This is a genomic window from Billgrantia pellis, from assembly GCF_008297955.1.
Taxonomy (GTDB): domain Bacteria; phylum Pseudomonadota; class Gammaproteobacteria; order Pseudomonadales; family Halomonadaceae; genus Halomonas; species Halomonas pellis.
Map to the genome: position 1 here is coordinate 222207 of NZ_VTPY01000005.1, position 57671 is coordinate 279877.

The following is a 57671-nucleotide window of genomic DNA, read 5'->3' on the forward strand; positions in this document are numbered from 1 at the left end:
AGATGGCCCCAGGCAGCCGAGGTGAGGGATGCAATACGAGACGATCGAAGTGGGTCGACAGGACATACTGAAACAGCTGCGCGAACGCCTGGACAGCCGACTGGAAAAGGAGCGGGCGGAAGAGGTCGAGGCGTTCGCCCGTCATTTCTATGCCACGGTGCCGCTGGAGGACCTGGTCGATCGTCGACTCGATGATCTCTACGGCGCCACCCTATCGGTATGGCACTTCATCCAGCACTTCGATCATGCCGAACCCAAGGTGAGGGTCTTCAATCCCGACTTCGAGGAGCACGGCTGGCAGTCCTCGCATACTTTCGTTGCCGTACTGCACGAGGATATGCCGTTCCTCGTCGACTCGGTGCGCATCGAGCTTAACCGGCGTGGCCTGACCGTTCATGCGATCCATAATGCTGTCCTGGCAGTGGAGCGAAATCGCAGCCACGAGCTGGTACAGGTCTGCTCGCCGCGCGATGCGCAAGCTCCGGAGAGCCGAGAGTCGCTGATTGCCATCGAGATCGATCGTCACTCCAATCCCGAGGTGTTGGGCGATATCGAGCGGTCGCTGCACGAAGTGCTGCGCGACGTACGTATCGCCGTGGGCGACTACGAGGCGATGGGCGAGCGCGTGCAGGAGGCGATCGATGAGCTCAGGGCGGGCTGCCCCGAGCCGATCGAGGCCGGCGACCACGAAGAGGCGATTTCCTTTCTCGAATGGCTGCGTCGCGACAATTTCACGTTTCTTGGCTACGACGCCTATACCGTCGAGTCCGGCCCCGATGGCGATCGACTGGCCAAGATCGAGGGCAGCGACCTCGGCGTGTTCCGCCTGGACCTGCCACGCTATCAGGAGCGCATCCGCACTGAGCTTGGTGTCGACGGCAATCGCTTCGTGCTGGTGCCGCAGTTGCTCTCCTTCGCCAAGAGCGCTCACCATGCCCGCGTGCATCGGCCGACCTACCCGGATTATATCTCCGTCGATCGCTACGACGAGCAGGGCCGGGTGATCGGCGAGCATCGTTTCCTGGGCCTGTTCACCTCCAGCCTCTACAATGATTCGCCGCGCAACATTCCGCTGCTGCGTCGGAAGCTCCGCGCGGTGATGGAAATCGCGGGCTTCAATCCCAAGGGGCACAACGGCAAGCAGCTGCTGCAGATCCTTGAGGTCTACCCGCGCGACGATCTGTTCCAGATCGACACCCAGGAGCTCGCGCGCACGGCGCTGGGCATCCTCGACATTCGCGAGCGCCGCCGGGTGCGCCTGTTCATTCGCACCGACCGCTCCGGTCGCTTCCACTCCTGCCTGGTGTTCGTACCGCGCGACGTGTTCTCGACCGATCTGCGCGTGCGCATCCAGAACCTGCTGTGCGAGGAACTGGATGCTACCTTCGGTGACTTCAACACCTACCTCTCAGAATCGATCCTGGCGCGCATCCAGTTCATCCTCCGCTTTCGCGGCGACACGCCCCGCGAGGTCGATCTCAAGCGCCTGGAAGCCAAGGTGGCCCAGCTCGCACGCAGCTGGCGCGACGAGTTGCATGAGGCGCTGGTCGAAGGCTTCGGCGAGGAGCAGGCCAATCGGCTGATGGATCGCTTCCGCGACGCCTTCCCGGCCAGCTACCGCGATGATTTCGGCTCGCGCACGGCGGTCTTCGACCTGCAGTACCTGGCCGAGCTCGACGACGGCGAGCCGCTCGCGCTGACGCTCTATCGCCTGGTCGAGGAGGAGGGCAGCGGCGTCAACCTCAAGTTGTTCCAGCGCGACCATCCGATTCCGCTCTCCGACGTCTTGCCGGTGATGGAGAACCTGGGGTTGCGCGTCATCGGCGAGCGCCCGTACGAGATCGTCACGCCCGAGTTGCGCTATTGGCTGCACGACTTCGATCTGGAGCACCACACCGCCGCCGAGGTCAGCCTGCAGCAGATGCGTGAACCTTTCATTGAGGCCTTCAAGCGTATCTGGGTGGGTGAGGCCGAGAACGACGGCTTCAATCGTCTGGTGATCGCCGCCAACCTGGACTGGCGCGAAGTCGCCATGCTGCGCGGCTATGCACGCTACTTGAAGCAGATCCGCTTCGGCATGTCCCAGGACTACATCGCCACCACCCTGACCAGCTATCCCGAGATCACCCATGAGCTGGTTACCCTGTTCCGGCTGCGCTTCGACCCGTCCAGGCGTCCCGACGCGGACGAGGTCGAGGCTTGTATGGAGCGCATCCAGCGTCACCTCGAGGGCGTGGCCAGTCTCAACGACGATCAGTTGCTGCGCCGCTTCATGGAGCTGATACAGGCCACGTTGCGTACCAATTACTTCCAGCCCGGTGACGACGGACGGCCCAAGGATTACATCGCCTACAAGCTCGATCCTCGCCAGGTTACCGGCATACCCAAGCCGCGCCCGGCCTACGAGATCTTCGTCTGCTCCCCACGCGTAGAAGGGGTGCACCTGCGCGGGGGCAAGGTGGCCCGCGGGGGCCTGCGCTGGTCCGACCGCCAGGAGGATTTCCGCACCGAGGTGCTGGGGCTGGTCAAGGCGCAGCAGGTCAAGAACGCCGTGATCGTGCCGGTGGGCGCCAAGGGCGGTTTTATCTGCAAGCGCCTGCCCGAGAGCGGCGATCGCGATGCCATCCAGCAGGAGGGCGTCGCCTGCTACAGGACTTTCATCCGCGCGCTGCTCGACGTCACCGACAACCTGGTTGCCGGGGAGGTGGTGCCGCCGCGGGACGTGGTACGGCACGACGACGATGACGTCTATCTGGTGGTGGCGGCGGACAAGGGGACCGCAACTTTCTCCGACATCGCCAACGAGATTTCCGCCGAATACGGCCATTGGCTGGGCGATGCCTTCGCCTCCGGCGGGGCCAACGGCTACGACCACAAGAAGATGGGCATCACCGCGCGCGGTGCCTGGGAATCGGTGAAACGTCACTTCCGCAATCTCGGGCTCGATACGCAGCGAGAGGAGTTTACCGTGCTCGGCATCGGCGACATGGCCGGTGACGTGTTCGGCAACGGCATGCTGCTGTCCGACAAGATTCGGCTGGTCGGCGCCTTCAACCACATGCATATCTTCGTCGACCCCAACCCCGATGCGGCCGCCACCTTCGCCGAGCGTGAGCGAATGTTCAAGCTGGCGCGCTCGAGCTGGGAGGATTTCGATGCTTCGCTGATCTCCGAGGGAGGCGGCGTGTTCAAGCGCAGCGCCAAGTCGATTCCGATCTCGCCGCAGATGCAGGAGGTGTTCGGCATCGAGGAGGAGCGCCTGTCACCCAACGACTTGATCCGCGCCATGCTCAAGTCTCATGTCGACTTGCTGTGGAACGGCGGCATCGGCACTTACGTCAAGGCCAGCGACGAGACCGACGCTCAGGTGGGTGACAAGGCCAACGATGCGCTGCGTGTCAATGGCTTCGAGCTGAACTGCCGGGTCGTCGGCGAGGGGGGCAACCTGGGCTTGACCCAGCGTGGGCGGATGGAAGCCGCTGCCAAGGGCGTGCTGGTCAACACCGACTTCATCGACAACGCCGGTGGGGTGAATTGTTCCGACCACGAGGTCAATATCAAGATCCTCGTCGATGACGTGGTCAAGCGCGGTGACATGACCGAGAAGCAGCGCAACCAACTGCTGGCGGACATGACCGAGGAGGTGGCCGACCTGGTCATCCTCGACAATTATCGCCAGACCCAGGCGCTCGACCTGTCGTTGCGGCTGTCGCGTTTCGGTATCGCGCCTTTCCGGCGCTTCATCGGCGAACTGGAGGCTGCCGGGCAGCTCGATCGCGAGCTGGAGTTCCTGCCCTCCGACGAGACGCTGCAGGAGCGGGCCAATGCCGACCAGGGCATGACCCATCCGGAACTCTCGGTGCTCATCTCCTATGCCAAGAGCGTGCTCAAGGGCGACGTGCTGGCCTCGGACGTACCCGACGACCCTTATATCCAGCAGTACGTGGAGCGGATATTTCCGCGGGTACTGGTCGAGCGTTTCCGTAACGAGATGTACGAACATCGTCTGAAGCGGGAAATCGTCACCACCCAGGTGGCCAACGATCTGGTCGATCACATGGGCATCGTCTTCGTACGCCGGCTCATCGATTCCACCGGTGCCACTCCTGCCGATATTGCCCGGGCCTATATCGTCGCCCGCGACAGCTTCCAGCTCTCCACGCTGTGGGAGCGCATCGAGTCGCTGGACAATCAGCTATCGAGCGAGGTGCAGTATTCGATGATGCTCGACCTGATGCGCCTGATTCGGCGGACCACACGCTGGTTCCTGCGTCAGCGCCTGGGACTCTCGACGCGGGACGCGATCGAGTACTTCGCACCGCGCGTCGCCCAACTGCAGGAGGGTATCGGCGAACTGCTGCGCGGCGAGGAGCGCAGCCGCTGGGAGCGCAAGCGCGACGAGCTTCTCGAGGCCGGTGTACCCGAAGAACTGGCCGCCACGGTGTCGGCTTCGGGTAGCCTGTACGGGGCGCTCGGCATCATCCAGGCGGCGCGCCAGACCGATGAGAAACCCCAGCGCGTGGCCGAGGTGTTCTTCGAGATCGGCAACCGCCTCGAGCTGCCCTGGATGATTCAGCAAGTGAGCGAGCTTCACGTGCGCGACAGTTGGCAGGCGCAGGCGCGCGAGACTTTCCGCGATGACATTGATCGCCAGCAGCTGGCGCTGACCATCAGCGTGCTCAAGACCGAGGACGGCCGCGAGGCCGATGAGCGGGTCGATAACTGGCTGGCGATGCATGCGTCGTTGCACGATCGCTGGTGCCGTCTGCTCGCCGAAGTGCATAGCGGCGGCACCCAGGCGAGCTTCCCGCTGTTTGCGGTAGCGGTACGCGAGCTGGTCGACCTAGCCGAGAGCAACGGTGAGACGTGATCGAGCGCAGGGCTGAGCGGTACGAGAAGCTTCGCGCCTGAGCGGCATCGACGAACCCCGCCACTGGCGGGGTTCGTCGTTTCCGGTTGCACTGTTATAATCCGCCCGCTTCAGTTCCGACCGACCCGAACGCCTGGAGATGCCATGTACGCGCTTGCCCGCTCGATCCTGTTTCGCCTCGATGCCGAAACCGCCCATGGGGTGGCGCTCACGGCACTGGATCTGGCGCATCGGTTGAAATTGTCGGGGCGTCTCGCCGATGCGCGGGTCGACGATCCCGTGGAGTTGATGGGGTTGCGTTTTTCCAACCGCGTGGGCCTGGCGGCAGGGCTGGACAAGAACGCCGATCACCTCGATGCGCTGGGAGCGCTCGGCTTCGGCTTCGTCGAGGTCGGTACCGTCACCCCAAGGCCACAGGACGGCAACCCCCGACCACGCCTGTTTCGTCTACCGGCGCGGGGCGCGATTATCAATCGTATGGGGTTCAATAACGCTGGCGTCGACCATCTGGTCGATCGCATCAAGGCATCGCGCTTCGACGGGGTTGTCGGCATCAATATCGGCAAGAACCTCACCACGCCGGTGGAGAACGCCGTCGACGACTACCTGGCTTGCCTGGAGCGGGTCCATGCCCACGCCGATTACGTGACGGTCAACATCTCCTCGCCCAACACCCCGGGGTTGCGCAATCTGCAGTTTGGCGAGCATCTCGATGCTCTGCTCGGAACCTTGCGTGAGGCGGGCAGCCGCCTGGACCGGGACGCGGGGCGGCGAGTGCCGCTTGCCGTCAAGATCGCCCCCGACATGAGCCCCGAGGAGGTGGGGTTGGTCGCGCGCAGCATCGAGCGCAGCGGCATCGATGCGGTGGTCGCCACCAACACCACGATATCCCGCGACGCCGTGGCTGGGCTGCCCCATGCCGACGAAGAGGGCGGGCTTTCCGGGCGGCCGGTATTCGAAGCGTCCAATGCGGTGATTCGGGCGCTGCGTCATCACCTGCCGGCGTTACCCATCATCGGCGTGGGGGGCATCGACAGCGGCGAGGCGGCAGTGGCCAAGCTTAGGGCGGGCGCCGATCTGGTGCAGCTCTACTCGGGCTTCGTCTACCGTGGGCCGGGGCTGGTCGGGGAGTGCGCCCGGGCGATCAAGGCCGCGGGCGAGAACAAGAAAGCCCGTGTCGCTGCACGGGCTTAGCTCGACTTCGTCGCCTTGTCGGTGACGAAGGGACGTTGATTGGCGGGTAAACCGTTATAGCACCATGGGATTCTTGTGAATGCCGGAGACGCCGGTCATGCCGGCCCATTGATCACCTCGGCCTTCACGCCAACCACTCATCCAGTATTCACGTATGTTGACATCCTGACTGGGACAGTCGTCGCGGGAGCGCCCGGAAATGCCGGCCTTGTAGCCATGAACATAGGCGCGTTGGTAGCGATCACGTTTCTGTCTTTTCATCGGATGACCTCTTTTAAGGTACCAATTGGGGACGCACGACATGCGCGTCCCGGCGTTCCACCGTTTCGCCAGCCGTACCCAATCCTTTGCAACGGCAGAGCGAGGTCATGCGGGACATACGAGACCCGCGATGTGAACGCATGCGTCTTTACAGTAGCTACCATGACTAGTCTTAGCCCATCATGGGGCTCATTGTCGACCCATGTTTCGTCATAAGACCGAGACAAATTTGTAACGAAAGGAATATGCCGCCCCATCGGGCGGGAACGACCCATGAACGAGCCATCCCAACGTGCTATCCGTGACTTCCTGGCCACCTGTCCGAGAGGGCTGGAAGAGCTTCTGGCCGACGAGCTGCGCGCCTTCGGCGCAGACCCGCACAAGACTACCGTGGCAGGCGTGCACTTCCAGGCCGACCTGGCGACGGCCTATCGCGCCTGTCTGTGGTCGCGGCTGGCCAATCGCATCGTGCTGAGCCTGTTACGCGAGGAGGGCATCGAGCGCCCCGAGTCGCTGCGCCGCGCGGTGTCCGGCGTCCCCTGGGCACGCCACCTGCGCCCAGGCGCTACCCTGGCGGTGGATTTTCATGGTCGTAGCGAGCAGATTCGCCATACACGCTTCGGTGCCCAGACGGTCAAGGACGGGGTGGTCGATGCCCTGCAGGCGACCGGCCATTCGCGTCCGAGCGTCGACCTGCAGCGGCCCGATCTGCGTCTCTACGCTCACCTGCACCGAGGGCGGCTGACCCTGGGTGTGGATCTCTCCGGCGAAAGTCTCCATCGGCGCGGCTATCGTCGCGATGTCGGTCACGCCCCGCTCAAGGAGAACCTGGCAGCGGCACTGCTTATCCGTGCCGGTTGGCCGCAGCGCCTGCACAACGGCGACGCGCTGGTCGATCCGCTATGCGGCGCCGGCACCTTGCTGATCGAGGCAGCGCTGATGGCGGCCGACATGGCACCTAACCTGAATCGGGTGCGCTTCGGCTTCCATGGCTGGGCGCAGCACGACGAGACTCTGTGGCGCGAGCTGAAGCGCGAGGCCGAAGCGCGCGCCAGCATCGGTCGCAAGCGCTGTCGCAACCGGCTCTACGGCTTCGACGAGAGCCCGCCGGCGCTGGCCGCCGCGAAATCGAACGCCATGCGCGCCGGCATTCCGGCGTTGATTGAATTCCTGGGGGCCTCGCTTACTCAGCTACGACGCCCCGATGGCCTGGTCGATGAGGCGCGCGGCCTGGTCATCACCAACCCGCCCTACGGCGAGCGTCTGGGCGAGCTTCCCGAGCTGGTCACGCTCTACGGCGAACTGGGCGAGGGTGTGCGCCGCGCCTTTCCCGGTTGGCGCCTGGCGGTGTTCACCGCCAACCCGGACCTGGGCCACCGCATCGGCCTGCGCGCCGACAAGCAATATTCGCTGCGGAACGGACCGCTGGAGGCCAAGCTGCTGTTGATGGACGTGCCCGGCGAGGGGGCGCCTGCAGCCGAACTCAGGGGGAAGGCTGCGCCGTGCAGCGAAGGGGCGCAAATGTTTGCCAATCGCCTGGAGAAGAATCGCAAGCGCTTGAGAAAATGGCTCCGGCAGTCCGGCGAGACCTGCTATCGGCTCTACGACGCCGACATGCCGGAGTACGCGCTCGCGGTGGACGTCTACGACGGGCGGGTGCATGTACAGGAATACGCGCCGCCGCGCTCTATCGACGCCGCCCAGGCGCAGAAGCGCCTGTACGATGCCCTGCAGGTCATTCCCGAGGTACTTGGCGTCGATGCCGGCCAAGTGGTGGTCAAGCGCCGCGAGAAGCAGAGCGGCAAGGCGCAGTACCGCAAGCAGGCCGCCACCGGCCAGCGCTTCCAGGTTCGCGAAAGGCAGGCCCGGTTATGGGTCAACCTGCGCGACTATCTCGATACCGGACTGTTCCTCGACCACCGTCCGGTGAGGCGCATGCTCGCCGAGATGGCGCCGGGCAAGCGCTTTCTCAACCTGTTCTGCTACACCGCGGCGGCCACCGTGCAGGCAGCGCTCGGCACCGAGGAGGCGGGGGGGGCCTGTGACAGCGTGAGCGTGGACCTTTCCAATACCTACCTCGAGTGGGCGCGCGACAACTTTGCCCTCAATGGGCTCGATCCCGCTCATCACCGCGTGATACGCGACGACTGCCTGCGTTGGCTGGAGACCGCCAAGGCGCAGTTCGATCTGATCTTCCTCGACCCGCCGACCTTCTCCAACTCGAAGAAGATGGCGGGTACCCTGGACGTACAGCGCGACCATGCACGCCTGGTCGAACTGGCCATGGCGCGACTGTCCCCGGGCGGTACCCTGGTGTTCTCCAACAACCAGCGGCGGTTTCGAATCGATGAATCGCTGATCGAACGCTTCGCCGTCGAGGACATCTCGTCGCGTACCTTCGATCCCGACTTCGAACGTCGCCCCGACATTCATCGTGTATTCCTGATTCGTCAGCGGGAGGCGGCATGACGCATCTTACGCTCTACACCACCCTGGGATGCCATCTATGCGAACAGCTCGAGGTCCTGCTGCAGCGGCTGCATCGTGGCGAGTACGAACTGCGCCGGATCGAGATCAGCGAGGATGAAGGCTTGTTGGCGCGCTATGGGGTGCGCATTCCGGTGCTTGCCGACGAAGCGGGAGAAGAGCTCGACATGGGCTTCGAGGCGTCGCGCCTGGCGACTTGGCTGGCCGAGCGCAATCGCCTCGACGAAGGCGCCTGGCAGCAGCTGAATACTGGCGAATCAGACCCTCTGGATCAGGGAGAAAAGAAGGCGGATGGAGCGCTTAACTGGCGGCCCGGCGGACGGCGCTACCTAGCCTGACAGTGCGTGTCGAGGTCAGGCATTGTCCAGCAGGGAAAGCTGCAACACGGCAGCTTGGCCCTCGGCACTCTCGGCATCCACCTCGAACACCTTGCGCAGCCCCCGGGACGACTGGATGGTGGCCTCGTCGCCGAGCCACATCATGGCCTGATCGTGATCGTCGGCCAGCCTATGCTTCAGCCCGCCGAACTGGGTGCCGATCTGGCCCCAGGCGCGGCTGAAGATCCAGTCGCCGAACATGTCCTGGTGAATATGCACCAACACGTAGTCATGGTCACTTTCCCAGCGGACGATCACGAAGACTCCCACATGCATCAGGACGCCACCCAGGGCGGCGCGAAGGATCAGGTCGCGGTATTGTAAGGCATCGAGCCGACTGGACAAGCCATGACCGCCGGTTTGCGGTTCGCTGCGTCAATGCACGCGCCGAACCGGTCGTACATACCGCGAGAGAGGAAGCATTGTGAAGATATTGGTCGATGCCAATGTGCCCGGGGCAGAGGCCTGTTTCGGCCCGCTGGGCGAACTCGTCAGGTTGCCGGGGCGTGAAATCGATGCCGAAGCGCTGGCAGATGTCGATATCCTGGTAATCCGTTCCATCACACGGCTGAATGCGGCGACACTCGACGCGGCCAAGGCATTCGGTTCCCCGCTACGCTTCGTCGGAACCTGCACCATCGGTACCGACCATATCGATCAGAAGGCTCTGGCGCGGCATGGTGTCGCCTTTGCCAGCGCGCCGGGCTGCAACGCCGAAGCGGTGGTCGACTACGTGCTGGGCAGCCTGCTGACATTGGCCGAGCGCCAGGGCTGGCGGCTCAGCGAGCGCCGGGTGGGGATCGTCGGCGTGGGCAACGTGGGCGGGCGGCTGCTGGCTCGACTCTCCGTCATGGGCATCGCTTGCTTGGCCTGTGATCCACCCAGGGCGGAAGCGGAGGGCACCGACGGCTTCGAGGAGCTCGATACCCTGATCGACGCGTGCGACGTGCTTTGCCTGCATACACCGCTCGTTCGCGAAGGCCGCCACGCCACTCGCCATCTATTGAACGCGCAGCGTATCGCCCGGCTGGCGCCCGGTACGGTGCTGCTCAACGCCGGGCGCGGCGACTGTGTCGACGGGCATGCCCTGCGTCAACGCCTGGCGGCCGTTGGCGACATCAGCGCCATTCTCGACGTTTGGGAGAACGAGCCGGACATCGCCCCGGCCTTGCGCGACCTCGCGGCGCTGGCCACACCGCACATCGCCGGTCACAGTCTCGATGGCAAGCTGCGCGGCACCCACCAGATCTATACGGCGCTTTCGCGCTATCTCGGGTTGCCGGCACGGCTTGCCCTGACCGACTTGCTACCGGTGCCGCCCGTGTCGCGGTTGGCGCTGCAGGGCGGGTTGGCACCGGAGGAGGCATTGCGGCTCTGCCTGCGCACGGTATACGACGTGCGGCGCGACCATGACAGCCTACGGCGAGAGAGCCGTAGGCTTGGCATGGCCAAGGGCTTCGACGCCTGCCGGGCGAATTACCCGCTGCGTCGGGAGTTTTCGACCCTTGCGGTCGAGCTGGGCGGGGAGGCGAGTGAAGTGGCGCCGCTGCTCGGAGGGGCAGGCTTTCGCGTGCCATGATCTCGTACCGCTTGCCAGGAAACGTAAAGGGCCCATCCATGATGGGCCCTTTGTGCGAGAGGGAGCCGCCAGATACGGCGGCTCTCGATGCTTAACGATAGGCCGCCTCTTTCAAGGCACGAATGCGGTCGTCCAGCGGGGGGTGGCTGGCGAAAAGGCGCTCCATGATCTTGCGCGTCTGGCCGGCATTGATGCCGAAGGCGGTCAGGGTTTCCGGCATCTGGTTGGGCATGTCGCTCTCGGCCTTGAGCCGTGCCAGGGCATTGATCATCGCGCCGCTGCCGGCGAGCTGGGCCCCCGCAGCATCGGCACGGTATTCGCGAAAGCGCGAGAACCATGCCACGATGGCCGAGGCGACCAAGCCAAACACGATCTCGGCGACGATCACCACGGCGAAGTAGCCCATGAAGCCGAGACCGCCCTGACCGTCGCTGCGAGAGCGCAGGAAATTGTCCACCAGGTGCGCCACCACCCTTGCGAAGAACATCACGAAGGTATTCACCACGCCTTGGATCAGTGCCAGGGTGACCATGTCACCGTTGGCCACATGGCCGATCTCATGGGCCAGCACCGCGCGCACTTCCTCGGGGCGCATGCGATTGAGCAGCCCTGCGGAGACGGCCACCAGAGCGTCGTCCTTGTTCCAGCCGGTAGCGAAGGCGTTGGACTGCTGGGCGGGGAAAATGCCCACTTCCGGCATCTTGATCCCGGCTTGCTGCGAGAGTTCGGCCACGGTATCGAGCAGCCACTTCTCGGTAGCGTTGCTCGGTTGCTTGATCACTACCGTGCCGGTCGAGCGCTTGGCCATCCACTTGGAGATGAACAGCGAGATCATCGAACCGGCCATGCCGAAGATGAAGCAGAAGATCAGTAGGGCGTTGAAATTCATGCCCTGCTCGGTCAGGTAGCCCTCCACGCCGAGCAGGCGCAGCGTGATGCTGGCGACGAGTATCACCGCCAGGTTGGTGCCCAGGAAGAGCAATATTCGCATCATCGTCGGAAAACTCCGGTCGTCATGAGAGTCGGGGACCGTGGAAGCACGGCCTGTAATCTGCTGATTAGATACGGCTCGTTAAGGGATATTTCAAGAGCATAGCGTCATTCGGCTCGCGGCGGCGTCTGGCGGTTCATTGACGGTAGCGAGACAGAAAGCGGGCGAAGCGATCCAGGGCATCGCCGAGCTGATCGGCCCAGGGCAGGGTGACGATGCGCACATGATCCGGCTCCGGCCAGTTGAAGGCCGTGCCTTGCACCAGCAGGATCTTCTCCTGCAGCAGCAGGTCGAGCACCAGCTTCTGGTCGTCCTGAATGGGATAGATGGTTGGGTCGAGCCGCGGAAAGGCGTAGAGCGCACCCTTGGCCTTGGTGCACGATACCCCGGGGATGGCGTTGAGCTTCTCATAGGTGATGTCGCGCTGGGCCAACAGCCGCCCGCCGGGCAGGATCAGGTCGTTGATCGACTGATAGCCGCCGAGCGCCGTCTGGATGGCGTGCTGGGCCGGCACATTGGCGCACAGGCGCATCGAGGCGAGCATGTTGATGCCCTGGACGTAGTCGCGCGCACGCTGCATGGCGACACTGCCGGAGAGAATCATCCATCCGGAGCGGAAACCGGCGCAGCGATAGCTCTTGGACAGCCCGTTCATGGTTACCACCAGCTGGTCCTCATCGGCCAGCGCAGCGGTGGAGACATGCTTGATGCCATCATAGAGGATCTTGTCGTAGATCTCGTCGGAGAACACCACCAGGTCGTGCTCGCGAGCCACTTCGAGCATCTCGCGCACCACTTCGGGTGGGTAGACCGCGCCGGTGGGGTTATTGGGATTGATGATTACCAGGGCCCGGGTATGGCCGGTCACCTTGGAGCGCAGATCGGTGATGTCCGGCGCCCAGTCGGCCTGCTCATCGCAGCGGTAGTGCACGCCACGGCCGCCGGCGAGGTTGGCGGCCGCCGTCCACAGGGGATAGTCGGGAGCGGGAATCAGCACCTCGTCACCGTCATTGAGCAGCGCCTGCAGCGCCATTACGATCAGCTCGGAAACGCCGTTGCCAATGAAGATGTCCTCGATGCCGACGCCCGGAATCTCCTTGCGCTGGCACTCCTGCATGATCGCCTTGCGCGCCGAATAGAGCCCCTTGGAATCGCAGTAACCCTGGGCGGTGGGCAGGTTGCGCATCACGTCCTGGAGAATTTCCTCAGGCGCCTCGAAGCCGAATGGTGCCGGGTTGCCGATGTTGAGCTTGAGGATGCGCTGACCTTCGTCTTCCAACCGCTTGGCGTGCTCGAGCACGGGGCCGCGGATGTCGTAGCAGACGTTGTCGAGCTTGTGCGATTTCCTGAAGAGAGGGGGCGTGTCCATTGAGGTGTCCGAATTCCTGTCATGTCCGGTGGCTCCGGTCAGGCGGGTTGCCGAAGCTCGTTGATTATGCGGGGTTGCCGCCTTCTCCGCTATGCTCATCGGCCGCATCTGGTGTGATGCCGTCAACGGCTGCGGGAGCGGGAAGGTCATCCGGTGTCTCGAGTGTCAGGCGACCGAGCTTGCCGTCGCGCAGTTCGTGCAACAGCACTTCGGCGCCACGGTGCAGGTCCACTTCACCACCTGGGCGCAGCCCGCCGCGGCGAGAGGCGATCTCGCCGAGGATCGCGTGGCCGTCGAATCCGGCCACCGCCAGCAGGTCGACGCGCAGGGGGCCATCGGCCTCGACCCGTGCGGCCTCGGGATTTGGACTGTAGCGCGGCAGCTCACCGAGCTTGTAGCGGGCCTTGAGCGCCTGGGGATAGCGTCGGGCTAGTTCGGCGGCGGTGACCACCCCCACGTCGACGTAGTCGATGGCCGTGTCGCGGATGGCGCCGGTGGCCGCCAGGCGATAGGCGCTGGCCTGGTCCTCGATCTTGGGCCACAGCACCCCGGGAGTATCGATCAGCGCCACGCGACCCTGAATCCGCACTTTCTGCTGACGCTTGGTCACCGCCGGCTCGTTGCCGGTCTTGGCAATGGCCTTGCCGGCCAGGCCGTTGATCAGAGTCGACTTGCCCACGTTGGGAATGCCCATGACCATGACCCGGACGTCGCGATCCGCGCGCACCTGCCCGGCCAGCTCATGGCACAGCTTGGGGATGCGCCTGAGCTCGCGGGCGTTGGTGGTGGTCACGGCGAGTGCCCGGGTGTCCGGCAGCGAATCGAAGTAGGCGACCCATTCGCGGGTGCGTTCAGGGTCGGCCAGGTCGGCTCGCGAGAGAACCTTGAGCACCGGCTTGTGGCGCGTGAGGCCGGCGAGCATGGGGTTGGCGCTGGAGTAGGGCAGGCGGGCGTCGAGGACTTCGATCGCCACGTCGATCTCCGGCAGCGCCTCCTGGATCTGTCGGCGCGCCTTGTTCATGTGTCCCGGGTACCAGCCGAGCATGGACCACTCCTGCAAACGTACGAGGCCGCCTATCATAGCAGAAGGGCGGCCTCGGCAGGGGGCGGTGCGGTTACTCGCCGGGATGAAAGGCGATCGCCACCGAGTTGATGCAGTAGCGCAGCCCGGTGGTCTGGGGTGGGCCGTCGGGGAAGACGTGACCCAGGTGGGCGTCGCAGTGTGCGCACACCACCTCGGTGCGGCGCATGCCATGGGAGTCATCGAAGCGCTCCTCCACCGCGGCCTGGCCGAGCGGACGGTCGAAGCTCGGCCAGCCGCAATGGGCCTCGAACTTGTGCTCGTTCTCGAACAGCGGGGCGTTGCAGCAGACGCAGTGGTAGATGCCGTGCTCGTCGCTGACCTGGTAGTCGCCGGAGAAGGGGGGCTCGGTGCCCTGTTGTCGCGTCACGCGGTACTGCTCCGGGGTGAGCTGGGCTCGCCATTCAGCGTCGCTCTTCTCGATCTTCTTGCGCATGTCCTCTCTCCTGCTGGTGCGACTCGTCATCAGACACCGAAAGTCTGGCTGCTTTCCACTCCATCGGCCAACTCAGGCCGACTGTTGACAGCCCCGAAGGGCTTGAGTAACATTCGCGCCACCTCGTTGAGGCGAGAGCGAGACGGCTGCGTCCCATTCGTCTAGTGGTCCAGGACACCGCCCTTTCACGGCGGGAACAGGGGTTCGAACCCCCTATGGGACGCCACTCGTTTCGTTGCTGATTCAACAGGTACCGGAGTGCGGGAATAGCTCAGTGGTAGAGCATCGCCTTGCCAAGGCGAGGGTCGGGAGTTCGAATCTCCTTTCCCGCTCCAAATCCTGTTTCGGCAGGTGGGTAGGTCAGGTGAAGGTCGGGAGCTGGTGCGCCAGTCCGATCGATCTCCTTTCCCGCTCCAGTTGCGTCCCATTCGTCTAGTGGTCCAGGACACCGCCCTTTCACGGCGGGAACAGGGGTTCGAACCCCCTATGGGACGCCATCTTCCGGTTGCGACAGCATATAGCGGTTGCATCCTGGATAGCATAGACTGTCGTGCATGCGGGAATAGCTCAGTGGTAGAGCATCGCCTTGCCAAGGCGAGGGTCGGGAGTTCGAATCTCCTTTCCCGCTCCATCACCACCAAGGTGATGCTGTCATGGTCTGGCTTCTGCGTCCCATTCGTCTAGTGGCCTAGGACACCGCCCTTTCACGGCGGGAACAGGGGTTCGAACCCCCTATGGGACGCCACCTCGATTTGCTGTATCGATCAAGCGGGAATAGCTCAGTGGTAGAGCATCGCCTTGCCAAGGCGAGGGTCGGGAGTTCGAATCTCCTTTCCCGCTCCAACATCTCTTCCGCCTTATCAATGCCAAGGCTCCCCCTCACAAATTTTTTGATGACCTTGCCCATGGGCGAGGCATGTTGCGTTTTTCCTGGGCCAGGCTTGAAAAATTCCTTCGCGCCCTAATCTCTTGAACTCGTTTTCCATCTAAACCAAGGATATCCCATGGCCGAACCGGCGCTGTCGATCCGTGGCCTGACCAAGGTCTACGGCAACGGCTTTCACGCCCTGAAGGGTATCGACCTCGACGTCGAGCAGGGCGATTTCTTCGCTCTGTTGGGCCCAAATGGGGCCGGAAAATCCACCACCCTAGGCGTAGTGTGCTCGCTGGTTCAGAAGACCGCCGGCCAGGTCTCGATCTTTGGCATCGACATCGACCGCGACTTCGCTCGCGCCAAATACCACTTGGGCGTGGTGCCGCAGGAATTCAACTTCAACCAGTTCGAGAAGGTGATCGACATCGTACTGGCACAGGCGGGCTACTACGGCATGCCGCGGCGCGAGGCGCTGCCCCGTGCCGAAACGCTGCTCAAGGATCTGGGCCTGTGGGACAAGCGCAACGGCAGCGCACGCATGCTCTCCGGCGGCATGAAGCGCCGCCTGATGATCGCCCGCGCGCTGATGCATCGTCCCAAGCTGTTGATTCTCGACGAGCCCACCGCCGGGGTCGATATCGAGTTGCGCCGCAGCATGTGGGAATACATGCGCCGCATCAACCGAGACGAGGGCACCACTATCATCCTCACGACGCATTATCTCGAGGAAGCCGAGAGCCTGTGCCGCAACGTGGCCATCATCAACCACGGCGAGATCGTGCGTAACACCAGCGTGCGCGGCCTGCTGGCCGAACTCGACACCGAGACCTTCCTGCTCGACTTGGCCCATCCGGTGGACGAGGCTCCAGCGGTAGAGGGTTTCGAGGTGCGGCAGGTGGATAGTGCCCAGCTCGCCGTGGTGGTGCACCGAGGCCAGCAACTCAACGATGTGTTCACCGCCTTGGGCGAGTGCGGCATCGTGGTTGTCTCCATGCGCAATCGGGCCAATCGGCTAGAGGAAATGTTCGTTTCCATGGTGGAGGAGGGAAACCGGTCCAGCCTGGCCGAAAAGGCGGAGGTGAGCCAATGAATCCCACCCAGGTGGCCATCGCTCTCTGGACTGTGGTGTACAAGGAAATCAAGCGTTTCACGCGTATCTGGCCGCAAACCCTGTTGCCGCCTTCGATCACCATGACCATGTACTTCATCATTTTTGGCAGCCTGATCGGCTCGCGTATCGGCGAGATGGACGGCTTTAGCTACATGGACTTCATCGTGCCGGGGTTGATCATGATGGCGGTGATCACCAACAGCTACTCCAACGTGGCCTCGTCATTCTTTTCCAACAAGTTTCAGCGCAGCGTGGAAGAGATGATGGTCTCGCCCATGCCCAATTGGGTGATTCTCGCCGGCTTCGTGCTTGGCGGCATGGCCCGTGGCCTGGGTGTCGGGTTGATCGTCACTATCGTGTCGCTGTTCTTCACCCGCATCAGCGTGGCGCATCCGCTATTGACGATCGGAGTGGTGGTACTCACCGCCGCGCTGTTCTCCATCGGCGGCTTCATCAATGCGCTGCTGGCCGACAAGTTCGACGATGTCTCCATCGTGCCGACCTTCGTGCTGACACCGTTGACCTACCTGGGCGGGGTGTTCTACTCGATCTCGCTGCTGCCGCCGTTCTGGCAGGGCGCTTCGCTGCTCAACCCGATCCTGTATATGGTCAATGTGTTTCGCCACGGCTTCCTGGGAGTTTCCGACATCCCGGTAGGCTGGGCGCTGGCCGCTATTGTCGCTTTCATCGTCGCGCTCTTTGTCATCGCGCTGTGGATGCTGGAGCAGGGCAAAGGTATCCGATCATGAGTCGCCACCGTCCCGATACGCTTGAACATTCCCCGCTGGGGCGCGAGTCCGCTTACCCGGAGCGTTACGATGCCCGGCTGCTCTATCCCATTCCCCGTGCCGCCAATCGGGCGCCGCTGGGCATCGAGGAGGGCAAGCTGCCCTTCATCGGCGAGGACGAGTGGCATGCCTTCGAAGTCTCCTGGCTCAACGCCCGTGGCAAGCCGCTGGTCGCCGTGGCGCGCTTCCGCTTGCCCGCCGAGTCGCCCAACCTGATCGAGTCGAAATCGTGGAAGCTTTATCTCAACGGCTTCAATCAGACCCGCTTCGAAAGCCTCGAGCAGGTGATCGCGTTGCTCGAGCGCGACCTGGCCCAGGCGGCCGGGGCGCCAGTCACGGTGGAACTGTTCGGCGTTGATGACGAAGCGCTCGCCGCGTGCCGGCTGCCGGGCGAGTGCCTCGACGAGCTCGATGTCGAGATCGACGACTACACGCCCAGCGCCGAGTACCTACGGGTGGGGGAGGAGATCGTCGAGGAGACGCTCTATTCGCACCTACTCAAGTCCAACTGCCCGGTGACCGGCCAGCCCGATTGGGGCAGCGTGCTGATCCGCTACCGCGGCCCCAAGCTCGAGCGCGAGGGTCTGCTGCGCTACCTGATCGGTTATCGCCAGCATCAGGACTTCCACGAGCACTGCGTGGAGCACATTTTCACCGACCTGATGGCCCGCGCTCGTCCCGAGCGGCTGTTGGTGCTGGCACGCTACGTGCGTCGCGGCGGGCTCGACATCAGCCCCTGGCGTGCCACGCCTGGGGAGTGTCCACCCGAGTCCCTTCGCTTGGCACGACAGTGAGCCGGGCAACTGGTAAAGTCCGGTCAATCCTTCTCCACGACCTGGCATAGGAGACCGTATGGACGCACTCACCCTGTTGCACGAGCGCAGTTCGATGGGCAAGTTGACCGGCCCGCCCCCGAGCCCCGAGCAGATGGAGGCGATCTACCGTGCGGCCCTGCGCGCGCCGGATCACAAGGAGCTGCGCCCGTGGCGCTTCATCGAGTTTTCCGGCGTGGGTCTCGAGCGGCTGGGGGAACTCTTTGCCGAGGCCGAATACCGCGAAGATCCCAATATCGAGGACGCCGAGCTGGATGCGGTGCGCAAGAAACCGCTGCGTGCGCCCATGATCATCGCGGTGATCGCCAAGGTCGCCCCGGATGTGCCCAAGGTGCCGAAGATCGAGCAGGTGATCTCCGCCGGCTGTGCTGCCCACGGTATCCTGCTTGCCGCTCATGCCCAAGGGCTCGGCGCCATGTGGCGCAGCGGCAAGTACGCCTTCGATCCCACCGTGCGCAAGGGGCTCGGCCTGACGGGGGAGGACGAATTGATCGCTTTCCTTTATCTCGGCCAGCTCGGCGGGCGCCACAAACCGATCGCCGAGCATCGCATCAGCGATTTCGTCGAGCGCTGGGATTGATCATGCGCGACATCGGCGTTCCGTATTCGCGTTTGCCGCTGCCTACGCCCGGCGAGCGAGACGATCCGCAAGCCTTTCTCGCCTGGCTCGGTGAGGCCATTCCCATGGTCAAGTACCTGGGTATCCGCGAGATGCGCTGGGAAGGGGAGGCGTTGGTGTGGGAACTGGCGCTTTCGCCCAGCCTCAACGACAAGGGCACTGGCTTCGGTGGAGCGCTGGCCGCCCAGACCACGCTGCTCGGCTGGTGCTGGACCACCCTGTGGCTGCGTGAGCGTAGCCATGCCCGCGATGTTGTCGTGGCCGAGGCCGGGCAGCGCTTCCTGGCGCCGGTCACCGACGACTATCGCCTGACCTGCGCTCCCGAGCGCGGGCAAGGCCAGGCAGCGCTGGCCGAACGCCTGGCGAGCGGAGGGCGCGGCCGCATCGCTCTCACGCAGCAGCTCTGGTGCGGCGGCACCCTATGCCTGGAAGCCCACGGCGATTATGCCGTACTGCCTGCCCGCTGACGGGGCCGAAAGCCGAAAACCGGCTTGCAAACGCGTACTTAAGCCGTTAGACTTTGCGCCGTTCTGACGCACAAGGCAACGCCCAAAGGCGTGAGGACCACAATGTGGAGGGGTGTCCGAGTGGTCGAAGGAGCACGCCTGGAAAGTGTGTAAGTCGAAAGGCTTCGAGGGTTCGAATCCCTCCCCCTCCGCCACAGAATATGAAAAGCCGCTGATTTCAGCGGCTTTTTTTTGTAGTCACCTAGCCCAAGCGTCAGTTGGCTTCCATCGGCTGCTAGGGGGCCTGTCCCAACCCGGCGGTGACAGGTGACAAGCGTAGAACTGGCCCGGCCTGCTGGCCGGGCTGAAGGGGAGGAGACGTTTACACCACCCCCTGGTCGATCATGGCATCCGCCACCTTGCGGAAGCCGGCGATGTTCGCGCCAAGCACCAGATTGGTGGGATCGTCGAATTCCTCAGCCGTACTGGCGCACTGACGATGAATATTCGCCATGATGGCTTGCAGCTTGGTGTCGACTTTTTCCAGCGTCCACTGCTGCATGCTGCTGTTCTGCGCCATCTCGAGCTGGCTGGTGGCCACGCCCCCGGCGTTGGCCGCCTTGCCGGGGCCATAGGCGATCTTGGCGTCAAGAAAACGGTCCACGGCTGTTGCGGTGGAGGCCATGTTCGAGCCCTCGCTGATGCAGTGCACCCCGTTCTGCAGCAATGCGATGGCATCCGCTTCGGCCACTTCGTTCTGGGTGGCGCTGGGGAAGGCCACGTCTCCCTTGATGCGCCACACGGCATGGCCGTCGGAGGGATAGTCACGGGCATCGATGTAGTGCGCTTCGGGATGATGCTCCACGTACTCACGCAGAGAAGCGCGCTTGACCTCCTTGAGCAGCTTGAGCGTATCGAGGTCGATGCCTTCCGGATGGTGGATCGTTCCACGTGAGTCCGAGCAGGTCACGGGACGGGCGCCGAGTTGGTAGAGCTTTTCGATGGTATAGATGGCTACGTTGCCTGCGCCCGATACCAGGCAGGTCTTGCCCGCAATGCTGTCGTTACGCGCTTCGAGCATGTTCTGGGCAAAGTAGACGGCTCCGTAGCCAGTCGCTTCCTTGCGGCCGAGCGAGCCGCCCCAGTCCAGGCCCTTGCCTGTAAAAACCCCTTCGTAGCGGCCCGTAAGGCGCTTGTATTGACCATAAAGGTAGCCGATCTCGCGTGCGCCTACGCCGATGTCGCCTGCGGGAACGTCGGTGGCCGGCCCGATATGGCGGTAGAGTTCGTTCATGAAGGACTGGCAGAAACGCATGATCTCACCGTCTGACTTGCCCTTCGGATCGAAGTTGGAGCCGCCCTTGCCACCGCCGATGGGAAGTCCGGTCAGGGCATTCTTGAAGATCTGCTCGAAGCCTAGGAACTTGATGATGCTGGCGTTGACGCTGGGATGGAAGCGTAGCCCGCCCTTGTACGGACCCAGTGCCGAATTGAACTGGATACGGTAACCCTTGTTGACTTGTACCTTGCCGGCATCGTCGACCCAACTGACCCGGAACATGATCTGGCGCTCGGGCTCGACGATACGCTCGATGATGCTGTGCTGGTGGTAGCGCGGCACCGTCTCGATCAGGGGGCGAAGGCACTCGAGAACTTCCTCCGCGGCCTGATAGAACTCCCCCTGAGCCGGGCTGCTTTTCCTGAGTCCTTCCAGCGTGTCATGTACGTAGGTCATGGTGAGCGTCCTAAGCCAAAATGGGATGCGCTCACTATAATGGATGCACCATTATGCAGCAATCGCATAGGCCATGTCGGGATTAGACATAAATATGAGTTGAAATCCCTTTCAAATGACCAGAAAGTGTGCACCATTATCTTTCATTAACTTTTCTTCATAGATGGTTATTAAACGGTGGTCCGGGCTTGCTTGGCCATATGGCGGCTTGCCTGTGCTGCAGAATCCGATAGAGTCGATGCGATAGCCATCCGGTTCTTCCGGAACAACCGCCACGGCAACGCAGGAGCCGCCATGAATCTTCCTCTGAGGGGCGAGCCCCTATCGGTCGGCTTCGTTCTGCTCCATCGCTTCACCTTGCTGCCTTTCGCCGCCTTCGTCGACTGCCTGCGCCTGGCCGCCGACGAGGGGGATCGAAGCCGTCAGTTGCGCTGCCACTGGACCTTCATGACCAGTACGGGAGAGCCGGCAGCCTCCAGTTGTGGTGCCTCCATCACGCCGTGCGAGCCGCTCCGGGATCCGGAGGAGTTCGACTATATCGTGGTGATCGGTGGTGTCCTGGACGATGCGGACCGGATCGATACCACGGCGCTGACCTACCTGGGCAAGGCAGCAAGCGCTCAGGTGCCGTTGGTGGGGCTTTGCACCGGCGTCTTCGCCCTGATCCAGGCCGGTCTCATGAGTGGGCGGCGCTGCTGCGTCAGTTGGTATCACCACCGCGACATGATCCAGCGTTTTCCTGCCATCGAGCCGGTTGCCGATCGGCTGTTTATCGATGACGGCGACCGGCTCACCTGCGCAGGCGGGTCGGCGGCGGCGGACCTGGCCGCCTATCTGGTCGAGCGGCACCTGGGCAAGGCCTGGGCAATGAAGAGCCTGCGCATCATGCTGCTGGAAGAAGCCCGTGCCGGCGCGCACCCGCAGCCACAGCCGGTCGTATTCGGCAAGATCGAGGATCGGCTCGTCCGCCGCTCCATCGCGGTGCTCGAGCAGCATCTCGGCGAACCGATCTCCATGGAGGCGCTGGCGGAACGGGTCGGAACGTCTCGACGCAACCTAGAGCGCCGCTTCCGCGAAGCCTTGGGTGTCGGGCCGCAGAAATTCGCCCGCGATCTTCGCTTGCGCTACGGACTCTGGCTTTTGCACTACAGCGGGAAGAGCATTACCGAGATCGGTGAGCGCTGCGGCTTTGCCGACACGGCGCATTTCTCGCGCCACTTCCGCACTGCCTTCGGTATGCCGCCGTCGGAGATGCGCAAGCGTGCTGAGGAGCCGGGAAGCGATCGGGTCGACCCCTTCTTCCTGCATATCGAGTCCCGCGCCGCCGTCTGAGCGCTGCGCCGCTTCTTCCCGCCTTGCGTGCGTTTCACGCCTATCCGCTGGCTTGCGCGACCACGCCTCGCTAAGGTGCGTCAGCATTCCTTGTCGCGTCTGGCATTCAGCAAAACTGTCGCATTCATTCAATCTTTCGCCGAGCACCTCCGCTTTAATCACAGGGGTGAGTCGAGCGCTCTGCGCAGCGATTATCCGAACATAAGGATTGCAAATTTTTCTCCCCTGCGGGTTGCCGATAGATTCAACGAGTCATAACAACAGGAGTCAGTCATGAACCAAGCCGGTCTCGCCTCATTCGATTCCCAGATCGCTACCGCCATCGCCGAGGAAGTGGCGCGCCAGGAGGCGCACGTCGAGTTGATCGCCTCGGAGAACTATGCCAGCCGCGCGGTGATGGAGGCCCAAGGCACGCAACTGACCAACAAATACGCCGAGGGCTACCCGGGCAAGCGCTACTACGGCGGCTGCGAGCATGTCGACGTGGTCGAAAAGCTGGCCATCGAGCGCGCCTGCGACCTGTTCGGCGCCGACTACGCCAACGTTCAACCGCATTCCGGCGCCCAGGCCAATGCTGCCGCCTTCATGGCGCTGGTCAAGCCGGGCGATACCGTGCTCGGGATGAGCTTGGCCCACGGCGGACACCTCACCCATGGCGCCGCCCCCAACTTCTCCGGCAAGCATTATCACGCCGTGCAGTACGGCCTGAATCCCGAGACCGGCGAGATCGACTACGAGGAGGTCGAGCGGCTGGCGCGCAGCCACAAGCCCAAGCTGATCATCGCCGGCTTTTCCGCCTACTCTCGGGTGGTGGACTGGCGCCGTTTCCGCCACATCGCCGACGAGGTCGGTGCTTGGCTGATGGTCGACATGGCTCACGTGGCGGGCCTGGTCGCCGCCGGGCTCTACCCGAGCCCGATCCCCCACGCCCACGTGGTCACCACCACCACGCACAAGACCCTGCGCGGCCCGCGCGGCGGCCTGATTCTGTCTGCCCATGGCGACCCGGAGCTGTACAAGAAGCTCAACGGTGCGGTCTTCCCCGGCCAGCAGGGCGGCCCGCTGATGCACGTGATCGCGGCCAAGGCGGTGGCCTTCAAGGAAGCCATGAGCCAGGCCTTCGTGCAGTATCAGCAGCGCGTGATCGACAACGCCCGCGCCATGGCCACGGTGTTCATCGAGCGCGGCTACGACGTGGTGTCCGGCGGCACCGACGACCATCTCTTCCTGGTCTCGCTGATCCGCCAGGGCGTCACCGGCAAGGATGCCGATGCGGCGCTGGGACGCGCGCATATCACCGTCAACAAGAACGCCGTGCCCAACGATCCGCAGAGCCCCTTCGTCACCTCCGGCCTACGCATCGGTACCCCGGCCGTGACCTCGCGTGGCTTCACGGTGGAAGACTGCGGCCGGCTTGCCGGTTGGATCTGCGACATCCTCGACGTGCTCGCCGAGCAGGGCAACACCGATGCCGTAGAGGCCGAGGTGCGCGAAAAGGTCGCCGAGCTGTGCGAGCGGCACCCGGTCTACGGCGCCACCGCCCCGGCAACGGCGCACGAAGCCGCTACCGCCTGAACCCGTATGGGCCGGCCCTGCCCACGGGGCCGGTCGAGGAGAGAGAACATGCAACGCTATTCAGGTTTCGGGCTGGCCAAGCACGCCCTCAGCCATCACGAGAACTGGGAGCGCCAGTGGCGCAACCCCACCCCCAAGAAGCAGTACGACGTGATCATCGTCGGCGGCGGTGGCCACGGCCTGGCCACCGCCTATTACCTGGCCAAGGAGCATGGCATCAAGAACGTGGCGGTGCTGGAGAAGGGCTGGTTGGGTGGCGGCAATACCGCGCGCAACACCACCATCGTGCGCTCCAACTACCTGTGGGACGAGTCTGCGGCGCTCTATGAGCACGCCATGAAGCTGTGGGAGGGGCTGTCGCAGGATCTCAACTATAACGTGATGTTCTCCCAGCGCGGCGTGATGAACCTGGGCCATACCCTGCAGGACATGCGCGACATCCAGCGTCGGGTCAATGCCAACCGCTTGAACGGCATCGACAGCGAGGTGCTCACGCCCGAGCAGATCCAGGAGATCGTGCCGATCATGGACTGCTCGAAGAACGCCCGCTATCCGATTCTCGGTGCCTCCTGGCAGCCGCGGGCCGGTGTGGCGCGCCACGATGCCGTGGCCTGGGGTTTCGCCCGCGCCGCCGATGCATTGGGCGTGGACCTGCTGCAGAACACCGAGGTCACCGGGTTCAAGATTCGCGACGGCCGCGTCTTCGGGGTGCACACCAACCGTGGCGACATCGAGGCCAAGACCGTCGGCTGCGTGGCGGCGGGCAACTCCGGTGTGCTGGCCAAGATGGCCGGTTTCCGCCTGCCGCTGGAGTCCCACCCGCTGCAGGCACTGGTCTCCGAGCCGCTCAAGCCGATTCTCGATACCGTGGTCATGTCCAACCACGTGCACGGCTACATCAGCCAGACCGACAAGGGCGACCTGGTGATCGGCGCCGGCATCGACGGCTACAACGGCTACGGCCAGCGTGGCAGCTACCCCACCGTGGAACACACCCTGCAGGCCATCGTCGAGATGTTCCCGATCTTCTCGCGGGTGCGCATGAATCGGCAATGGGGCGGCATCGTCGACACCTGCCCTGACGCGTGTCCGATTCTCTCCGCCACGCCGGTGAAGGGCTTGTACTTCAACTGTGGCTGGGGCACCGGCGGCTTCAAGGCCACGCCGGGCTCCGGTCACGTGTTTGCCTGGACCCTGGCGAAGAACCAGGCCCATCCGCTTGCGGCCCCGTTCTCCATCGATCGTTTCCATAGCGGAGCACTGGTCGACGAGCACGGCGCGGCCGGGGTTGCACACTAAGGAGGCACTGCCATGTTTCATATCTACTGCCCCTACTGCGAGGAGCTCCGCGAGGAAGAGGAGTTCCACCCCAAGGGCCAGGCGCATATCGAAAGGCCAAAGGATCCCGAGGCCTGCAGCGACGAGGAGTGGGGCGACTACCTGTTCTTCCGCGACAACCCGCGCGGCATCCATCATGAACTTTGGGTGCATGCCGTGGGCTGCCGCAAGTTTTTCAACGCCACACGCAATACCGTGACCTACGAGATTCTCGAAACCTACAAGATGGGCGAACAGCCGACGATCACCGCCGAGAGTCTGGCGAACCGCGAAGCGCTGGGCAGCGTGCAGGTCGCCGGCGGCGGCCAGCAGACCGTGGGCGCCAGCAACGCCTCAGTGGCATCGGTCAAAGGAGTCAAGGCATGAGCCAGATCAACCGTCTCAAGGAAGGTGGGCGCATCGACCGCTCGCGCAAGCTTGGCTTCACCTTCAATGGCAAGCGCTATCAGGGGCATGCCGGCGATACCCTGGCCTCGGCGCTGCTGGCCAACGGCGTGGATATCGTCAATCGCAGCTTCAAGTACTCGCGCCCGCGCGGCATCGTTGCCGCCGGCGCCGAGGAGCCCAATGCATTGGTCCAATTGGGCAGCACCGAGGCGGCCCAAGTACCCAATGTGCGTGCTACCCAGCAGGCGCTGTTCGAGGGGCTGGTGGCGCGCAGCACCAACGGCTGGCCCAATGTCCAACGCGATCTCATGGGCATGATCGGCAAGCTGGGTGGGCGCCTGATGCCGCCGGGGTTCTACTACAAGACCTTCATGGCGCCGGCCTCCATGTGGATGACGTATGAAAAGTACATCCGCAAGGGCGCGGGCCTCGGCCGCAGCCCCATGGAACCCGATCCGGATACCTACGATCACCTGCACCAGCATTGCGACGTGCTTATTGTCGGCGCTGGTCCGGCCGGACTGGCGGCGGCGCTGACGGCGGCGCGCAGCGGTGCGCGGGTGATCCTCTGCGACGAGCAGGAGGAGATGGGCGGTTCGTTGCTCGACAGCCGCGAACTGATCGATCACCAGCCGGCCGCCCAATGGGTGGCGCGGGTACTGGAGGAACTCGCCGGCCGGGACAACGTCACCCTGCTGCCGCGAACCACCGCCAACGGTTATCACGACCACCATTTCGTGACGCTCCACGAACGGCGCACCGAGCATCTCGGTGAAACCGCCCCGCTGAAGGGCGGTTATCGCCCCGCCCGGTCGCGGATGCACCGTGTGCGTGCCGGTCAGGTGCTGCTGGCGACCGGTGCTCACGAGCGTCCGCTGGTGTATGGCAACAACGACGTGCCGGGCAACCTGTTGGCCGGTGCCGTCTCCACCTACATTCGTCGCTATGGCGTGGTGCCTGGCCGTCGGCTGGTGCTCTCCACCACCAACGATCACGCCTACCGTGCCGCTCTCGACTGGCAGGACGCCGGCCGTGAGGTGGTGGCGATCGTCGACGCCCGCCCTGCGCCGGACGGTGAACTGGTGGCACAGGCGCGTGAGCGCGGCATTCGCATCATCGAGGGCGCGGCGGTGCTCGAGGCCAAGGGCGGCAGCCGGGTCAGCGGGGCGCGTGTCGCCGCCATCGACGCCGGCGCCTTCAAGGTCACCGGACAGGCCGAGACGTTGGAGTGCGACACTATCGCCAGCTCGGGAGGCTACAGCCCGGTAATTCATCTGGCCTCACATACCGGAGCGCGGCCGACCTGGAACGAAGCAATCCTCGGCTTCGTGCCCGGCTTGGTGAAAGGGGTGCATGCCGCCGGTAGCGCTCGTGGCATTCATGACCTGGCGGAAGGCTTGGCCGATGGCGTCGCCATGGCCGCGCGGGCCCTCGAGACGCTCGGCGTGTCGGCCATGGCGGTGGAGCTGCCGCACGTAGACGCTCGGCGGGATGGCCCCTCTTGCGCCCTCTACCAGGTGCCCCATGAGAAGCCGACCCTGCGCGCGCCTAAGCAGTTCGTGGACCTGCAGAACGATGTCACCGCGTCGGCCATAGAGATCGCCACTCGCGAGGGCTTCGAATCCATCGAACACGTCAAGCGCTACACGGCCATGGGCTTCGGCACCGACCAGGGCAAGCTTGGCAACATTAACGGCATGGCCATCGCCGCCCGCTGCTTGGGCAAGTCGATTCCCGAAGTGGGCACCACCGTGTTCCGCCCCAATTATACGCCGGTCACCTTCGGCGCTATTGTCGGCCGTCACTGTCGCGAGCTGTTCGACCCCGAGCGCTATACTGCGCTGCACGAGTGGCACGTGGAGCACGGTGCCGAATTCGAGGATGTTGGGCAGTGGAAGCGGCCCTGGTACTTCCCGCAGTCGGTCGACGGCAAGAAGGAGACGATGCACGAGGCGGTGGCTCGCGAGTGCCTGGCGGTACGCGAGAAGGTCGGTATCCTCGATGCGTCGACCCTGGGCAAGATCGACATCCAGGGACCGGACGCTCGTGAATTTCTCAACCGCGTCTATACCAACAAGTGGTTGAAGCTCGAGGTGGGGCGTGCCCGCTACGGCCTGATGTGCAAGGACGACGGCATGCTGATGGACGACGGCACTACCAGCTGCCTGGGCGAGAACCACTTCCTGATGACTACCACCACCGGCGGCGCCGCTTCCGTGCTGGAGTGGCTGGAGCTGTGGCACCAGACCGAATGGCCGGAGCTTCAGGTGTATTTCACCTCGGTGACCGACCACTGGGCGACCATGACGGTGACGGGGCCCGAGGCACGCCACCTGCTGGCCGAGATCACCGACATCGACCTCGACCGTGACACGTTCCGGTTCATGGATTGGCGCGAGGGCAAGGTCGCAGGCGTGCCGGCGCGGGTGTTCCGTATTTCCTTCACCGGCGAGCTCGCCTACGAAATCAATGTCCAGGCCAACTACGCCATGCATGTCTGGAAGACCCTGTTCGAGCACGGCGACAAGTATGGTCTGACGCCCTACGGCACCGAGACCATGCACGTACTGCGCGCCGAGAAGGGCTTTATCATCGCCGGCCAGGACAGCGACGGCTCGGTCACTCCCGAGGACCTGGGGATGCAGTGGGCCGTTGGCTACGACAAACCGTTCTCATGGATCGGCAAGCGGGCACTGTCGCGCTCCGATACTCGCCGCACGGACCGCAAGCAGCTAGTGGGCCTCAAGCCGAAGGATCCGACGGTGGTTCTGGAGGAGGGCGCCCAGATCGTCTTCGACCCGGATCACACCATTCCCATGCCCATGGTCGGGCACGTGACGTCGAGCTACTACAGTCCGACGCTGGGCGGCGGTTTTGCCCTGGCGGTGGTCAAGGGCGGCCATCAGCGCATGGGCGAGACCGTCTATCTGCCCATGGCCGACGGCAAGACACACGCGGCGGAAATTGTCGGTACGATCTTCTACGACCCCAAGGGAGAGCGCCAGCATGTCTGATTACACTGCGACCTGGGCCAATGTCTACGACGTACGCCCCGAAACCGAAATACCGGCCGAGTCGCCGCTGGCCTGGTCCTACCATAACAGCGGCCGTCCGAACGTCGGCACCAACAGCCGCGCGGTGCTGCGCGAGCGGGCCATGCTCGGCCACTTGATCCTGCGCGGTGGCGCCATCGTTCTGGATGACGCCGTTCGACAAGTACTCGGCCTCGGTCTTCCGGCGCGCCCCAATAGCCTGAGCCAGGACGATAGCGGCGAGCGCTCGATCCAATGGCTCTCGCCGGACGAGTGGCTCGTAATCGTGCCCGGGGGCGAAGAGTTCGCCCTCGAGAAGCGCCTGCGCGAGGCCTTGGGCGGTGCCCATTACGCCATCGTCAATGTGGGCGGCGGCCAGACACTGCTCGAACTCGAGGGCGAGATGGCCCGCGAGTTGCTGATGAAATCGACGCCTTACGATGTGCATCCCGACGCTTTCCCGGTGGGCAAAGGCGTGACCACGGTGTTTGCCAAGAGCAGTCTGATTCTGCGCCGACCCACGGAAACCCGTTGGGAGCTGGTGGTGCGACGCAGTTTCGCCGACTACCTCTATCGCTGGCTGCTGGACGCCGGTGCGGAGTATGGCATTGGCGTGGAGGGGTGATTCGACGTCTCGTTTGCCAGGCGCGTTTGGCCGGGGTTCCCCCGGCCCTTTTTCCACTCGGACCTTTTTCCACTCGCCGCCGGAGAGAGCAGCATGAACCGACCCAACGACATCTGGATCATGGCCGCGCAGTGCCCCAGCCGCCTGGGCACTGTTGACGTGGTGACGCGCTTTCTCAAGGAGCGGCGCTGCTATATCACCGAGCAGCAATCCTTCGATGACCGCCTGAGCGGTCGCTTCTTCATTCGCACCGAGTTCCGGCCCGAGGAGGCCGGCTTCGATGCCGAGACCTTCCAGACCGGCTTCACCGAGCGTGCTGCCGAGTTCGAGATGCGTTTCGAGCTGACGCCGCCGGAGCGGCGAATGCCGGTAGTGATCATGGTCTCCAGGGCCGACCATTGCCTCAACGACCTGCTTTACCGCTACCGCACCGGGCAGTTGCCCATCGATATACGCGCCATCGTCTCCAATCATCCCGACCTGGCATCACTGGCGGAGTGGCACGGCATTCCATACCACCACTTACCGATTACGGCCGAGACCAAGCCCCAGCAGGAGGCGTGTGTTCGCGAGGTCATCGAAGCGAGCGGCGCCGAACTGGTGATACTGGCCCGTTACATGCAGGTGCTCTCGAGCGAAATGTGCGCCAGGCTCTCGGGGCGTGCCATCAATATTCACCACTCGCTGCTGCCCGGCTTCAAGGGAGCGCGTCCCTATCACCAGGCCTACGAAAAAGGGGTCAAGCTGGTTGGCGCCACGGCCCACTATATCAACGATGATCTGGACGAAGGCCCGATCATTACCCAGGGCGTGGCGCCGGTGAGCCATACCGACTATCCCGAGGATCTGGTTGCCAAGGGCCGCGACATTGAATGCCTGACCTTGGCCCGGGCAGTTGCGCTGCACGTGGAGCGGCGTGTTTTCCTGCATGCCAGCCGTACGGTCGTCTTCGATCGCTAGTACGGACAGTCTGGGAAGCGAATGCCAGCGGTGAGGGCTTCGTCATGTAAGTTTTTTCCTACATGTTGGGAAGAAGATTTCCTACGCTGTCGCCTATCCTGGGTTAAACCCGATACCGTCCCAATGTGCCACGCTGTCGTCATGGGGAAACGGATTGCCCAACACGGAAGGCCAAGCGACGGAACGCTTACACCCAAGGATGCTTGGGCAGGATGCCCAAGGTGAGCGGTTTAGGGAAGCGTCGATAGGAAGCCCGGCCTTGATGGCCGGGCTTTTCTTTGGGTGGGCTCAGCTTACAGCTGAGACGGCCAATTCGATGCGAGAGATGCTTATCGCTATGCGTTCCTGCGGGTTCGCCACAATATCGCGTCTCATCGTGCCTGCCCCCGGCCAGCGGCTGGGGGTCTTTCGCTTACCTCTCCTGCTCAGCGCTTTTCAACGTCGCCATGTCGATTACGAAGCGGTAGCGCACATCACCTTTCTCCATGCGCTCGTAGGCTTCGTTGATATTCTCAATATTCAGCATCTCGATATCGCAGCGGATGTTGTGTTCGGCGCAGAATTCGAGCAATTCTTGGGTCTCCTGGATACCGCCGATCAACGAGCCGGCCAGTACGCGGCGCTTGAATACCAAGTTGAAGGCATTGAGGGCAGGCTCGATGGGGTCGAGCAGACCGACCAGGATATGGGTGCCGTCGTATTTTAGCGCCGCCAGATAGGGGTTGATATCGTGCTGTACCGGCACGGTGTCGAGCATGAAGTCGAAGGTTTCGGCTACTGCTTCCATCTGGGAGGCATCGGTGGAGACGACCACGTGGTCGGCGCCATGACCCTTGGCTTCCGCGACCTTGGCCTCCGAGCGAGTGAAAACGGTTACCTCGGCGCCCAGCGCCTTGGCCAGCTTGACCCCCATGTGGCCGAGCCCGCCCATGCCGATCACTCCGACCTTGTGGCCGGTCTTCACACCGTAGTGCTTGAGGGGCGAGTAAGTGGTGATGCCGGCGCACAGGATGGGTGCGGCGGAGGCGAGGTCGATGCCGTCCGGCATGCTCAGTACGAAATGCTCGCTTACCACGATATTGTCCGAGTAGCCGCCTTGGGTGAAGGTGCCGTCTTGCCGGTCGTCGCTGCCATAGGTCATGGTGAAGCCTTCCAGGCAGAACTGCTCGACACCGTCAAGACAGGGCTGGCAGTGGCGGCAGGAGTCGACCATGCAGCCCACACCGACGAGATCGCCGGCCTGGAAGCGAGTGACCTGATCTCCCACGGCGATGACGCGACCGACGATCTCATGGCCGGGGACGACGGGATAGCGGCTCATGCCCCAGTCGTCGCGGGCAAAGTGGAGGTCGCTGTGGCAAACGCCGCAATAAAGGATTTCAATGGCAACATCGTCCGGCCGCGGTTGGCGACGCTCGAACCGATAGGGGGCCAGCGGCTGATCGGGGGCATGGGCGGCGTAGGCGCGAGTTTGGCTCATATCACTCTCCTTCTGGGGTGGGTCGAGCGCTTAGTATGGTCATGAAGGCGTGGGCGGGGGTGCAAGTTCCTACGGGATTTTTGCTCATTTCTCGGGGAATTCGTTGTTATCGGCGTCAATGGGGAACAAAAGCCGTCATCATGTCTGGCAAGCGGGATGAATGGGAGTTTCCATGACGATATCACTGGCCCCGGCCGATGAGCTGATCGGCCTGCTTGCCCCACTGGCCGAACGTGAAGGCTTTACCGAGACTCCGTTAGCCGGCGTGTCGTTGATGGCCATGCATCGCCCCAGACCGCGGACGCCGTTGATCTACGAGCCGGGCCTGTTCGTCGTTGTCCAAGGCAACAAGATCGGTTACCTCGGCAATCGCGAAATCCATTACGGTCCGGGCCATTATCTGGTCCAGACACTGCCGCTGCCTTTCGAGTGCGTGACGTTGGCCACCCGTGATGTGCCCATGCTGGGCTTGGCGGTACGCCTCGATCCGGCAATGCTGGGCGAAATGGTGGCGGCGATGGACGAGGCGAGGCCGGCGGTGAGCGGCCCGGATCCGGTGCCCATGGCGTCGGTAGCGATGACCGAGGGTATGCGCGGTGCAGTGGTGCGGCTCTTGCGAGCCTTGCACGATCCTGCGGAGGCGGCGGCGATGGGGGTGGCCAGGGTGCGTGATATCCTCTTCGAGGCGATGAAAGGGGAACAGGGGCCGGCGCTGCGCGCCCTGGTGCGCCATCAAGGCCACTATTCGCGTATCGTCCGGGTGTTATCCCGGCTGCATACTCACTTTGCGGACGACATCTCGGTGGCGGCGATGGCGCGCGAGGCCAACATGAGCCCCTCTACCTTCTATCTGCATTTCAGGCAGATCGCCCACGCCTCGCCGCTGCAGTACGTGAAGCGACTGCGTCTGATCAAAGCCCAGCAACTTCTCCTTCAGGAAGCGTTCAACGTGAATCAGGCGGCGATGCGTGTCGGCTATCGCAGCGTGTCCCAGTTCAGTCGGGACTACAAGCGCTACTTCGGAGCTTCGCCGCTCCGGCATCGACGGGAGGAAGGGGCACTGGATGACACCCCGTATCGGCAATCTCTTACGCGTTCACTTATCACAGGTTAGGTACAGGCGCTGCTATAGCTGCGAAGCTACAACCATGAGCCAGGGAGGCTCATCAGGGAAGACCGAGTCAGGACGACTCAAGCCCAGGGACGCTCGAGCAACCAGGACGCTCGAGACAGGAAAAGAAAGGAAGCGAAGATTTTGCCCGGCCAAGGCCGGGCTTTTCTTTCCGGAATTGCCTCTCTTTGCGAGTGCTGCGTTTACCTGTCAGTCCAGCGCTCCGATGGCATCCCCAATGACATTGACGAGGCGGTCGATCTCGTCGCGCTCGACGATGAAGGGCAGGCCGAGCTGAATAGTGTCGCCGCCATAGCGTACATAGATTCCTTTCTCCCAGCACTTCATGGCGATCTCGAAAGGGCGCCGGGCCGGTTCGCCGGGGTAGGGCTCGACCTGCAGGGCGCCGGCAAGGCCGTAGTTGCGGATATCACTGACGTAGCGGGACCCCTTGAGGCCATGCAACGCTTGCTCGAAGACGGGGCTCATCTCACGCACGCGGTCGATCAGGCGATCGTTTTCCAGCACATCGAGGGCTGCCAGCGCCGCAGCGCAAGCCACCGGGTGGCCGGAGTAGGTGTAGCCGTGAGGCAGCTCGAGCATGTAGTCGGGCCCGCCCTGTTCCATGAAGGTCTGGTAGATTGCGTCCTGCACGATCACTGCCCCCATGGGTATCGCGCCGTTGGTCAGCTGCTTGGCCACGTTCATGATGTCCGGCACCACGCCGAACTCCTCGGCTCCGGTCATCGCGCCCATGCGACCGAAGCCGGTGATGACCTCGTCGAAGATCAGCAGGATGTCGTGCTGATCGCAGATCTCGCGAAGCCGCGGCAGGTAGCCCTTGGGCGGAGGGATCACGCCGGCGGAGCCGGCCAGAGGCTCGACGATCACCGCAGCGATGTTGGAAGCGTCGTGCAGGGCGATCAGCTCCAGCAGTTCTTCGGCTTTCTCGGCCCCTCGCTCGGGCATGCCTCGGGTGAAGGCATTTTCGGGAAGCAGCGTATGGGGCAGGTGATCGGCATCGACGCCCAGGCCGAAGAGGGTGCGGTTGGCGCCGATTCCGCCCAGACTGAAGCCTCCGAAGTTGACGCCATGATAGCCCTTGGTGCGGCCGACCAGCTTGGTCTTGGTCGGCTTGCCTCTCTTGCGCCAGTAAGCGCGGGCGATCTTCAGCGCGGTATCGGCGCTTTCGGAGCCGGAGCCGGTAAAGAAGACATAATCCAATCCCTGCGGGGTCAGCCCGCGAATACGATGAGCCAGCTCGAAGGCCTTGGGATGGCCGTACTGGAACGCCGGTGCATAATCCAGCTGTTGTAACTGCTGGGCCACGGCTTCGGTGATTTCGGGGCGGCCGTGGCCGGCGCCGCAGGTCCACAGGCCGGAGAGGGCATCGAAGATACGACGGCCGTCGGCATCGGTGAAGTAGCTGCCCTCAGCCCCCACGATGATGCGCGGGTCACGCTTGAACTGGCGGTTGCCGGTGTAGGGCATCCAGTAAGCGTCCAGCTGCTCCTGACTCAAGCCGGCGGTGTGTTGAGGTTCATGAACTGTCATTTCGACACCCTTTGTTGGCGTGGCTGTTATTTGGATTATCTCAAGACCAGCCTAGATCTCGGCGACGATAAGTTAAATTCGAAAGTGTTTAAGCGCATGCAAGCGGTTGCTTAACATTGCCCTCGGACAGCGATACGTTCAAGCGAACGTGCCGAGGAAGAAGCGCCATGTCGTGTCGCAATGAGGCCCTTTCGGCTCAACCCCGGCGATGCTGGCCTGCGCCTGCTGAAAAGCTACCGCAACAAGGGGACGAATGGGGTGGCTCTCCGCCGCCGAGGCGGAGCTGGGTAACGCTGCGGATCGGATTCCAACCTTTTCCTGGTCTCAGCTGAGATCGACCGGCCCCACGAGATGCTTGACCTCGAGGAAGGCCGCCAGGCCCCAAGGGCCCAGTTCCCGACCGATTCCGCTGCGCTTGAAACCGCCCCAGCCGGTCTGGGGCAACACCAACTGCTCGCTGTTGTACCAGATGCTACCGGCCTGGAGTTGTCGGCCAACACGCCGAGCCCGCTGCGGATCCCCACTGATCACGGTGGCGGCCAGTCCGAAGTCGCTGTCATTGGCGAGGGCGATCGCCTCTGCTTCGTCGACAAAGCTGCGTGCACAGAGCACGGGGCCGAAAATCTCCTCCCGCCAGAGGCGACTGGTCGTGGGGACATCGCGATACAGTGTCGGGGCCAGGAAATACCCCCTCTCGGGCAGCGTACGATGGCGCGCATCGCGTACCGCCACGAGACCCTCCTGATCGGCTAAACTCAGGTAGCCCCGGACGGCGTCGCGTTGGCGTGCGCTCGTGAGGGGGCCCATGCCGGTTCTCTCGTCCAGTGGATCACCCAGCTTCAGTGCATCGATGCGCTGGGCCAAGGCCGCGTAAACCGGTTCTGCCACACCTTGGTGTACCAGCAGGCGGGACGTCGCCGAGCAGATCTGCCCCGCATTGTAATAGATTCCCGCCATTACCCAATCCGCAGCCTGTTCGGGGTCGGCATCCTCCATCACCAGCACGGGCGATTTACCGCCTAGCTCCAGTGACACACCCGCAGTGCGATCGGCTGCGGCATGCATCACAGCCTCTCCCACACGATTGCTGCCGGTGAAGGAAATCTTGTCGATATCCGGGTGAGCGCATAGCGGTATGCCGATGCCGTTGCCGTCGCCGAACAGCAGGTTGAGTACCCCCGAGGGCAGTTCCGCTTCAAGCGCGATCTCGGCGATGGCCCGCTCCGGCAACGGCGTGACTTCCGAGGGCTTGAGCACGACGGTGCAACCGGCCGCCAGTGCCGGGGCGATTTTCCAGGCGCTGGTCACCAGCGGGAAATTCCACGGGGTAATGAGCCCGACGACACCGACGGGATCGTGATAGCAGCGTGCTTCGATGCCTTCCATGTCGAGTCGGATCCGTTCGCCCTGGCGTTCGTCCAGGACGAGCGCCTGACGCGCGTAGTAGCGATAGCAGGCGATGGCGTCGTCGAGGTCGATGTACGCTTCCGCCAGCACCTTGCCGTTATTGGTCGACGACACGCGGGCCAGCTCATCCCGCCGGCGCGCCAACGCCTCGGCGAATGCCTCGAGATACCGGCCGCGCTCGGCACCACTGAGCGCCTGCCAGGCGGGAAGGGCGCGCTGGGCAGCGTCCACGGCAGCATCCACATCGCGAGGGTGCCCCGCCGTCACCTCGGTGATGAGCGCTTCCGTGTAGGGGTTGATCACGGGCAGTCGCCGCTCGCTTGCCGAGGCGACCCATTGATTGTCGATGAATTGATGCTCCAGGGGCGTCATGCTATCTCCTTGGCAGCGGGTCCGTTGTCATGGCACCAGGCCATCCAGGCGTTGGCATCGATCTCGACGAGAAAGGGGCCTTCGGCCGGACGGCTCTCGAGTGCTTTGGCCAGCTCGGGAGGCGAGTCGATCCGAATGGCCGAGCAGCCAAATCCCTTCGCTACCGTGATGAAGTCGGGCGCCTGAATATCGACGCCCAGACGTTCGACGCCGTGACTGTCCATGTAGCGACGAATCTCCTCGTAGCCCTGGTTGTGCCAGAGCAGGATCACCACGGGCAGGCGATTTTCGACGGCGGTGGCCAGCTCCGAGAGGGTGAACATGACCCCGCCATCCCCGACCAGGGCAATCACCGGCAGGCTCGGCTGGCCAAGCTGGGCGCCCAGTGCCGCCGGCAGGCCGTACCCCAGGGTGCCGTAGCCGGTGGAGGCGTTGAAGAAATGCCGCGGGGCCGGCAGCGACAGCAGGTGGTTGGCGGCATAGACCGGGGCCGTGGAATCACCCACCCAGATGGCATTGGGCAGTGCCTGGCGCAACGTATCGCACAGCGGCACGAAGGGCGCGAGGGTAGGGTCCTGGGCAAGATTCAGCGCCTCGCGCGTCATGCGGGCGCGGGTGGCACCCTGCTTGTCCAGCGGGATCGGGAAATGTGCGAGCAGTCCCGCCATGGCCTGCGCTGCATCGCCAATCAGGCCCAACGACAGAGACTGGTTGCGCACCAGTTGCTGGGCGTCCAGGTCGATACGAATCAGCCGGCCGGTGAGGACGAAGCCGTCGTCGAAGACCACGTCGTAATCGGTCTCGCCCAGTTCGGTGCCGATGGCCAGGATGACGTCGGCCTCACGGGCCAGCTTGCGCATGGCCGGCAGCCCTGTATTGGCGCCCAGGTCGAGCGGGTGCGCTTCCCCCAGCAGGCCCTTGGCGTTGATGGTGGTCGCCGTCGGTGCGTCGAGGCGAGTGACCAGTTCCCTTGTCGCCGCGGGTGCCTTGACGCAGCCGCCACCGAGCAGCACCAGCGGGCGCTGGGCGTCACGCAGCCACTGCGCCGCCTGGGACAGCCCGTTGGGATCGGGCGCCGCGGGATAGAGGATCGGTGCGTTCCACTCCCCGGGCGGGCTGACGGGGGCGTCGAAGAGATCGATGGGAATCTCGATATGCACCGGCCCCGGCCGCTGGCCCTGGAAGACGGCGAAGGCCCGGGCCAGCACTTCGGGCAGGCCGGCGGGATCGAGCAGGGTGTGACTAAAGCGTGCCACGCCTGCCACCAGGTTGCGCTGGCTCTCCAGTTCGTGCAGCCGGCCCTGGCCGCGGCCCAGAGTATCTCGCCGGTTGACGCTGGAGATCACCAGCATGGGAACCGAGTCGGCCAGGGCCTGGCCCATGGCGGTGGCAATGTTGGTCATGCCGGGCCCGGTGATGATCAGGCACACACCGGGCTGGCCCGTCGCCCGGGTGTAGCCATCGGCCATGAAACCGGCCCCTTGCTCGTGGCGCGGCGTGACGTGTCGCACGCCGCTCGCCTCGAGCCCGCGGTACAGTTCCACGGTGTGCACCCCCGGGATGCCGAACAGCGTATCGACGCCGTAGCGGTCTCGCAGCAGGCGAATGAGTAGTTCAGCACAAGTCATGTCATGACTCCGTAAAGCGGCATGGAGTGGCGTGTCACGAGGCCAGCGAAGGCGGCTGGCCGTGCCAGGTGGCCTCCAGGCCGAAGCTCGACAACGTACGGTCGCGGTCATAGACCGGCTGGCCCTGCAGGAAGCTCATCTCGACCTGGGTGCGATGCAGATTGCCGCGCACCTCCCGCGAGAAGGGATCGTGGTCGAGCACGATGAGGTCGGCCGACTTGCCCGCTTCGAGCGAGCCGGTCTCATGCTCCAGGCCCATGGCATAGGCACCGTTGAGCGTGGCCACGCGTAGCGCTTCATCGAGAGCAATCGGCGTGCCGAAGCGCTCTTCTCCCGGCTCCCACGGGTTCTGGCGTGTCACCAGGGTTTCCAGGGCCAACCAGGGATCGATGGAGGCGACCGGGAAATCGGTGCCGAAAACCGCCACGCCACCGGCATCCAGCACGCCGCGCAGGTTATAGGCCCGCGACAGGCGTTCCGGCCCATAGCCGGCTCGCGCCCCCGAGGTGAAGCGCGAGGGATACCAGGCCGCCGGGGAGAACTCGGCGATGACGTCCAGCTCGGCGAAGCGGGCGAGGTTGGCATCATGCAGGATGGTGCTGTGGGCGCACTGATGGCGTACACCGCTGGGCCCGTTGATGCGCCGGGTGGCCGCCACCGCATCCAGGAACAGGTCGGAGGCGCCGTCGCCGGTGCAGTGGGCAATGACCCGAATGCCGCGGCGGTCCATATCGACCAGCATGTCGCGCAGGTGTTCGGGGGTGAGGTTGATCTTGCCGCGCCAGTCGTCGCCGCTCTCCCACGGCGTGAGCAGGAAGGAGGAGCGTGGCTCCACGGTGCCATCGAAGTGGAACTTAACGGCATTGGCGCTCAGACGGCTGCTGGCGTAGTAGTGGCGTTCGCCGCAGAGCAGCTCCCAGCGTCGTTTGACCGGGAAGATATCGTCCTGCCAGCTGATGGCCGCCTCCACGCGCAGGCTGAGCTTGCCGGCATCGTCGAGCTGCTGGAGGGCGGCCAACCGCTGCTCGCACACATGCACGTACTTGGTTGCCGTGACGCCGCGGCTGGTCTGGAAGTGCAGGCCCTCTTGATAGGCCTTGCGTAGCACCTCTACCGGCGTGGGGGGCATGGCGGCGTGGATCATGGCATAGGCGCCGTCGATCATCAGCCCAGTGGGCTCGCCGGTCAGCGGGTCGCGCTCCATGTAGCCGTTGCGCGGGTCCGAAGTATGGCGGTCGATACCGGCCAGGGCCAGTGCCTTGCTGTTGACCATCATGGTACCCCACATGCGGTCGAGGATGGCCACGGGGCGGTCGGGGATGAAGCTATCCAGCCATTCCCGGCCTGGCGTCAGCCCTGCCTGACGGAAGGTGTAACGCACGAAGTAGGCGCCGTGGATCCAGCCATCGCCGGGGTGGCGGGTGGCATAGTCGAGAATGGCCTGCTTGACCTGCTCGGGGGTGGGGTCCTCGATGCCGATCTTGAGCGAATCGTCGTACTTGGCGGCCAACCCCAGATCGGGGTGGGTATGCATATCATGCAGGCCGGGCATGACGAAGCGACCGGCCAGCGGGATCACGCGCGTATCGGGGCCGATCCACTCGTGCATGGCGCTGTCGTTTCCCACGGCGCACAGGCGACCGCCGGCCATGGCCAGCGCCTCGGCCCAGGGGCGTGCGGGATCGAGCGTATAGATCTTCCCCCCTTGCAGCACGATATCGGCATGGCGTGGGGCGGGCGCATGGCTGGAGCGCCAGGGGTCGAACATGGCAATCACCTCTAATTGTTGTGCAAGATTCACCTTAAACCAGTGAAAAAGGCCATGAGGTGTTAATTTCTTGCGCCTGAGGTGAGCGTTCTTGCCGCTTCATTGTTCAACTGGACACGGCAGAAGCGCCGAGCAAGCCCTCCAACAGTTTCTTCATCCAATCGCTGAAGGCCTGCACGTTGGGGTCCTCCAGCCGGCTATGCGGCGTGACCAAATAGTAGGCCCGATCGCTGGGGATCTTCTCGCCGAAGGGGCGAACCAACTGGCCGTGACGCAGGCTGTCGCCACATACCACGTCGTCACCGATAGCGATTCCCTGGCCGGACAAGGCCGCCTGCAGCACCAGCAGGATATTCGAGAAGTACAGGCCGGACTCCACCTTGAGCTGGTGCTTGCCGCCAAAGCCTGCCAGCCATAGCTGCCAGTCGTGGGCATCGTGCAGGTGCAGCAGGGTGGCGCGATCCAGATCGCGAGGATGGGTAATATCGAGTTCGTTGAGCAGGGTCGGGCTGCACACGGGGTGGTACATCGGCTGTGCCAGCAGCTCGGCATGCTGATCGGCGTGAACGCCGTCGCTGAACACCACGAAGAGATCGAAGTTGGGCTGATTGATCGTCTCGTCTTCGCGATTGGTGCTGAGGTGCAGGCGAATGGTGGGGTAGGCGCGATAGAAATCGTTGATATGGCGACTAATCACGCTGGCCGCAAAACCTGGCGGCATGCAAACGTGCAAATGACCGTTGTACTCCTGGTCGGGCAGGTTGGCGTGGATCCGCTCCAGGCTTTGGAGAACCTCGCGAACTTCGCCGGCATAGAGCTGACCGGCCGGAGTCAGGATCACCCCGCGTCCACGTCGTTCGTAAAGGCGGAGGTTGAGCTGGCTTTCCAGAAGTCGCAGTTGGTGGCTGATGGCGCTGCGCGTAAGACTGAGATAATCGGCGGCGTCGGTCAGGCTGCCCAGTCTTGCCAAGGCCTCGAAAGCACGCAGGGCCTGTAGCGAGGGAAGATGGTTTGCTTTTAGTTGAGTCATTTTGACCAATTAGATGATTATTTTTGACTTTTGATGAGTTGAGTTTGCTTTATAGTGTTTTTCAAAGCAACAACACTCCCGAGAGGAGCCGAATGACCACGCAAACTCAACGTGATGCTCTCACCCGGCGCGTCGAAGCGCTGATGCCCAAGCTTTCCGAATGGAACCAGATTATCTGGCACTACGCTGAAACCGCCTGGCGGGAATACCGCTCGGCGCGTTTCTACGTCGACCTACTGCGCGAACATGGCTTCGAGGTGGAAGAGGGCTCGGGCGGCATGCCCACGGCTTTTTGCGCCACCTGGAGCAACGGTGAGGGGCCTACCCTTGGCGGCTACGCCGAGTACGATGCGGTGCCGGGCAATTGCCAAGCGGCCGACGTGATGAAACGCCCTCGTGACAACCTGAGCCCCTGGGCAGGCGGTCATACCGATCCTCACTCCGCGCTGGGCATGGGATCCCTCGGTGGCTTTCTGGCCATGCAGGCGTTGATGAAGGAGCAGGGCATTACCGGTACGCTGAAGTTCTTCGGCGAGCCGGCCGAAAAAGTGCGCGGTTCGAAGCCGATCCATGCGGCCCGTGGCTATTACGATGACCTCGATGCGGCAATCAGCTTTCATCCTTTCTATATGCTGCCCCTGTGCAACACCACGCGCTGGGACACGCACTGCGGCGCCGCCTATGGGGTGATCTATACCTTCCTGTGCGACAGCCCCGAGACCTGGATGACCCGCGGGAGCCATTCGCCCATCGCGGCCTCCCATGCCAGTGCTCGCGCCCCGGGCGCCAACGACGCCGTTACCCAGATGTACCTCAACGCCAAGGCCCTGCGCGAGCATGTATTGGCCAGCGGCCTGAACTGGTCGATGAACGAGGCGATTCTGAACGCGGGCCAGGCGACCGCCGACAACCTGGCGGCGCAGATGTCCCAGATCCAGTACTTCATTCGCGTCTCGTCGGTGGAGCAGGCCGAACACGTGGTCCGGGGGCTCGACCATATCGCCGATTCCGTGGCCAAGCTGACCCACTGCCGGGTCGAGCGCCACTGGGTCGCCAAGTCGCGCCCCGGGCTGCCGAATCATGCCTTGGCAGAGCTGACCTACGCCAACCTTGAGCGAGTCGGTGCGCCGCGGTTGGGCGACGAAGCCGTTGAGCTGGCTCGCCGGATCCAGGCCAATCTGGGCATGACGCCGATGGAGAAACCCTTCCTGGCCGATATCGAGACCCTGCGAAAGCCGCAGGACGCAGAGCGTGAATTACGCCAGATACTCCCGCCCAATCAGACCCACTTCACCTCCGACGACTACACCGAGTACAGCTGGCATGCACCAACCGTGCGTCTCTACGTCGGGCGCCCGGCGCTGGCGCCTCGCGACGATGGCGGTGCCTACCCCGATTGGGTAATGAACGCCCTGGGTGGCTTGGCGCCGTGTATTGACCCGATGATCGAAACGGCGGCGAAAACGGTGGGGCTGACGCTGCTCGACCTGTTCCAAGAGCCGGATGCACTAAACGCGGCGAAGGCGGAGTTCGAGCAGCGCACCGGTGGTGGCATCGGTGGGGATCGGTGGATGGCTCCCCTGTGCGATTACGCGCCGCCGATTCACTTCCGCTGGCCCGAATACATCACCACGCCACGTGGTGAAAACGACTGGGTGATTCCGGCACCCAACGAGTGCTCCCAGGCACCCCGGTAGGCTTGACGCTTCCCATATAGCAGGAGAACACACCATGCATAACAACAAATTCACCCTCCGATCCATCGCCACTTCCGTCAAGGCCGGCTTGGCATGCCTGGCGCTGACCGGTAGCGCCGTGGCCTTTCCGGTAACCGTGCTGGCTCAGGACGGTGAGGTCATCGAGATCCGCATGCAGCGGTACACCGGTACCGAGGAAGACGCGATCTTCCAGCGTCTTCAGGACATGCTGCATGAAGCCAGCGATGGTCGTATCAAGCTGAATATCTTCCGCGGCGGCGAATTGGTACCCAATGACCAAATGTTTGCCGCCTTGCGTAGCGGCACCCTGCAGGCCATCTACGGCTACGGCGGCTACTGGGGTGGGCAGATGGATACTGCCGTGCTCGAATCCGGCATACCCATGGCCTGGACCAGCCTCGAGGAAGCCCAGGAACTTTGGAATGAGCGCGGCCTCGGGGAGTTGCTGGCCGAGAACTACGCCGAGCAGGGGGTTCACTACACCGTGCCGGTTTTCGGGGGCAAGTTCGACCTGCTCACCAAGGAGCCGGTCGAGTCCCTGGCCGACATGAGTGAGCTCAAGATCCGTGCAACCCCATCCGTCTCGGCGGTGCTCAACCACTTCGACATTCCCACGGTCTACATACCGCCGCAGGAGTTCTACATTGCCCTGAGCACCAATGCCATCGACGGTCTGATCTATGGCGGCCCCTATGACTATTCGGTACTCAAGCTCAACGAGGTGGCCACCAGCTACACCGAAATGAACATGCTGTATCCAGGCTTCGTCGATAACGTGCTGATCAACCAAAATGTCTGGAATCGCATGCCGGAGGATCTGCAGGAGACCTTCATGGAGGTCACCGCCGAGTGGGCCGACTACCGTCATCAGAAATTCGTGGAGTGGAACGAGGAGGCGGCTCACCTGTTCGAGATTACCACTCTGCCGGAGAGCGATGTGCTGGCGATGACCGAGGCGGCTCAGGACGTCTGGAATGCCGAGGCCGAAAAGTCGCCGCGTGCCGCCGAAGCCATCGAGATGATTCGCGACATGGCTCGTGACAAGGGTCGCCTCGAGTGACCGGGAGCCAAGCGATGCATCTGCTTCACGCCTGGATCCGTTGGCAGGACCGCCTGAGCGAATGGCTCGGGCGGTTCGTCGCCTGGCTTGGCTTCGTTCTGGTCTGCGTACTGGTATATGAGGTGGCGGCGCGGCAACTGCTGCGCTCGCCCACCAACTGGGCGCATGAGGCCTCGACCCTGACGTATGGTGTCTACGCCATCCTGGCCGGCGCCTATACCGAGAAATGGCAGGGCCATGTGCGAATCGACATCTTTTACCAGCGCCTCTCGACGAAGGGAAAAGCGCTGGTTTCCTTCATCATCGGCGTACTCACGCTGATCCTGCTGACGCTTCTGCTCCACAGTGCCTACGACTTTGCCATGCAATCGGTGGCCATGCAGGAACGCTCCTTCCGCAGTACCTGGGCACCCGTCATCTGGCCGGTGAAAGTGATGATACCGCTAGCCGTGCTGTTGATCATGCTGCAAATGCTGGCCAACACCCTGCGCCATCTCTGCACCCTGCTGGGCCATCCCCTGGAGACCGATCCCACGAGCGGTCAGGACACCGACAGCCGGGGAGATTCCCATGGTAAGTATTGATCCGATACTGCTGACGCTACTGATGTTTGGCGCCATGCTGACCCTGATGTTCTTCGGGGTGCCGCTGGCCTGGACCCTGATGGGAGTGGGCGTCGGCTTCGGCTACTGGATCTGGGGGCCGGACAGCCTCGGCATCATGCTGCCGTCGGTCTTTGGCCTGATGAACGAGTTCATTTTGGTCGCGCTGCCGTTGTTCATCCTGATGGGAATGATTCTGGAGCGATCCGGCATAGCGGATGATCTGTTCGAAATGATCTACAAGATCATGGGCGGGGTACGCGGCGGCTTGGGTATGGGGACCGTCGTGATCTGTGCCCTGATTGCCGCCATGGTGGGTATTACCGGTGCCGCCACCGTCAGCCTGGGGCTGATCGCGCTGCCCGCCATGCTCAAGCGCGGCTACAGCAAGCAACTCTCGGCGGGTGCCATCATGGCGGGCGGTGCGCTGGGGTTTCTCATACCGCCTTCCCTGGTCATGATTCTCTACGCCTTCCTGACCCGTGAATCGGTGGGCAAGCTGTTCGCAGCGGGCGTCATGCCCGGTTTGATGCTGGCTGCCATCTACATGCTCTACATCGGGATTCGCTGTTACCGCAACCCGACGCTGGGACCGCCCATCGAGGCCTCCGAGCGGATCGGCACGTGGGAGAAAATCGTCGCACTGAAGGCCATGATTCTGCCCGGCGCCCTGATCGCCGTAGTGCTCGGAACCATGGCGATCGGTGTGGCGTCGCCCACCGAAGCCTCGGCGCTGGGCGCCTTTGGCGCCATGCTCTGCGCCTTGGCTCACGGCAAGCTCAACGTCGCCATGCTCAACAGTGCGCTGTTCAGTACGGCACGCATCATGGGCATGCTGATGTGGATCATGATCGGCGCGGTAATCTTCTCGAAGATTTATATCGCCTTGGGGGCCGGCCAGGCGATCGTGGGCCAGATCATGGCCGCTGACCTGAGTCCTTACCTCGTCCTGAGCGTGATCCTGCTCAGCTATCTGGTATTGGGCATGTTCCTGGACGATTCGGCCATCCTGTTCATCACCGTGCCGCTCTACGTGCCAATCATCAAGGCGTTGGGTTTCGATCCGATCTGGTTCGCCACGCTGTTCGTGTTGGCGATGCAGAGCGCTTATCTGACGCCGCCCTTCGGCTACAACTTGTTCTACATGCGTTCGGTGGCGCCTCCAGAGGTGACGACCGGCGATCTCTATCGCTCGGTAATTCCGTTCCTGGCCATGCAGGTACTCGGCATCGTGCTGCTGGTGATGTTTCCACAGATTGCCTTGTGGCTGCCCGAGCTCATTTTCGATTAGGAGATGCCATGACCCGCCAACCGTTACCGGCCGAACCGACACGGCAACTCGAGGATGACAAAGTCATCGTGACTCGCTGGGATTTCTTATCCGGCGCGGAGACCGGCTGGCATCGTCACCTCCATGACTACGTCGTCGTGCCGCTCGTGGATGGCGTGATGCGCCTGCATACCCCGGAAGGCAACCACGAGATCGACGTCAAGGCCGGTATGTCCTACCGCCGGCTGGCCGGGGTCGAGCACAACGTCATCAACGCGGGCGATGGCCATTTTGCCTTCGTCGAGATCGAACTCAAGGCGAGCCAGGAGGGCGAATAACATGGCGACTTTCAATCAGCCGCTGGGCGGCAACGAGATGCCTCGATTCGGCGGGCCCGGAACCATGATGCGCCTGCCTGCCCATGACGATGCTGCGGGGCTCGATGTCGCGTTCATTGGGGTGCCGATGGATATCGCCACGTCCAACCGCCCGGGCACCCGGCTGGGGCCGCGGCAGATTCGCGATGAATCGCGCATGCTGCGGCCCTACAACATGGCCACGCGCGCCGCGCCGTTCGATAGCCTCCAAGTAGGTGACATCGGTGATGTCCCGATTAACACCTTTCACCTCCCAAAGACGGTCGAAATCATCGAGCGGTACTACGACGAGGTGCTCAAGCACGCTTGCGTTCCGTTGACCCTGGGGGGCGATCACCTCATTACCTTGCCGATTCTGCGCGCGATGGCAAAAAAGCACGGGCCAGTGGGCCTGATTCATATCGATGCCCATGCCGACGTGAACGAGCATATGTTCGGCGAGCCGCTGGCGCACGGTACGCCATTCCGGCGTGCCCAGGAGGAAGGCCTGCTGGCCCACGGCAAGGTAGTGCAGATCGGTCTGCGCGGCACCGGCTATGCGGCCGAGGATTTCGACTGGTGCCGTCAGCAGGGCTTTCGCGTCGTGCCGGCCGAAGAGTGCTGGTACCGCTCGCTGGCGCCGATGATGGCGGAGGTGCGTGCGCAGATGGGCGATACCCCTGTCTACATCTCCTTCGATATCGACGGCCTCGATCCGTCCGTGGCGCCCGGCACGGGAACCGTGGAGATGGGAGGTTTGACCTCTACCCAGGGCCTCGAGATCGTGCGCGGCGCGATGGGGCTCAATATCGTCGGTGGGGACCTGGTCGAAGTCTCCCCGCCTTATGATCCCAGCGGTAACACCGCGCTAATGGGCGCCACGTTGCTGTACGAGATGCTGTGCGTGCTGCCTGGCGTCCTGCGTCGTGGTTGAACAGCGCGCGCAGGACATGACGGCCGAGCTCGGCGTCACCGTGGTCGCCGGCTTCCTGGGGGCCGGCAAGACGACCCTGGTGAATCACTTGCTGCAGCACGCCGACGGCCGTCGGCTCGGGGTCATGGTCAACGATTTCGGGGCGCTCAACATCGACGAGGCGCTGGTCGACGAGCGTCGCGACGACCTGATCACCCTGAGCAATGGCTGCGTATGCTGCAGTCTGCAGGGAGAGCTTTCTTCCTCCATCGAATCGATGATCAGGCGTCGGGGAGAGCAGCTCGATCATTTATTGATCGAATGCAGTGGCGTGTCGGATCCGGAGCGGGTGGTGAACGTGCTTCACTATCCGCGCCTTCGGGCCAGGGCCCGGCTGGACAACGTCATCACCCTGGTCGATGCCGCGCTCGATCACGCCGGCCTGAGTCCGGCCCTGCGTCACTTGGTAGCGTCACAAGTCGATAACGCCGACCTGGTCGTGATCAACAAGGTCGACCTGGTGGACGAGCAGGACATCGCCCGGCTCGAGCAGGCCGTCCTGCTACCTGGCTCCCGTCACGTGAGAACTACCCAGGCAGCGCTGCCGGCGGATTTCGTCTTCTGGCCGGTATCGAGCGAGGCGCCTAAGTGTCGCCGCGTGCGTTCCCGTCTCTCCCCGGCGACGAGCATTGAAACCCTGGGGCTCAAGACGCTCAGCTGGAAGCACGAGGGCGCTGTGGACATGACCGAGCTAAGTACGCTACTCCATGACATGCCTAAGCCAATCCTGCGCTTCAAGGGGGTCGTCCGTCTTGACGACGGGCGCGTGCTCGCGTTGCAGCGTGCGGCCGGACGGCTGACCAGTTGGGAACTCGGGAACTGGCCGAAGGGAGAGAGCCAACTGGTCTTCATCGGTGAGGATACGCCCTCTCTCTGGGAGTGGCTCTCCCTGCGCCTGGAGCGGCTGCCAGACTGCCAGCAAGACTAGCGAAAGGCCTCGTTGGCCAAATGATCGAACAGGTCCGGTCGCCCGACCTGGCCGCCTTTCAATACGATCGGCAATGGCCGATCGCTGCCGAAATTCGCCATGCAGAGCGATACCCCGGGATCGATATCGCCGCAGTGGGCGATGGAGCATGGACGAAGTGCGCGAATGATGGCGCTGGAGGTGTCTCCGCCGGCAATGGCCAGGGCGCCGACCCGCGCAGCCCGGACGACGGTATGTATCAAGGCGGCCGAGCGTTGCGCCAGCTCGCGGGGTGTACCGGACGAGGCGCTGGCATCGAGGCATATCATTACGTTTTCCCCGCGTCGCAGTGCCGCGCAGGGGGCCGCTGCGATTTCCTCGACATGGCAGGAAGCCATGAGGCTTGACGGGGCCAGGGCGATGACCCGGTACGCGCTTGCTCGCCGGACCTGATCGGCGCTGACGGATGAACGGCTACCGACAAAAGCCAGTACTGGCCCATCGGCCTCGACTTGTTCTGGGGAGTGGCGTGGCCCATCGCCGACCACGGCCTCGGCGACGCTGCTGGCGCCCGCGCAGAGAATCGGGGCATTGGCCTGCAGGTAGGCACCGACACGAGCAATGTCCCGATCGTCGATGGCATCGAAGAGCGTGACGCCATCCTCGGCCAGGCGCATGTCATCCTGGTGATGCAGGGCCACGCGATCCACAAGGCGTGGGGGTTTCCCCCCCAATGCCGCGACGTGCCGGGCGAGATCGCTCTCGTTCATGGGCGTTACCGGATGGGCCTTCATGATCGGATGCCGATCGATACGATAGACCGTTCCATCTGCTGCGCGAGCAAAAAGATGACCGAAAAGGCAGTAACGGCCGAGACTGGGCTGCCCCCCCAGAATGGCCCCGGATCGCATTCCCAGCGCACGACCCAGGATCTCCATGGCGCGGACGAAGTTGCCCGTTTCCGGCGAACTGTCGAAAGTGGAGCAGATCTTGAGATGCACGATCCCGGGCCGATGGGGCGCTAGCTTACGGGCAATCTCCTCCATCAGCGCGGCGTTTTCCGCGTTTCCCAGGGCCCGTGCCTCGCTGGCGATGCCGAAGGCATCGAGGCCTTCGACTTCATCCGGGTGGGGCACATCCAGGAAGAGGCGCACGGCAAGCCCCGCGCGAGCCAACGTGGCCAACGTGTCCGTCGCGCCGGTGAAATCGTCGGCGATAAAGATGTAGTTGGCGGATGCGGTCACGTTCAGCGTCCCCCGAAGGTATCGAGAGCCCGGGCGAGGGCCGGTGAGCGAACCGCATGCCGGGCTATATCGTCGCCCACCGACACGGCTTCCCATGCAGCCCGCAGGCTCTCCACGCCAGCCCGAGGGCCATCGGGATGCGCGAGAATACCGCCACCGGCAAGGAACAGGAAATCGGTGCTTCCTCCGATGCGTGAGTGAGTCTGCCCCAGGGTGCCGGCCCACTGTCCCGAGGAGAACACGGGCAGCACCCGATCATCTTCGGCGCCGAGCGACGTCAGGCAGCGGCGCGCGGCGTGAGCGACCTCGTCGATGGCATCGGCGAACTTCCCGTCCATGCCATGAACATGCAGGTGGTCGGCACCGGATAGGCGATAGAGGGTCTGCCATGCCGGGAAGGCGATACCATGTGCGGGATGCCTGCCGAAGGCGCCTGATCCGTTGCGATGCCCATGGAGGCAAAGTGGCGTGTGCTGTCGTAGCGCCTGGATCGCCGACAAACCGCACCAGTTGAGCGAGGCCATGACGCAACTGCCACCCTGCGCGAGCACATGGTCGGCGTGACGACGCATCGCGTCCAGTTCATCGGTGATGTTGAAGGCGACCATCACCTCCTTGCCGGTTCGCTCACGATGCTGGCGAACCACCTTCATCACGGCATCGACCCGCTCGCATACCGGTGCGCAGACCGGATTGCCGACGATTTCGTCGTCCTTGATGAAGTCTACGCCGGCCTCGCAGAGCATTTGGACCAAGTGGGCGATCTCGTCCGGTTTCATCCCGATATTGGGTTTGATGATCGTGCCAAAGAGCGGCCGGTCGGGTACCCCGAGGCTGCGCCGCGTTCCATCAATTCCCATGGCCGGCAGAGGATAGCGGGCGCGATATTCGGGACGCAGTGTGACGTCCACCAGCTTGAGGGCCGTGACCTCGCCCAGATCGAAGAGATTGCCGGCGACTACGGCAGCCAACGTAGGCAGGTTCACTCCGACATTGTCTTCCGGGTAAGCGATCTCGACCTCTGCCTGTCGCCATGGGCCGGAGGCTCCCTGGCGCTCCAGATAGGCGCTGGCCAGCGTTGGCCGGTCTCGCTCCCCGACGATCGTGAGGCGCTGTACGCGTGCGCCATGCCGCTTTCGCAACTCGTCCGTTTCGCCGGGAACGCGCACGAAAGTTCCAGCGCTCTGCTCGCCGGCCATCATCGCGGCGACCTTCTCCGGGTCCAGCGGGGTTTCCAGCAGGTAGCGGGCGATAATCACGACGACTTCTCCGCCAGCGAAGGAAAGGGGCGCACCGGATCGCTCCCGTCCCAACCGATACTGGCTTCGTGAATCATGTCAAACATGCGGCCTTTCGGACCCTTGACCTCGGAGAGTTCGATGACCGTTCCCGGGTGTGCCTCGCGATCGAAATAGACGAAGCGACCATTGGCCCCGACCATACCCTCCATTTGGATCCTGAAGCCCAGCTCGCGCATGCGGGCAAGATCGGTATCGAAATCCTTCGTCCAGTAAGCCACATGCTGGAGCCCCATGTTCCCCGCCTGCATGAAGTCGCGATACATTGACGGCGCGTCGTTGCGCGTCTGAATCAGCTCGACCTGAATGAAGCCGGAGTTGGCCAGCGCGACGGAGTTCTCGACTTCGAAAGGTTCGCCCCCGTAGCGGTAACCCTCGATCGGTACGCGCGGGTTATAGAAGAAGGGGCCGACGCCCATCACTTGCGTCCAATGGGCCATGGCGGCCTCGATATCGGGCACGACATAGCCCAGCTGTCGGATTTCTCCCAGGAATCTGCTCATGGATACCTCATTGCATGACTAGGTTCGGCAACCAGGTGGAGAGGCCCGGAAACAGGGTCACTACCGCCAGCGCCACGAAAAGGGGGACATAAAAAGGCAGGACGCCGCGGACGACCTCGCCGAACGTCATCCGCGTAATGATCGACACCATGTAGAGGCTCATGCCGATGGGAGGCGTCAGGAGGCCGATCATCAGGTTGAGCACGAAGATCACCCCCAACTGTTCAGGCGGAACGCCTGCCATCAGTAAGGTCGGTGCCACGATGGGGGCAATGATCAGGATGGCGGCAATGGACTCGAGGAACATGCCGGCCACCAGCAGCAGCACGTTGAGGATCAGCAGCAGCATCAACGGGTCGGTGGAGACGCTCAGCAACCACTGGCCCGCCATGGCCGGTACGCCGCCGATAGTCAACACCCAGGCGAAGAGGGCGGCCGCGGCCACGATAAAAAGTATGTTTGCACTGGCTTCCACGCTCTCACGGGCAGCGTGCCACAGCCCCTGAACCGTGAGACGCCTGTAGATGACGATACCGATGACGATCGAGTAGACCACGATCACACCCGCCACTTCGGTTGGACCGAACAGACCACTGAGCAGCCCCGCGATCATCAGCACCGGTGCTAGGAGGGCTGGGAGGGAAACGGTGATTTTGCGGCGTACCTCCGGCAGGGTGGGGTGATACGTGTCGCGTGGCAGATTGCCCAAGCGCGCCATGACGGCGATTTGCGCCATGAGCGCGACGGTCACGACCAGAGCAGGTATCACGCCTGCCAGTAGCGCGCGCACGGCCGAGACTTCGGCGGCGCTGGCGAAGATGATGAGTGGGATCGAGGGGGGAAAGATCGGCCCGATGGTCGCCGCGGCAACGGTGATGCCGGAAGCGAAGCGACGGGAATAGCCCTGTTCTTCCATCATCTTGATCTGGATGCCTCCAAGCGCGCCGATGTCGGCCAGCGCAGCCCCCGACATGCCGGAGAAAATCAAGCTGACCAGCACGTTGACTTGGGCGACACCGCCTCTGAGGCGGCCCACGAACATGCGTGTCAGCTCGAACAGATGCGCTGTCACGCCGGTGGCACTCAGCAGAGCTGCCGAGAAGATGAAGAGAGGGACTGCCAACAGCGGCGTGGAGTCGAGGGCATTCACGCTGCGCTGTGCCAATACCGTGAACGGCAGATCGTGAACGAGAATGGTGATCGCCGATGACAGTCCAAGACACACGGCGACGGGAATACCGAGAACGAGTCCGACAACGAAAAGCAGTAGGAGGGTCAGGGTCATGACGGTTCTCGCCTCCCCAGCAGGGTCAAGACGCGTACCATGGCGATGAAGCCGAGCAACGCAATACCCACGACAGCCGGCATGTAAAAGAACAGATTGGGTAAATCCAGCGCCGGTGTACGAAATCGTGCGGCTCGTTCGAGAAAAGCGTGGAAGGCAACCAGGCAAAGCCCGGCAAAGCTGGCCACGGCGAGCTCGGAGATCGCCAGTACTGCCATGCGCCAGCGCCCCTTGAGCCGGTTAGGCAGTAACTCAACCGTGATGTGTGCGCCTCGATCGAGCAGATGCGGAATGGTCAGGTAAACCAGCGCGATGCCAAACCATCGCGCCAGCTCATCCGCCCAATGCAAGCCAAGAGAGAAGGCGTTGCGCATCATGACCTGGCCCGCCACGAGAACGGCGATGCCTAGCAACAGCAGGATCGAGAGCCAAAGCCCACCTCGTGCGACCATGCTCAGCGCGTCACGCAGGGAAGCGAGCCATCCTATCGGGACCATGATTGATTGTCTCCTTGGCCACTGCGCCTACTTCACCGTTTCTACTTGCGAATAGAATTCACCGTATTGGCCGGCGAACTCTTCCATCACCCGGGCCTCGACCGAAGCGCGGAATGCCTCGATATCGAGACCATCATCTGGACCGATTACGGTCATGCCATGCGCGCGCAGCGCCTCGGTATCTTCCTGTTCGGAGTCGAGTACGTACCGGGTAGCCCGCTCACGGACCTCGTTGGCGGCCGCCTGTAGGGCTTCCCTGTGCTCGCTCGAGAGGCCCTGCCAGACTTCCTCGTTGATCAGCACCATTTCGGCGGCAACGATATGGCCGGTCTCCATCATGTGGCTCTGCACTTCATACAATTTGTGCGATACCGCCACGTTGACCGGGTTTTCCTGCCCGGACACCACTCCCGTCGCGAGGGCCGTGGGAACTTCCGACCAGTCGACGGGCACCGGCACCGCCCCCAGGCCCTCAACCGCAGCCATGTAGATGGGGAACGGAATCGAACGGATCTTGACGCCATCCAGGTCGTCGGGGTGTGTCACCGGGCGGTCGGCGGTGAGATTGCGCGAGCCGAAATAGAAGCCGTAGAGCACACGCACTCCGGCGGCTTCCACCAGCTCGTCATTGAGCCAATTCATGACCGGTGACGAGGTGTCCACCACGTTCATGAGGTGATCCACGTCACGGTACAGATAAGGCGTATCGAAGGCCGCGAAAGGGGGATGCAGCGAACCGATGGCGCCTGCCGTATTGTGCGATAGAGCAATCGTGCCGGTCGAAACGCCTTCGGCGAGTTCCTGCAGCTTGCCAAGCTGAGAAGAGGGAAAGACCTGCACCGCGATGGCACCTTCGGTCTTCTCCTGAATGGCATCGGCCAGCCACTCGGCTTGCATGCCGGCGATCGAATTGGGGGCGTTCATATGGCCATAGCGCAGCGTAATATCCTGTGCCTGTACCCCGCTGGCGAGACTGACAGCGAGAGCGAAGCCTGAAAACGCATGGCGTAGCGTGGCGCGCTTACCGAGAGTATTCATCGTTGTTTTCTCCTCTCCAATGATGGGTTTTGATGAAAGACTTTACAGGAAAGCTTCAAAACCGCATGTTTAAGAGGTTAGAGTTGCCGGACTTTCAGGTACAGGATTAATTTATGATGGTTTTTGATGGTGGCTAGTTGCCGTCGGCAGCTCCCTACGATAGCCGACGTGGCGCGGGAGGCCGGAGCATCGACGGCGACGGTCGATCGCGTGCTGAACCGGCGCGCCGGGGTGCGTGAAAACACTACGCGCCGGGTACTCGATGCGGCGCTGGCGCTTGGCTATCTCAATACCAGCGAAGTGGAGGCGCTGCGGGGGCCGGAGCCGATCAACCTGGCGTTTCTGCTGCCGCGTGGCACGAACCCCTATCTGGCACTCGTCAACGAGAAAGCCCGTGCCTTCGTCGAACGCAATTATCGAGATGCTCGGGTGAAGAGTTTCTTCATTGATGGATTCGATCCTAACGAACTCTCACGCTCTATTCGTCGTTTCGGCAAGTCTGCCGATGGTGTGATCTTCATGGCCATCGACCACCCCATGGTGAGGATGGCCACGGATGAGCTGGCGGCTTCAGGCAAGAAGGTGATTACCTTCATCTCGGATATTTCCACTTCGCAGCGTCATGCTTACGTCGGTATCGATAACTTCGCCGCTGGGCGCACGGCGGCGCTTCTGCTCGGCCGTTTCGCCGGTCACGCCTCGGGGCGTGTGGCCCTCATCGCCGCCAGTCGTATCTATCGGGCCCATCTGGAGCGTGAAGTGGGGTTCCTTGGCTTGATCGAGGAGCGCTTTAATCACATTACCGTCACCGCCACTCGCGAGGGTCACGACGACCGGGAACAAAACTATACCCATACCCGGCGGCTGCTTGACAAGCATTCAGACATCATTGGCATATACAACGTAGGCGGGGCATCCGACGGCATCGGGAAGGCGCTGCGCGAAAGCGGGCGTGCCCACGAGATCACTTTCATCGGCCATGGGCTCACGCCGGACACCCGTGCAATGCTTGCCGACGGCACCATGGACGCGGTGATTACGCAAAGCCCCGATCGGCTTTTCGAGGCTGCCGTCAATGCCGCCTTGGGCAGAGAGGGACCCCAAGTGCCCATGGAGCTGTATCTTGCGGAAAATCTACCTCAAGACTGATCGCTACTGACCACGGAAAGAGTGTCGTTAAACGCTGACAATTTTTGTCGGTGATTTCTTACAAAGCCGCTTATCCCAGGTTAAGGCGCTTCAGCGTAAAGCTGCCAAAGTGGTCTTACGAGCATGGAGGCTCATCAGGGACGATCGAGTTAGGACGACTCAGCTCCAGGGATGCTCGAGCATAGGACGCTCGAGGTGAATGTCACATAGGGAAGCGAAGATTTCGCCCGGCCGCAAGGCCGGGCTTTCTTTTTGAGCCACCTCTCGGCGCCAGCTTACCGCCTGGCCTGCATCAGGGGGGTAACGTTCGCTCGAGGAACAGGTATCAGCCACTCTCCGTAAAGCAAGAAAAGCCGTCAACCTTGACCCGATTTTTTGCTTTCGCTTCGCCATGGCAAGAGAGATGATGGAACGTCGGGTGCCATGGGATGGCATGAGTGGTAGCCGACGGAGCAGGTAGGATTGGTCGCATGGGCGCGCTAGGAAGTTCAACGTCAGTCCGGACGGTTAATTAAAATTATCTGCTATAAAATGACGTATCATTCGAACAGGTGACGGGATGTCCATATCTGACTGGCTCTGGAGGGCTTGTCGGTTTGCGTTCGCAGTGACACTGGCTGGTCTGCCAACGATCACGTCCGCCTCCACGAGCAACATCCCGCCGATACCCGTCTTTGTCTGGAGCGCGGCGCTCGCGATTGCACTGGCGCTTGTCATGACATGGTCGCTCTATCATCGGCGCCGGCTGCAGCGTGAGGCGGCATATCAGCGGGCTGCCAAGAATGAACTGGCGACCATTCTCGACAATGTGGATGCTTGTGTTTATGTCAAATCGGCTGACTATCGTTATCGGTATGTCAATCGACGAGTCACCGAAGTGATGGGTCGGCCTGCCGAGGCCATTCTCGGCAACACCGATGCCGAACTCTTCGATGCATGTATCGCAGCTGACCTGCGCGCCAACGACCGCCGCGTACTCGAGCAGGGCGAGAAGGTCGTGGCCGAGGAAGGTCGCTTCATGGGATCCGACGATCGCCTGGGCCCCTTCCTTTCGGTCAAGTTGCCGCTGCGCGCTGCCAACGGAGACATCCAGGCGCTTTGCGGCATTACGACCGACATCGGCGAATATCGCGATATCCAGGAGAGCAAGTACCGGCTTACGTTCTATGACCCTTTGACGGGACTGCCCAACCGACGCCTGTTGCTCGATCGGCTCGAGATGGTCGTGCGGGGGACCCGCCGCAGCGAGCGCTATGCGGCGCTGCTGTTCATCGACCTGGATGACTTCAAGGTCATCAACGAGACCCAGGGGCTGCAGCGCGGCGACTCGCTGCTTAGGCGGGTGGCCCATTGCCTGGAGGAAACGGTGCGCGAAAGCGACACCCTGGCCCGTCTGGGAGCCGATGAGTTCGTACTGTTGATTCATGATTTGGGGCTGGACATCGAGCAGGCCGCTCACGCCGCCGAGCGCGTGGCCGAGAAGCTGCTGGGCCAGATCGCCAATGCCCAAACCGAGGAGCACATGCTGCCGCTGCCGGTTACCGCCAGCATTGGCATCACCCTTTTTGCCAACGGGCATGCCAATGTCGACAGCGCCATGCGCCAGGCCGATATCGCGCTACAGCAGGCCAAAACCTCGGGCGGCAATACGATGCGCTTCTTCAATCCCGACATGCAGGCCGACGTAATGGCGCGAGTCCACCTCGAGGCCGATTTGCATCAGGCCATCGCCCGCGACGAGTTGCGTCTGCATTACCAGGTTCAGGTCGACGAGCTGTCGCGGGTGACCGGGGTCGAGGCGCTGATTCGCTGGGAGCACCCCCAGCGTGGCCTGGTTCCGCCTAGCCAGTTCATACCGCTGGCGGAGAAGAACCGTCTGATCCTGCCGATCGGCTACTGGGTCCTGGAGCGGGCATGCCAGCAATTGGCGACATGGGCCGGCGACGATCACCGGCAGAGGCTGACCATTGCCGTCAATGTCAGCTCGGTGCAGTTCCATCAGCCGGATTTCATCGCCAGGGTTCAGCATACGCTCGAATCGACGGGGGCCGACCCCAGCCGTCTTGTGCTCGAAGTCACCGAGAGTTTGCTGATGGAGGACCCGGAGCGGGTACGCAATATCATGCTGCGCCTGAGCAGGCTGGGCATTCGCTTCGCTCTGGACGACTTCGGTACCGGATACTCCTCGCTGAATTACCTCAAGCGGTTGCCGTTGCATGGGCTGAAGATCGACAAGTCATTCATCAAGGGGGTGCTTGAGGATCCGGTGGATGCCGCCATCGTGTCGACCACGATCACCCTGGCAGCCAGCCTCAAGCTAGGTGTCACGGCGGAAGGGGTGGAAACGGAGGCGCAGCATCAATGGTTACGGGAGCATGGCTGCGGAGCTTTCCAGGGCTACTTGTTCGGCCGTCCGGTGCCGATGGACGAACTCCTGCTCGCCAGCCATCTATGCCCCATGACCACCTGAGTAGGAAGGATATCAGACGCCGATCGTCTCCTTTTCCCCACTTGGGTGGGGTAAGCTGGGAGCCGCATCGAATGCGTGCACGATGAGGGTTGCCCTCGCCATTGCTTACCGACACAACGGAGCCTTTCATGTCTTTTCGTCCCTTGCTTGCCGCCGCCGTGCTGATTCTGCCGCTCACGGCCTTGGCCGAGTCGCCCAACATCGTGCCGGGGCAATGGCAGTTTTCCAGTACCACGTCCGTTAAGGGCGATGTGCCGATTCCCGACCAGTCCGAGAGCCATCAGGAGTGTATTGTCCAAGGCGATCTGGACGACGCCGATTTCCAATTTCTCGAGGTGGAAGAGGGGTGCGAACTGCTCGAGCACAACGTTTCGGCGGATGGGGTCGATTACCAGATGGTCTGTCATGCCGAGGGCGGCGAAGCCAATATCGATGGTCGTATGGATTTCCTGGGGGAGCGCGTCGCAGGCAACGTGAATATCGATACCGAGTCACCGATGGGTAAGATGCGTCTCGAGACTGCCATCGAGGGGGAACGCATCGGCGATTGCTGAGTTATTTCGAACCGGATCGCAGCGGGGCCACCCATGGGTGGCCCTTGTCGTCCGGCCTCGTCGGCTCGGGACGATGCGAGCGAGTTCATTGCGTTTG

At 63.0% G+C, this 57671-nt stretch carries 48 protein-coding genes and 7 tRNA genes (1 of these 55 only partly in view); 35 read left to right on the forward strand and 20 right to left on the reverse strand.

Features of this window, described 5'->3' with window-relative positions:
• Positions 1–28: 28 nt before the first annotated feature.
• Together F0A17_RS14255 and F0A17_RS14260 are read left to right on the forward strand one after the other, a co-directional pair.
• Positions 29–4870, forward strand: coding sequence for an NAD-glutamate dehydrogenase (locus F0A17_RS14255; protein WP_149329017.1), 4842 nt, complete (start codon positions 29–31; stop codon positions 4868–4870).
• A gap of 144 nt (positions 4871–5014) precedes the next feature.
• On the forward strand, positions 5015–6064 hold the full coding sequence (locus F0A17_RS14260; protein ID WP_149329018.1) for a quinone-dependent dihydroorotate dehydrogenase: 1050 nt from the start codon (positions 5015–5017) through the stop codon (positions 6062–6064).
• A 54-nt stretch (positions 6065–6118) separates the two neighbouring features.
• On the opposite strand, the gene rmf is transcribed toward F0A17_RS14260, so the two are convergent.
• A complete protein-coding gene (rmf, locus tag F0A17_RS14265; protein ID WP_104202462.1) occupies positions 6119–6325 on the reverse strand; it encodes a ribosome modulation factor in 207 nt (68 codons plus the stop codon).
• Between the two features lie 273 nt (positions 6326–6598).
• On the opposite strand from rmf, the gene rlmKL reads away from it, so the two are divergent.
• Together rlmKL and F0A17_RS14275 are read left to right on the forward strand one after the other, a co-directional pair.
• Positions 6599–8794: a bifunctional 23S rRNA (guanine(2069)-N(7))-methyltransferase RlmK/23S rRNA (guanine(2445)-N(2))-methyltransferase RlmL gene (rlmKL, locus tag F0A17_RS14270; RefSeq protein WP_149329019.1), complete on the forward strand. Its 2196-nt coding sequence runs from the start codon at positions 6599–6601 to the stop codon at positions 8792–8794.
• On the forward strand, positions 8791–9150 hold the full coding sequence (locus tag F0A17_RS14275) for a glutaredoxin family protein (RefSeq protein ID WP_149329020.1): 360 nt from the start codon (positions 8791–8793) through the stop codon (positions 9148–9150). Before rlmKL ends, F0A17_RS14275 begins: the two co-directional genes overlap by 4 nt.
• 15 nt (positions 9151–9165) lie before the next feature.
• Here F0A17_RS14275 and F0A17_RS14280 read toward each other — a convergent pair whose 3' ends face one another.
• A complete protein-coding gene (locus F0A17_RS14280; protein ID WP_149329238.1) occupies positions 9166–9447 on the reverse strand; it encodes a hypothetical protein in 282 nt (93 codons plus the stop codon).
• A 166-nt stretch (positions 9448–9613) separates the two neighbouring features.
• Here F0A17_RS14280 and pdxB point away from each other — a divergent pair, with 166 nt between their 5' ends.
• A complete protein-coding gene (pdxB, locus tag F0A17_RS14285; RefSeq protein ID WP_149329021.1) occupies positions 9614–10768 on the forward strand; it encodes a 4-phosphoerythronate dehydrogenase PdxB in 1155 nt (384 codons plus the stop codon).
• Between the two features lie 91 nt (positions 10769–10859).
• Here pdxB and htpX read toward each other — a convergent pair whose 3' ends face one another.
• The 4 genes from htpX to msrB all read right to left on the reverse strand — a co-directional run bounded on the left by htpX (position 10860) and on the right by msrB (position 14645).
• On the reverse strand, positions 10860–11762 hold the full coding sequence (htpX, locus tag F0A17_RS14290; RefSeq protein WP_149329022.1) for a protease HtpX: 903 nt from the start codon (positions 11760–11762) through the stop codon (positions 10860–10862).
• 133 nt (positions 11763–11895) lie between these two features.
• A complete protein-coding gene (locus F0A17_RS14295; protein ID WP_149329023.1) occupies positions 11896–13128 on the reverse strand; it encodes a pyridoxal phosphate-dependent aminotransferase in 1233 nt (410 codons plus the stop codon).
• 64 nt (positions 13129–13192) lie between these two features.
• Entirely contained in the window at positions 13193–14173 is a 981-nt protein-coding gene (gene ylqF / locus F0A17_RS14300) for a ribosome biogenesis GTPase YlqF (protein ID WP_149329024.1), read from the reverse strand.
• Between the two features lie 70 nt (positions 14174–14243).
• The gene (msrB, locus tag F0A17_RS14305; RefSeq protein WP_149329025.1) at positions 14244–14645 is read right to left on the reverse strand and encodes a peptide-methionine (R)-S-oxide reductase MsrB; all 402 of its coding nucleotides are present in this window, start codon (positions 14643–14645) and stop codon (positions 14244–14246) included.
• A gap of 150 nt (positions 14646–14795) precedes the next feature.
• Between msrB and F0A17_RS14310 the strand changes: the two genes are divergently transcribed.
• The 12 genes from F0A17_RS14310 (at position 14796) to F0A17_RS14365 (ending at position 19531) form a co-directional block, all read left to right on the forward strand.
• Positions 14796–14871: transfer RNA gene (locus F0A17_RS14310), tRNA-Glu, on the forward strand.
• A 34-nt stretch (positions 14872–14905) separates the two neighbouring features.
• Positions 14906–14980: transfer RNA gene (locus F0A17_RS14315), tRNA-Gly, on the forward strand.
• Between the two features lie 86 nt (positions 14981–15066).
• Positions 15067–15142, forward strand: a tRNA-Glu gene (locus F0A17_RS14320).
• Positions 15143–15201: 59 nt separating this feature from the next.
• A tRNA-Gly gene (locus F0A17_RS14325) sits at positions 15202–15276 on the forward strand.
• A gap of 38 nt (positions 15277–15314) precedes the next feature.
• Positions 15315–15390: transfer RNA gene (locus F0A17_RS14330), tRNA-Glu, on the forward strand.
• Between the two features lie 23 nt (positions 15391–15413).
• Positions 15414–15488: transfer RNA gene (locus tag F0A17_RS14335), tRNA-Gly, on the forward strand.
• Positions 15489–15649: 161 nt separating this feature from the next.
• Complete coding sequence (locus F0A17_RS14340; RefSeq protein ID WP_149329026.1) at positions 15650–16609, forward strand: ABC transporter ATP-binding protein; 960 nt, start codon at positions 15650–15652, stop codon at positions 16607–16609.
• The gene (locus tag F0A17_RS14345; RefSeq protein WP_149329027.1) at positions 16606–17379 is read left to right on the forward strand and encodes an ABC transporter permease; all 774 of its coding nucleotides are present in this window, start codon (positions 16606–16608) and stop codon (positions 17377–17379) included. Before F0A17_RS14340 ends, F0A17_RS14345 begins: the two co-directional genes overlap by 4 nt.
• Positions 17376–18212, forward strand: a complete 837-nt coding sequence (gene queF / locus F0A17_RS14350; protein ID WP_149329028.1) for an NADPH-dependent 7-cyano-7-deazaguanine reductase QueF — start codon at positions 17376–17378, stop codon at positions 18210–18212. Before F0A17_RS14345 ends, queF begins: the two co-directional genes overlap by 4 nt.
• Before the next feature lie 58 nt (positions 18213–18270).
• On the forward strand, positions 18271–18831 hold the full coding sequence (locus tag F0A17_RS14355) for a nitroreductase family protein (protein WP_149329029.1): 561 nt from the start codon (positions 18271–18273) through the stop codon (positions 18829–18831).
• A gap of 2 nt (positions 18832–18833) precedes the next feature.
• Positions 18834–19337 carry a YiiD C-terminal domain-containing protein gene (locus tag F0A17_RS14360; RefSeq protein WP_149329030.1) on the forward strand — a complete coding sequence of 168 codons (504 nt, stop codon included), beginning with the start codon at positions 18834–18836 and terminating at the stop codon, positions 19335–19337.
• A 106-nt stretch (positions 19338–19443) separates the two neighbouring features.
• Positions 19444–19531: transfer RNA gene (locus tag F0A17_RS14365), tRNA-Ser, on the forward strand.
• Between the two features lie 167 nt (positions 19532–19698).
• Here F0A17_RS14365 and gdhA read toward each other — a convergent pair.
• Positions 19699–21051, reverse strand: coding sequence for an NADP-specific glutamate dehydrogenase (gene gdhA / locus F0A17_RS14370; protein ID WP_149329031.1), 1353 nt, complete (start codon positions 21049–21051; stop codon positions 19699–19701).
• Between the two features lie 294 nt (positions 21052–21345).
• Between gdhA and F0A17_RS14375 the strand changes: the two genes are divergently transcribed.
• The 7 genes from F0A17_RS14375 (at position 21346) to purU (ending at position 30300) form a co-directional block, all read left to right on the forward strand.
• A complete protein-coding gene (locus F0A17_RS14375; protein ID WP_149329032.1) occupies positions 21346–22383 on the forward strand; it encodes a GlxA family transcriptional regulator in 1038 nt (345 codons plus the stop codon).
• A 273-nt stretch (positions 22384–22656) separates the two neighbouring features.
• The gene (gene glyA / locus F0A17_RS14380) at positions 22657–23958 is read left to right on the forward strand and encodes a serine hydroxymethyltransferase (RefSeq protein WP_149329033.1); all 1302 of its coding nucleotides are present in this window, start codon (positions 22657–22659) and stop codon (positions 23956–23958) included.
• 48 nt (positions 23959–24006) lie between these two features.
• Positions 24007–25257: a sarcosine oxidase subunit beta family protein gene (locus F0A17_RS14385; RefSeq protein WP_149329034.1), complete on the forward strand. Its 1251-nt coding sequence runs from the start codon at positions 24007–24009 to the stop codon at positions 25255–25257.
• 12 nt (positions 25258–25269) lie between these two features.
• Positions 25270–25662 (forward strand): sarcosine oxidase subunit delta, encoded by a 393-nt coding sequence (locus F0A17_RS14390; RefSeq protein ID WP_149329035.1) that lies wholly within the window; start codon positions 25270–25272, stop codon positions 25660–25662.
• Positions 25659–28697: a sarcosine oxidase subunit alpha gene (locus F0A17_RS14395; protein WP_149329036.1), complete on the forward strand. Its 3039-nt coding sequence runs from the start codon at positions 25659–25661 to the stop codon at positions 28695–28697. The genes F0A17_RS14390 and F0A17_RS14395 overlap by 4 nt, the downstream gene beginning before the upstream one ends.
• On the forward strand, positions 28690–29340 hold the full coding sequence (locus F0A17_RS14400; RefSeq protein ID WP_149329037.1) for a sarcosine oxidase subunit gamma: 651 nt from the start codon (positions 28690–28692) through the stop codon (positions 29338–29340). Before F0A17_RS14395 ends, F0A17_RS14400 begins: the two co-directional genes overlap by 8 nt.
• 93 nt (positions 29341–29433) lie before the next feature.
• Positions 29434–30300 carry a formyltetrahydrofolate deformylase gene (gene purU, locus F0A17_RS14405; protein ID WP_149329038.1) on the forward strand — a complete coding sequence of 289 codons (867 nt, stop codon included), beginning with the start codon at positions 29434–29436 and terminating at the stop codon, positions 30298–30300.
• Positions 30301–30712: 412 nt separating this feature from the next.
• Here purU and F0A17_RS14410 read toward each other — a convergent pair whose 3' ends face one another.
• Positions 30713–31780, reverse strand: coding sequence for an NAD(P)-dependent alcohol dehydrogenase (locus tag F0A17_RS14410; protein WP_149329039.1), 1068 nt, complete (start codon positions 31778–31780; stop codon positions 30713–30715).
• 172 nt (positions 31781–31952) lie between these two features.
• On the opposite strand from F0A17_RS14410, the gene F0A17_RS14415 reads away from it, so the two are divergent.
• Positions 31953–32894, forward strand: a complete 942-nt coding sequence (locus F0A17_RS14415) for an AraC family transcriptional regulator (RefSeq protein ID WP_149329040.1) — start codon at positions 31953–31955, stop codon at positions 32892–32894.
• A 207-nt stretch (positions 32895–33101) separates the two neighbouring features.
• Here F0A17_RS14415 and aptA read toward each other — a convergent pair whose 3' ends face one another.
• From aptA to F0A17_RS14440, 5 genes are all read right to left on the reverse strand, one after another.
• On the reverse strand, positions 33102–34445 hold the full coding sequence (gene aptA, locus F0A17_RS14420; protein ID WP_149329041.1) for an omega-aminotransferase AptA: 1344 nt from the start codon (positions 34443–34445) through the stop codon (positions 33102–33104).
• Positions 34446–34769: 324 nt separating this feature from the next.
• Entirely contained in the window at positions 34770–36224 is a 1455-nt protein-coding gene (locus F0A17_RS14425; RefSeq protein ID WP_149329042.1) for an aldehyde dehydrogenase family protein, read from the reverse strand.
• Positions 36221–37852, reverse strand: a complete 1632-nt coding sequence (locus F0A17_RS14430) for a 5-guanidino-2-oxopentanoate decarboxylase (RefSeq protein ID WP_149329043.1) — start codon at positions 37850–37852, stop codon at positions 36221–36223. Before F0A17_RS14430 ends, F0A17_RS14425 begins: the two co-directional genes overlap by 4 nt.
• Positions 37853–37886: 34 nt before the next feature.
• Positions 37887–39620 (reverse strand): amidohydrolase, encoded by a 1734-nt coding sequence (locus F0A17_RS14435; RefSeq protein ID WP_228716914.1) that lies wholly within the window; start codon positions 39618–39620, stop codon positions 37887–37889.
• A gap of 106 nt (positions 39621–39726) precedes the next feature.
• Entirely contained in the window at positions 39727–40650 is a 924-nt protein-coding gene (locus tag F0A17_RS14440) for a LysR substrate-binding domain-containing protein (protein ID WP_149329044.1), read from the reverse strand.
• Positions 40651–40742: 92 nt separating this feature from the next.
• Here F0A17_RS14440 and F0A17_RS14445 point away from each other — a divergent pair, with 92 nt between their 5' ends.
• From F0A17_RS14445 to F0A17_RS14475, 7 genes are read left to right on the forward strand one after another with little or no spacing between them, the layout of a single operon-like run.
• Positions 40743–42347, forward strand: coding sequence for a zinc-binding metallopeptidase family protein (locus F0A17_RS14445; RefSeq protein ID WP_149329045.1), 1605 nt, complete (start codon positions 40743–40745; stop codon positions 42345–42347).
• Positions 42348–42381: 34 nt separating this feature from the next.
• Complete coding sequence (gene dctP, locus F0A17_RS14450; RefSeq protein ID WP_149329046.1) at positions 42382–43428, forward strand: TRAP transporter substrate-binding protein DctP; 1047 nt, start codon at positions 42382–42384, stop codon at positions 43426–43428.
• Between the two features lie 14 nt (positions 43429–43442).
• Complete coding sequence (locus F0A17_RS14455) at positions 43443–44012, forward strand: TRAP transporter small permease subunit (protein WP_149329047.1); 570 nt, start codon at positions 43443–43445, stop codon at positions 44010–44012.
• Complete coding sequence (locus F0A17_RS14460; RefSeq protein WP_149329048.1) at positions 43999–45321, forward strand: TRAP transporter large permease; 1323 nt, start codon at positions 43999–44001, stop codon at positions 45319–45321. The genes F0A17_RS14455 and F0A17_RS14460 overlap by 14 nt, the downstream gene beginning before the upstream one ends.
• Before the next feature lie 8 nt (positions 45322–45329).
• A complete protein-coding gene (locus F0A17_RS14465) occupies positions 45330–45638 on the forward strand; it encodes a cupin domain-containing protein (protein WP_149329049.1) in 309 nt (102 codons plus the stop codon).
• Position 45639: 1 nt separating this feature from the next.
• The gene (gene speB / locus F0A17_RS14470) at positions 45640–46590 is read left to right on the forward strand and encodes an agmatinase (RefSeq protein WP_149329050.1); all 951 of its coding nucleotides are present in this window, start codon (positions 45640–45642) and stop codon (positions 46588–46590) included.
• A complete protein-coding gene (locus F0A17_RS14475; protein ID WP_149329051.1) occupies positions 46583–47557 on the forward strand; it encodes a CobW family GTP-binding protein in 975 nt (324 codons plus the stop codon). Before speB ends, F0A17_RS14475 begins: the two co-directional genes overlap by 8 nt.
• Here F0A17_RS14475 and F0A17_RS14480 read toward each other — a convergent pair.
• Genes F0A17_RS14480 through F0A17_RS14505 form a run of 6 tightly spaced genes read right to left on the reverse strand, consistent with a single transcriptional unit; the run spans position 47554 to position 53401 of the window.
• Positions 47554–48780 carry a four-carbon acid sugar kinase family protein gene (locus F0A17_RS14480; protein ID WP_187774703.1) on the reverse strand — a complete coding sequence of 409 codons (1227 nt, stop codon included), beginning with the start codon at positions 48778–48780 and terminating at the stop codon, positions 47554–47556. The two genes, F0A17_RS14475 and F0A17_RS14480, sit on opposite strands and share 4 nt — an antisense overlap.
• A 2-nt stretch (positions 48781–48782) precedes the next feature.
• Positions 48783–50039, reverse strand: coding sequence for a RuBisCO large subunit C-terminal-like domain-containing protein (locus F0A17_RS14485; protein WP_149329053.1), 1257 nt, complete (start codon positions 50037–50039; stop codon positions 48783–48785).
• Positions 50036–50581, reverse strand: a complete 546-nt coding sequence (locus F0A17_RS14490; RefSeq protein WP_149329054.1) for a VOC family protein — start codon at positions 50579–50581, stop codon at positions 50036–50038. The genes F0A17_RS14485 and F0A17_RS14490 overlap by 4 nt, the downstream gene beginning before the upstream one ends.
• A 7-nt stretch (positions 50582–50588) precedes the next feature.
• The gene (locus tag F0A17_RS14495; RefSeq protein ID WP_149329055.1) at positions 50589–51866 is read right to left on the reverse strand and encodes a TRAP transporter large permease; all 1278 of its coding nucleotides are present in this window, start codon (positions 51864–51866) and stop codon (positions 50589–50591) included.
• A complete protein-coding gene (locus tag F0A17_RS14500) occupies positions 51863–52363 on the reverse strand; it encodes a TRAP transporter small permease (RefSeq protein ID WP_149329056.1) in 501 nt (166 codons plus the stop codon). The genes F0A17_RS14495 and F0A17_RS14500 overlap by 4 nt, the downstream gene beginning before the upstream one ends.
• A gap of 27 nt (positions 52364–52390) precedes the next feature.
• Positions 52391–53401 carry a TRAP transporter substrate-binding protein gene (locus tag F0A17_RS14505; RefSeq protein WP_149329057.1) on the reverse strand — a complete coding sequence of 337 codons (1011 nt, stop codon included), beginning with the start codon at positions 53399–53401 and terminating at the stop codon, positions 52391–52393.
• Positions 53402–53569: 168 nt separating this feature from the next.
• Between F0A17_RS14505 and F0A17_RS14510 the strand changes: the two genes are divergently transcribed.
• The 3 genes from F0A17_RS14510 (at position 53570) to F0A17_RS14520 (ending at position 57574) form a co-directional block, all read left to right on the forward strand.
• Positions 53570–54550: a LacI family DNA-binding transcriptional regulator gene (locus F0A17_RS14510; protein WP_267285442.1), complete on the forward strand. Its 981-nt coding sequence runs from the start codon at positions 53570–53572 to the stop codon at positions 54548–54550.
• 715 nt (positions 54551–55265) lie between these two features.
• Positions 55266–57020 carry a putative bifunctional diguanylate cyclase/phosphodiesterase gene (locus tag F0A17_RS14515; RefSeq protein ID WP_149329059.1) on the forward strand — a complete coding sequence of 585 codons (1755 nt, stop codon included), beginning with the start codon at positions 55266–55268 and terminating at the stop codon, positions 57018–57020.
• 128 nt (positions 57021–57148) lie between these two features.
• Positions 57149–57574 (forward strand): DUF3617 domain-containing protein, encoded by a 426-nt coding sequence (locus F0A17_RS14520; protein ID WP_149329060.1) that lies wholly within the window; start codon positions 57149–57151, stop codon positions 57572–57574.
• A gap of 85 nt (positions 57575–57659) precedes the next feature.
• Here the strand turns inward: F0A17_RS14520 and F0A17_RS14525 are convergent, their stop codons facing one another.
• Positions 57660–57671 carry the end of an FRG domain-containing protein gene (locus F0A17_RS14525; protein WP_149329061.1) on the reverse strand. The gene runs 861 nt beyond the window's last position, so 12 of the gene's 873 nt are visible here — the last part of the coding sequence; its start codon lies beyond the right edge, outside the window — the gene reads right to left on this strand; the stop codon is at positions 57660–57662.

Excerpts from the sequence above, each read along its gene's own strand:
- F0A17_RS14425 (WP_149329042.1), bottom strand. The coding sequence starts at position 36,224 with ATGACGCCCCTGGAGCATCAATTCATCGACAATCAATGGGTCGCCTCG.
- queF (WP_149329028.1), top strand. The coding sequence starts at position 17,376 with ATGAGTCGCCACCGTCCCGATACGCTTGAACATTCCCCGCTGGGGCGC.
- F0A17_RS14495 (WP_149329055.1), bottom strand. The coding sequence starts at position 51,866 with ATGACCCTGACCCTCCTACTGCTTTTCGTTGTCGGACTCGTTCTCGGT.
- dctP (WP_149329046.1), top strand. The coding sequence starts at position 42,382 with ATGCATAACAACAAATTCACCCTCCGATCCATCGCCACTTCCGTCAAG.
- F0A17_RS14400 (WP_149329037.1), top strand. The coding sequence starts at position 28,690 with ATGTCTGATTACACTGCGACCTGGGCCAATGTCTACGACGTACGCCCC.
- F0A17_RS14260 (WP_149329018.1), top strand. The coding sequence starts at position 5,015 with ATGTACGCGCTTGCCCGCTCGATCCTGTTTCGCCTCGATGCCGAAACC.
- F0A17_RS14360 (WP_149329030.1), top strand. The coding sequence starts at position 18,834 with ATGCGCGACATCGGCGTTCCGTATTCGCGTTTGCCGCTGCCTACGCCC.
- F0A17_RS14435 (WP_228716914.1), bottom strand. The coding sequence starts at position 39,620 with ATGTTCGACCCCTGGCGCTCCAGCCATGCGCCCGCCCCACGCCATGCC.
- F0A17_RS14295 (WP_149329023.1), bottom strand. The coding sequence starts at position 13,128 with ATGGACACGCCCCCTCTCTTCAGGAAATCGCACAAGCTCGACAACGTC.
- F0A17_RS14440 (WP_149329044.1), bottom strand. The coding sequence starts at position 40,650 with ATGACTCAACTAAAAGCAAACCATCTTCCCTCGCTACAGGCCCTGCGT.
- F0A17_RS14395 (WP_149329036.1), top strand. The coding sequence starts at position 25,659 with ATGAGCCAGATCAACCGTCTCAAGGAAGGTGGGCGCATCGACCGCTCG.
- msrB (WP_149329025.1), bottom strand. The coding sequence starts at position 14,645 with ATGCGCAAGAAGATCGAGAAGAGCGACGCTGAATGGCGAGCCCAGCTC.
- F0A17_RS14465 (WP_149329049.1), top strand. The coding sequence starts at position 45,330 with ATGACCCGCCAACCGTTACCGGCCGAACCGACACGGCAACTCGAGGAT.
- purU (WP_149329038.1), top strand. The coding sequence starts at position 29,434 with ATGAACCGACCCAACGACATCTGGATCATGGCCGCGCAGTGCCCCAGC.
- F0A17_RS14520 (WP_149329060.1), top strand. The coding sequence starts at position 57,149 with ATGTCTTTTCGTCCCTTGCTTGCCGCCGCCGTGCTGATTCTGCCGCTC.
- F0A17_RS14390 (WP_149329035.1), top strand. The coding sequence starts at position 25,270 with ATGTTTCATATCTACTGCCCCTACTGCGAGGAGCTCCGCGAGGAAGAG.
- rmf (WP_104202462.1), bottom strand. The coding sequence starts at position 6,325 with ATGAAAAGACAGAAACGTGATCGCTACCAACGCGCCTATGTTCATGGC.
- speB (WP_149329050.1), top strand. The coding sequence starts at position 45,640 with ATGGCGACTTTCAATCAGCCGCTGGGCGGCAACGAGATGCCTCGATTC.
- rlmKL (WP_149329019.1), top strand. The coding sequence starts at position 6,599 with ATGAACGAGCCATCCCAACGTGCTATCCGTGACTTCCTGGCCACCTGT.
- aptA (WP_149329041.1), bottom strand. The coding sequence starts at position 34,445 with ATGACAGTTCATGAACCTCAACACACCGCCGGCTTGAGTCAGGAGCAG.
- F0A17_RS14415 (WP_149329040.1), top strand. The coding sequence starts at position 31,953 with ATGACGATATCACTGGCCCCGGCCGATGAGCTGATCGGCCTGCTTGCC.
- F0A17_RS14505 (WP_149329057.1), bottom strand. The coding sequence starts at position 53,401 with ATGAATACTCTCGGTAAGCGCGCCACGCTACGCCATGCGTTTTCAGGC.
- F0A17_RS14355 (WP_149329029.1), top strand. The coding sequence starts at position 18,271 with ATGGACGCACTCACCCTGTTGCACGAGCGCAGTTCGATGGGCAAGTTG.
- gdhA (WP_149329031.1), bottom strand. The coding sequence starts at position 21,051 with ATGACCTACGTACATGACACGCTGGAAGGACTCAGGAAAAGCAGCCCG.
- glyA (WP_149329033.1), top strand. The coding sequence starts at position 22,657 with ATGAACCAAGCCGGTCTCGCCTCATTCGATTCCCAGATCGCTACCGCC.
- F0A17_RS14500 (WP_149329056.1), bottom strand. The coding sequence starts at position 52,363 with ATGGTCCCGATAGGATGGCTCGCTTCCCTGCGTGACGCGCTGAGCATG.
- F0A17_RS14515 (WP_149329059.1), top strand. The coding sequence starts at position 55,266 with ATGACATGGTCGCTCTATCATCGGCGCCGGCTGCAGCGTGAGGCGGCA.
- ylqF (WP_149329024.1), bottom strand. The coding sequence starts at position 14,173 with ATGCTCGGCTGGTACCCGGGACACATGAACAAGGCGCGCCGACAGATC.
- F0A17_RS14455 (WP_149329047.1), top strand. The coding sequence starts at position 43,443 with ATGCATCTGCTTCACGCCTGGATCCGTTGGCAGGACCGCCTGAGCGAA.
- F0A17_RS14490 (WP_149329054.1), bottom strand. The coding sequence starts at position 50,581 with ATGAGCAGATTCCTGGGAGAAATCCGACAGCTGGGCTATGTCGTGCCC.
- F0A17_RS14460 (WP_149329048.1), top strand. The coding sequence starts at position 43,999 with ATGGTAAGTATTGATCCGATACTGCTGACGCTACTGATGTTTGGCGCC.
- htpX (WP_149329022.1), bottom strand. The coding sequence starts at position 11,762 with ATGATGCGAATATTGCTCTTCCTGGGCACCAACCTGGCGGTGATACTC.
- F0A17_RS14340 (WP_149329026.1), top strand. The coding sequence starts at position 15,650 with ATGGCCGAACCGGCGCTGTCGATCCGTGGCCTGACCAAGGTCTACGGC.
- F0A17_RS14345 (WP_149329027.1), top strand. The coding sequence starts at position 16,606 with ATGAATCCCACCCAGGTGGCCATCGCTCTCTGGACTGTGGTGTACAAG.
- F0A17_RS14385 (WP_149329034.1), top strand. The coding sequence starts at position 24,007 with ATGCAACGCTATTCAGGTTTCGGGCTGGCCAAGCACGCCCTCAGCCAT.
- F0A17_RS14375 (WP_149329032.1), top strand. The coding sequence starts at position 21,346 with ATGAATCTTCCTCTGAGGGGCGAGCCCCTATCGGTCGGCTTCGTTCTG.
- F0A17_RS14410 (WP_149329039.1), bottom strand. The coding sequence starts at position 31,780 with ATGAGCCAAACTCGCGCCTACGCCGCCCATGCCCCCGATCAGCCGCTG.
- F0A17_RS14255 (WP_149329017.1), top strand. The coding sequence starts at position 29 with ATGCAATACGAGACGATCGAAGTGGGTCGACAGGACATACTGAAACAG.
- F0A17_RS14430 (WP_149329043.1), bottom strand. The coding sequence starts at position 37,852 with ATGACTTGTGCTGAACTACTCATTCGCCTGCTGCGAGACCGCTACGGC.
- F0A17_RS14275 (WP_149329020.1), top strand. The coding sequence starts at position 8,791 with ATGACGCATCTTACGCTCTACACCACCCTGGGATGCCATCTATGCGAA.
- F0A17_RS14445 (WP_149329045.1), top strand. The coding sequence starts at position 40,743 with ATGACCACGCAAACTCAACGTGATGCTCTCACCCGGCGCGTCGAAGCG.